Source organism: Halalkalibacter sp. HAAS-P013 (assembly GCF_056619925.1).
The window spans coordinates 1-57,671 of sequence record NZ_JBWQTU010000010.1; the positions used below are offsets into that span (position 1 = coordinate 1).

Here is a 57,671-nt window from a genome sequence, read left to right on the forward strand (position 1 = left end):
ACCAAAAGGGAAGAGCGCCCTTTTGGTACGAAATCTATCCTATTATCTTGAAAAATTTGTATTTAATATTTGGTGTCCAAGCGGTTGAGTCTTCGTATTTCCAATAGCGCATACGGCTATTTGTTGTTTGGGCATTTACGAGAGGTTCCCCGTTGGAGTCTTTATCTACAACAATGGTAGTATGCTGCCACCTACCGTCACCATTAAAGTCATAACAGATGACATCTCCCGGTTCTAATTCTTTTGCACTTTCTTTCTCTTCTCCTCTTAAACCACTATTTGACCCACTCAAATACCACCTTAATGCATGAGCAACCGACCAACTATAACTCCAGTTATCGGATCTGAACCACCAGCCACTTGAACGGTTTGGATACCCATTCATACTTGCTCCACCTGCATGTAAACATTGCGATATAAAGTTTGTACAGTTATCCGTAAACTTACGATATTTAGGATTATAATCATCCCACCACCTTTCAGCATAACGGACTGCTTCAAGACGATTATACGAGCGATTGGAAGTACTTTTATTTCCCTCACGAATCATTTGATCGTTCTGTTTTACTTCCCTCTCTTGTTCCTGTGACTCAAAAACGTTATCTTCTACCAATTGGTCACCAACAAACGTTGCTCTTCTACTCTCTACCTGTTCTTCAAGGTACACTTGATCTTTTAGTTTTATTAAATATTCACAACGCTGAAGGTAATCAATATATAAATGGTCTTCCATACGAGATTTACGTATAATATCTCCCTCAACAAAAGAACGAACAATTTCAGCTCCTCTTTCTTTGTTCATGTTTATCTTTTTTTCAACTAGACTATCTACATTTTCACTTCTTGTCTCTTCAACCAATTGGTGATTTCTTTCTTCAATCATTCGATGTAGTTGTGTTACAATCTTTTGGTTCATACCACATTCTCCTTTCTTCTATAACAACCTATGCCTCGCAGCTTGTTCGAAATGAACCAAAAGTTAGCTAACGGTTTAGCATTTGAAAAAAGTGTCATCCTATAATTCAAAAAAAAAAGAATGACTAAGTCATCCTTTCTTACGATATTTTCTCTATTGCTCCTTCTAAACTTAAGAGAAGCTCTTTTTTATCTAAGCCGCCACCATACCCTACCATATTTCCATTACTTCCTATGACACGGTGGCAAGGAATAATAATCGGAACCGGATTTTGGTTATTGGCTCCGCCAATAGCCCTAACTGCTTTAGGCGCACCTACTTGTTGCGCAATTTCTTTATAGGACTTCGTTTGTCCGTATTCGATTTCTTTTAACGTGTTCCACACTTTTTTCTGAAATTCCGTCCCACATAAGTCAAGTGGAACATCAAAATGATCCCTTTTACCCGCAAAATAATCCTCTAACTGTTCACAAATGGGGTGTAGGGTTTCTTTACAGCGTATCACGTCACCTTTTCTTCCTTGCTTTTTTAACCAAGCTTTCAATGAAGCTGAGCATTTGGATAGCTCTCCAAAATGAATGTGACAAACGCCTTTTTCAGTAGCAACAATTGTAAGAGTACCTAGGGGACTATTCATTTCATCGACATAGTGTGTTAATTGCGTTGTCATATAATCCCTTCCTTCCAATGTCCAATCTTTTCCTTATCTTACATTAGTAAAACAAGATTCGCTTGTTAATCAATGCTTATTTTCTATCAAATTAAGCCCTTTTTCGATTTCTCGGACAACATTTTCATCTTTTTCGGTATTTTTCGCTCTATTGAGTACAGAATACTCCTCTAAGCTACCTATTTCACCAATAGCCCAAGCTGCTGTCCCTCTAATAACTGGTCTTGGATCTTTCTTAAGCAACTCGATTAAAACCGGCAATGCTTTTTTATCTTTAAAATGGGCCAAAGCAATGATCGCATTCCGTTGAATCGGTTTCTTTCCCCTCCATGAACCTGATATATGGCCAAATCTCTCTTTAAACTCTCGGTTGCTCATTGTAAGCAATGGAATTAGCTTTGGTTTTGCTATTTCTGGGTCCGGTTCCATTTCTTCATGGATATGAAAATCCTTCCCTTTGTTTTCAGGGCAAACTTGCTGACATGTATCACAGCCGTAAAGTCTATTTCCTAATTTTTTACGAAATTGATCAGAAAGAAAGTCCTTCGTTTGAGTTAAATAAGCTATACACTTTTGAGAGTCTAGCTGCCCCCCTTGTACTAAAGCCCCCGTTGGACATGCGTCAACACATTTATTACAAGTTCCGCATTGTTCTGTAATTGGTATGTCAGGTTCAAATGGAATGGTCGTTACCACTTCCCCTAAATACACATAGCTTCCAAACTCAGGAGTGATGATCGCACAGTTTTTTCCACTCCACCCGATCCCTGCGCGTTCAGCTACGGCCCGATCTGATAGCTCACCCGTGTCAACCATTGACTTAGTCCAAGCCTCAGGTATACGCTCCTGCAAGAATTGTTCTATTTTTTTAAGCCTTTCTCTCAACACATCATGATAATCCTTCCCCCAAGAAGCTCGGCAGAAGACCCCTCTGCGATCTTCACGTGTGCTTTTTGGTGGATCTTTCATCTTTGAAGGATAAGCAAGCGCAATAGAAATAATTGTTCTTGCCCCTTCTACAAGCTTTTCCGGTTGGACTCTCTTCTCTATATCAGGTTCTTCGAATCCAGATTGATAACCTAGCTCTTGTTGAATAAGAAGTCGATCTTTTAATTGTAAAAATGGGTCCGCAGAAGCAAAACCAATTTTGTCAACTCCTATTGTTTTACTATATGCAATTAGCTCATCCTTTAATTGGGCAAGTGACATGGTCGATCACCTTTCTTCATCCTTTTCCTACCAATGTGCTACAATGAAACAAAAAATAGCAGGAGGAAACTCACTCATGATTAATTTATTTATTGATGAATCCATTTCATCCAAGATACCTACGTTTAAAATAGGGGCAATCCATTACAATAATATCGTGATTAGTGATTCACCTCAAATGTTAAAAGGACGTTTACAATTTTTTCAAGAAACATTAAAAGTAGAATTAGAGACAAAAGAACTATCCGATTTTAAAGGCATTGCCGAGTGGCGTCAAGTCTTTAAATCGCTCAACATGAATGCTAGTAGATATCGTCCATCTCATGAAGCCCTATATCGCCGGGTAAAAAAGGGACAACCTCTCCCGCTTGTTCACTCTGCTGTTGATTTGAATACATTTTTTTCATTAGAATATGTAATTCCTTTAGGCATTTACGATTTAGCCTCTATTGAAGGAGATATTACGTTTAGACTAGGCTTAGAAAATGAAGCGTACGATGGCGTGAACGGACGTGAAAATGATATGTGCACTAAACTTGTTAGTGCCGATCAACTAGGAGCTTTTGGCAGTCCAATTGTTGACTCCATGAGGTCTAAGGTTACGGAAGAAACGACTTCAGCTCTTCACATTTTTTACTTACGACCTTCAATGGAAATTGATGAAGCTTCAAAGTTACTTCAAGCGGCTGGTACAATGTTCACTCAAGTACACGGCGGAGACTTTCAATATAAAGTTGTCACTTTTCAATAGAAAAAATTGGTTTATAATTTTCTTTTAATGGGAAATAGTAAAGTGAAGATCATTAAAGGAGGTTAACGTATGAGTCAAGAAAAAGTATCATCAATCTTAAACAAACAAATTGCAAACTGGAGTGTTTTATTTATTAAACTACACAATTATCATTGGTATGTAAAAGGGCCAGCATTTTTCACATTACATGATAAGTTTGAAGAATTATACAACGAAGCTTCTACACATATTGACGAGTTAGCAGAGCGTCTCCTTGCACTTAAAGGACACCCGGTTGCAACGATGAAAGAGTTTCTTGAAACGGCATCTGTTAAAGAAGCTAGTGGAAATCAAGATGCTGAGTCGATGGTAGGTGAAATAGTAGATGATTTCGATACATTAATTGATGAGTTAAAAGAAGGCATGGAAGCAGCTGATTCGTTAGGGGATGAAACAACAGCTGACATGTTACTTGCGATCCATCAATCTCTTGAAAAACACAACTGGATGTTACGTTCATTCTTGAAATAAAACAAAAACTCCCTTGTGGGAGTTTTTGTTTTATTTAGCTTCTGGTGTGAAAGTACGCTTTGCAAACTCGTCATCTAACATAAAGAATGCATTGCTATCATCATCAATCCGCTTTAATTTTTGAATAATGCTATCAAACATATCTTCTTCTTCCACTTGTTCTTCGATAAACCACTTCAAGAATGTCATTGTTGCATGTTCACGATCATCGAGAGCTAGATCAGACAGGTGGTAAATTTTCTTCGTTACTTCCTTCTCTTGTTCCAGCGCCTTTTTGAATGCGTCTAAAACAGATGTGAACGTGTTATTAGGTTCTGGTAATGATTGAATCGTTGCTCTTTCCCCTAGTGAATTAATAAAATTGTAAAACTTCATCGCATGAAATCGTTCTTCCTCCGCTTGGACAAGAAAGAAGTTAGCAAACCCGTCTAAGCTTTCATCGGAACAATAAGCTGCCATAGCTAAGTACGAATGAGCGGCATAAAATTCAAAATTCATTTGATCATTTAACGCTTTTTTTAGTTTTTCGTTTAACATCCTAAAACCCCACCTTTCCTTATCCATATTATAGCATTCCCCTTCTTATAATGTCTTGAAACCTATTATTCACTTGTTAATAAAATAAATAATTAATTAATCAAACGTTTAATTAACTTTTCCACTCACTGTTATAAGTCCATTCAAGGATTTAAACAACGTTTATTTAATTCCATAAAAAAGGGGAGTATACGGTTTATTACTGCCGTATTCTCCCATTCATCTTCAACTAACTTTGTTTTGGTCAATTAATGGGTCAATTGGATTTTTGGCGTAATGCAGTTCGGTAGCGAGATAGGCAAGGTGTCTCTCCTTCTCCTCTTTAGACCAACGTAACTTTTTAGCCATATAGTCAGTCACTAATCCTTTCCATTCTTCTACCCATTTAATATTAAAGAATAATGCACTCGTGCGACGATTAAAGAAATCCGTAGGAGTTGAAACCATTTCTTCCTCCATCCCATATTGAAGTTGAGCTAAAAGTAAAGGAGGAAGTTGACTTCTTTTCGCTTCTTCTTGATTGTTTTTTAAGCGAGAAAACACTTTATCAACATTAGATCCATACAATTTCGTGACACGTTTAGCCTCTGTTTTGTTTAATCCAAGCGCCACACCTTCAGCGACCTTTTTCTCAACGTAGGATTCAAACTGAACAGAACCACCAACATTTCCACCTGATAATTTGATTTTAGCCGTTGTACATGGCTTTTGATTACCTAACTCTTTTGCAACTAAGTCTACAATACGTTCAGCCATCTTCCGGTAACCTGTGAGCTTTCCACCTGCAATTGAGATCAATCCTGTATCTGAAATGAAAATCTCATCTTTACGAGAAATTTCTGAGGCACTTTTTCCTTCCTCATGAATGAGTGGACGTAGCCCTGCCCAACTTGATTCGATATCTTTAGCAGTTAGTTTCACTGAAGGAAACATATAGTTCACAGCATTTATAATATAGTTTCTGTCTTCCTCTGTCATTCTAGGATGCATAATATCTTCGTTGTAGAACGTATCCGTTGTTCCAACATACGTTTTTCCGTCACGAGGGATGGCAAAGACCATACGACCGTCCTTTTCTGTATCAAAGTAAACGGCCTGCTTAAGTGGAAAGCGGCTTTGGTCAATAACGAGATGAACTCCTTTTGTAAGATGCAAATACTTCCCTTTTTTAGACCCATCTTCTTCACGAAGAGTATCTACCCATGGTCCTGCTGCATTAACAATTTTCTTCGCATAGATTTCGTACTTTTTACCAGACAATAGGTCCCTTACTTTTACAGCAACCACTTTTCCATTCTTGTAAATAAAGCCTTCTGCTTTTGTATAATTTGTTGCCTTTGTTCCTCTTGTTACTGCTTCTTTCATTACTTCTAACGTTAAGCGAGCATCATCTGTTCGATACTCAACATAGATTCCTCCACCTTTTAAACGATCTTTACGTACAAGCGGCTCTTTTTTCAAAACACCTTGTTTATTTAACATTTTGCGGCGTTCATGCTTTCTTACACCAGCTAAGAAATCATATACTTTTAGTCCAATCGATGTTGAGAATTTTCCAAATGTCCCCCCTTTAATCATTGGCAAAAGCATCCACTCTGGGGTTGTAACATGAGGTGCATTTTCATAAACAATCGCACGTTCTTTCCCTACTTCTGCGACTAATTTCACTTCAAACTGCTTTAAATATCGAAGACCTCCATGTACAAGTTTAGTAGACCTACTTGATGTACCAGCTGCAAAATCTTGCATTTCAATTAAGCCTGTTTCTAATCCTCTCACTTGAGCGTCTAGAGCAATACCAGCCCCTGTAATCCCCCCTCCAATTACCAATAGATCCAATGTTTTACTACTTATATCTTCTAAAATCGTTTCACGTTCTTTGCTTGCGAATGTTGGCATGTATATCTCCCCTTATTAAAATAATGAAAGAAAAAAAGAAGACCACAACATCTCTAACTAGCTTCGAGCTAATTAGAGTGTTGTGGTCTTCTCCTAATCTCCGACCAATATTAACTTACTTAAAATTATACTGCACTTCCAACAAATTTCAAGACTTATTTGAATATTTTTGCAGCTTCTACAGCCTTTTTCCACCCTTGATAGAGTGATTTTTGTTCAGATTCTGGCATAGCTGCTTCAAAACGACGGTCGAGCTCTAATTGATTTTTAATTTCATCTTTATTCTCCCAAAAACCAACTGCCAATCCAGCTAAATAGGCTGCGCCTAACGCTGTTGTTTCTTGAACTCTTGGTCTTTCAACCGGTACCCCTAACATATCGCTTTGAAACTGCATGAGAAAATTATTTGCAACAGCTCCACCATCCACTCGTAACGCCTTCACTTTAATACTAGAATCGGCTTCCATAGCGGTTACGACATCTTTTGTTTGATAGGCCAAAGCCTCTAAAGTCGCCCTAATAAAATGTTCTTTCTCTGTCCCACGAGTAAGACCAAACACAGCTCCTCTTACATCGCTATCCCAGTAAGGCGTCCCAAGACCTACAAAAGCAGGGACAACGTATACCCCCTCTGAGGAACTAACTCTTTCTGCGTATTGTTCTGTATCTTTTGCCGACTTAACCATTCGTAGTCCATCTCGTAACCATTGAACCGCTGAACCAGCAACGAATATACTCCCTTCAAGAGCGTATTCAACTTTACCATCTACTCCCCAAGCAAGCGTAGTCAAAAGTCCGTGATCTGACTTTACCGCATGGTCCCCTGTGTTCATCAACATAAAACAACCTGTACCATACGTATTTTTTACCATACCTTCTTCAAAACAAGCTTGCCCAAATAACGCAGCTTGTTGGTCACCAGCCGCTCCCGCAATTGGAACCTCGGCACCAAAGAAATGATAATCAACCGTTGTTCCGTAAATGTACGACGATGGCTTCACCTCAGGTAGCATTGCCTTTGGTATATCTAACATAGATAGAAGTTCGTCATCCCACTTCAAGTCATGGATGTTATACATCATGGTTCTTGATGCATTGGAATAATCCGTTACATGCACTTTTCCGCCTGACAACTTCCAAATAAGCCACGTGTCGATCGTTCCAAATAATAGATCGCCCTTTTCTGCACTTTCTCTTGCCCCTTCTACATGGTCCAAAATCCATTTTACTTTCGTTCCTGAAAAATAAGCATCGATGAGCAATCCTGTTTTTTCCCGGACGATATTTTCATAGCCTTGTTCTTTTAATTGTTCGCATATCCCTGCTGTTTGTCTTGATTGCCAAACAACCGCATTATAAATAGGCTTCCCAGTATGCTTATCCCAAACTACAGCCGTCTCTCTTTGATTTGTAATCCCTATACCGGCAATTTCTTCTTTATCAATATTGGCTTTGAGCATTACACCAGCTATAACTGCAAGAATTGATGCCCATATTTCATTGGCATTATGTTCCACCCATCCTGGCTGAGGATAGATTTGTTCAATTTCCCTTTGCTCTACAGCTACTATTGATCCCTTCTTATCAAATAGAATTGCTCTTGAACTTGTTGTGCCTTGGTCCAAAGCTAAAATAAATTTTTTCTCCATAATAATTCCCCCAAATTATGTTCAATTTTCGCTTATTGTGTAATTGTACTTTCTGTTTGTTGATGCAACTCTACTCTCTTACTTTCTTGTTTCATACATATATATAATGTTACCAAAAAGAGTATGAGTACAACCCAGATAACGGGGTAAACCTTTCCTTCAAAAAGTGCAGAATAGCTGAGGGCACCCAGCGATCCTCCTATTAGAGGACCCACGATCGGGATCCAAGCATAAGTCCAATCCGAACTGCCTTTTCCTGCTATTGGCAAAAGAAAATGAGCCAACCTTGGACCTAAATCTCGCGCCGGATTAATCGCATACCCTGTTGTCCCACCTAATGACATTCCAATCACGACGATAAATAACCCAACAATTAAAGGGTTTAGCCCTTCTGTGAAATCATTTGCCCCAATCGCTAATAACCCCATTACAAGCATAAATGTTCCAAATACTTCACTAAAAAAATTAGCAGGTTTATGATTGATTGATGGTGAAGTTGAAAAAACAGCTAACTTGGCTTCTTTATCATGTGTTTGCTCCCAATGTGGATAATAATGCAACCACACTAGTACAGCGCCTATAAAGGCACCAATAAGTTGAGCTACAATGTATGGCAGAACATTTCCCCATGAAATTTGCCCAATTAACGCAAAACTGATCGTGACCGCCGGGTTTAAATGAGCACCGCTTATGTTCCCAACCGCATAAATAGCCGCTGCTAACCCTAATCCCCAACCAAATGTAATGACAATCCATCCACCTTGTTCAGAACTCGTCCTCTTTAACACACTGCCTGCTACAACCCCTCCTCCAAAAATAATTAAAATCATTGTACCGATTAATTCTCCCATAAATGGTAGCACGGTCATATTTCCCCCCTATCGTTAGAACGCAACAAAAGATCTGTAAACGTATCATCTCGCTCCTTCTGCGAGTTTAACAGAACGTTTTCATTTTCCCGAAAAAAGAAAAAAAGACGAGCAAAGGGACCTATCAATTTAATGAATAGGTCATTTGCTCGTCTCCAAATCTCCGTCACAATCTATTAACTTATTAACTATTAAAACAAAACAAGAAAACGCTGTCAATGTTTTTATAAACAAATTTCTGTTGCCCTATTACTTTTTTAAAAATTCCACAACTCTTGCCTTGAAGTAGTCACTCCTATTGCTCCTGCCTCTAATGCTTTCACTACTTCACTTTTTTCACGGATCAAACCCCCAGCTATAATAGGAATCCCCGTTCTCTCATACACTTCTTGTATAATATGCGGCATAACTCCTGGAAGTACTTCTATATAATCCGGCTTTGTTGTTTCTAATAATTTATAGCTTGTTTCTAAGGCAATAGAGTCCAACAAAAATAAACGTTGAACGGCAATAATTGAATGTTTTTTAGCCGTTAGTACGACATTTTTTCTTGTTGATATAATGCCAGCTGGCTTAATATCCTGACAAATGAATTGAGTCGCATATTCATCTGTTTTTAATCCTTGAACTAAATCAACGTGCATAAAAACCTTTTTCCCAGCTTTATTCGCTAATTGAATCAAACTTTTTAGCTGACCAATATGACTATTCAATAAGATAATGACTTCAAACTTGCTCTTTAACAACTTTTCAAATTCCTTTATCGTTCTTGCAGCAGGAAATATTTTTTGATTTACAAAATGTTGCGAAGACACTTGTACCAACTCCTCTGTAGCATCTTCGCCTATTAAATCAATAAACATGCATATTGTCAAAAAATAAAAAAGCCGTGCAGCGGCATTTTTATTAGATGCAATGTGCAGAGCCGTCGCCTTCTTTTTAAGCCTGTTCTGAGTGGTCTTCTCAGAACAGGCGCGCGACGTGTGGAGCCATTGTGCATCATTGTAATTGCTTTCAGGCTCCCTCGAAAAACCCTCCAGTTCTTTATACTCTCTTATTCTCTAGGAAAGCCGCGCTTTTTATAGTCTCATCTTCTAATACAGAAAAAAGCCGCCTCTTAGATTTGTTTCTAAGAGACAACCCTATCTATTATCAACTTGGAGCAGACATCTCTAAATCATCTATTCTTCTTTCAACATATTTCGTGTCTTTTCTGGCATTGTAGCGATCTGCCTTTTCAACTTTTACAGTAACATTGTAGTCTGGAATTTTCGCTAGTTTTTCATATCTTCCTTTTGGCAATAAGAAGTTTCCTTCTGGGAAGTGAACGCCTAAATTCCCTTTTGAAATATCTGCATATTTCGCCTTTCCTTGAAAGACACCAAACCCATTATGAATGACAATACCCTCGCCTTCAGCGATGCTTAACTCATGAGCGTCTTCTGCATTAATGAGGACATCATATCGCTCTGCATTATTAAATGGGTCCGTTTCCTTGTATACCATAGAGTTAAATTGCTTTCCACGACGAGTCGTAAGAACAAATTGTCCTTCTTTCTTACCCATATCAGGAATGTCAACAGGAAGCAGGTTTCCTTTTCCATCTGGAGTAGGACAGATTCCATCTTCACAAAGCCATGCTCCTCCCCATTGAAATACATCGCCTTGTTTCTTTAGATGTTGAACTCCATCATAATTTGGATTAGCAATTGCTATTTCATCACGAATTTCTTGTCCTGTTTTAAAATCTACTAAATGTGCAAACTCTGGCTTCACTCGCTTAGCAAGATCAATGTAAATTTTCCACTCTGAACGTGCTTCTTCGATATGATTTTTATTTCCTTCAATTTCTGGCGAGAAATAGACCATTCGCTCTGTTGATGTAGACGTACCGCCTCCATCTTGCTCGTAACGAGTTTTCGCTGGAAGAACAATAACAGCTTCTTTGGCATCCACTAGTGTAGATGTATTAAGAATAATATCTTGATGAACTCGAATCTCTAATTCAGCTAATGCCTTTTCAATAAATTTCGGATCAGGCATCGTTTCTAAGAAGTTTCCACCTGACATATAGTATAATTTTATTTTACGTTCATGATCTTCTGGAAGAACGATGTTTTCTAAGGTTACCCCTACAACATCTCCTTGCCATCTAGGAATATTAAATCCCCAATTTTTTTCCATGCGCGCGATATTGTCTTCAACAAAATCTCCACCTGGTAATACGAATGGATCTGCTCCCATTTCACCAGACCCTTGAACAGAAGAGTGACCACGGAACGGCATTAACCCATTGTATTTGCGTCCTATGTGTCCACGAAGAAGAGCAAGATTCGCTACTTGGGAAATATTATCTGATGCAAATGCATGCATCGTTAACCCTAATGCCCACGCATATACAGCATTTTTGCTATTCGCTAATAGCTCTGATAACTCAATAATTCTATCTTTCGTAATTCCTGATGATTTAACAATTTCACCCCAAGATTGGGCGACGACATGTGCTTTTAATTCCTCATATTCATTGACATGTTCCTGAACGAATTCATGATTAATAGCTGAACCATGAACGCCCTCTTCCATCTCAAACCAATGCTTCATAATCCCTTGCATAAAGGCGATATCTCCACCGATATTGACTTGATAGAAATCATCAGCAAGCTTCGTTCCAAATAAAGCAGATTCTGCATTTGATGGCACCCAGTATTTATCCATCGCTGGCTCTTTATAAGGGTTAATAACGATAATTTTTGCCCCGCGTTTTTTCGCCTCTAGCATATATTTTGTTGAGACTGGTGATGCATTCGATGCGACACTTCCCCAGAATAAGAGAACATCTGCTCCAAACCAATCTTGATAATTACAAGTAGATGCACCGACTCCAATAGAGCGTTTTAACGCTGTTTTACTTGGTGAATGACAAATGCGGCTTGCATTATCGATGTTGTTTGCACCTAAGAACCGTGCTACTTTTGCAGCCACATAATACGATTCATTTGAGATTCCTCTTGATGTTAAGTAAAACGCATATTGTCTTGGATTTAATTGCTTCATCTTGTCAGCAATCATATCCATTGCCTCATCCCACGTTAAACGAGAAAACTTTCGCTCTCCTTTGCGGCGAATAAGAGGATAAGGAATCCGCCCTAATTTTCTCAATTCTGTACTGTCATACTTTCTTAATTCATCAATATCAGCATGCAATACTTCTTCTTTAATAGCCGGAGCCGTATTTAATCTAAGTACATTAAGTCTTGTTGTACACATATGAGGGCCTTTTAACGTCTGATCAAACATTCCTGAAACGCCTAATGCACAGCCATCACAAACACCTTTTGTTAAAATTCTCGTTGCATATCCAATATTATCTTTATTATCCCAAGCAATTTTTATTGAATCACGAATATGTTTCGGCTTCATCTTTCCAAGACCAAATGGAATTGGACTTACCCAATGTTTCGGTTGAAGTGCTTTTGTTGCTTTTATCGGTCCTTGATGTTTTGTTTTTCCCATGATCACTCACTCCCCCAAATACTATTACTTAATTTCTATGGTCATTTCAATAAAAAAACCACCGTACTACCCCAATTTTTTTGTGGTATGGACGGTGGTTAAGTCTTCTGCAGGATCGCTACTAAGTACCAAACCAAATCTATAGTTTTTTTGAAAATTTCTCTTCAATATCTTCATCAAATACAAATATCGATATGCCAAAGTCTTTTTCAATATCGATATCAACATATAGGTCTAAAAATTCACACTGTAAGAACTCTTCCATCTCAGCAGGCGGATTTTTCCGATACATATCTTTGACCATTTCTGTTCGTGCAGCCCGTAACATTTGCTTTCCTTCATCTGCTGTTGCGATAAACTTCTCAACAGGCGAAAGGTTCCCTTCCATTTCACATATCGCCCATTTTTTGCAAAATGTTGTACTTATTTTGCTTGGTCCTTTACCCATATGCTTCTTTCGGAAGGAACGTACTAAATTACTAAATTCCGCTTCGTATTTGTTCATTTCCTGTACCCTCATTTTCTTTTACTTACTAAAAGAGTAGTTCGAGTAACTTTAAATGTCAAATAGGTTAACTAGCTAAATTCCTTACTTCGTTCTTTTCTTTTAATTGCTTAATATCAATACGGATCACTATAGAAACAATCAATGCCGCAATAAACATAAATCCAAAAATATAAAGAGTACCCGCATAACTATCAGTTGTTTCCCGAATCCAAGATGCTAGAATGGGTCCAACGAGTCCAGCTAATGCCCATGCCGTTAAAATATATCCGTGAATTGCACCAAGTTGCTTTGTCCCAAATAGATCTCCAATATAGGCTGGGATAGCTGCAAATCCACCACCATAACAAGTAAGAATTAAGAACAATACTGCTTGGAATAAAATTGCATGTGTAATACTAGGTAGAGCAAAGAACGTTACAATCTGGATGATAAAGAATGCTGTATAGACATTTGCACGGCCTAAGTAGTCTGATACAGATGCCCAACCAATACGTCCTAAACCATTAAATACCCCCATTACACCGACCATCGTGGCTGCCGCAGCGGCTGAGAGGCCAGCTATTTCTTGAGCCATAGGTGAGGCAACAGATAAAATGGCAATTCCGCAAGTTACGTTAATAAATAACATCACCCATAAATACCAAAACCTTCTTGTTTTCACTGCTTCGTTTGCTGTTAATTGTGAAAGATCTGATTTAACTCTTTTACCGTTATTTTGTACTTCTGCCATATAGCCTTCAGGCGGCCTTTCAATGTAAAGAGCTGAAGCTAGCATGATGACAAAATAAATAATACCTAAAGAGAAAAATGTATTAGCAATCCCGACTGAATCGATTAAATTTGCCATAATTGGGCTAGCAATCATAGCTGAAAAACCAAAACCCATAATCGCAAGTCCTGTTGCTAACCCACGACGGTCTGGAAACCATTTTACTAGAGTTGATACAGGTGTAATGTAACCAACACCAAGACCAATTCCACCGAGTGCTCCGTATGTGAAATACAAAAGTCCAATAGACTCTAAATTTATAGCAAATCCTGCACCAACTAATCCAATACCAAAGAATGTTGCTGCCACTAAACCTGACTTTCTCGGGCCATATTTCTCAACAAAATGCCCCATAAAGGCTGCAGATAAACCTAAAAATACAATCGCTATACTAAACGTTAAAGAGACTGCACTTAAATCCCAGCCTAGTTGATCCCTAATTGGGTTCGTGAAAACACTCCACGCATAAACTGAACCTATTGAAATATGAATCCCAACGGCAGCTAATGCAATCAACCAACGATTCTTTAATTTCCCTTTCGCTTCTCCCATTTTGTTCACTCCTTTTCTTCCTAGAACATAAAAAAATCGACGTAACTTATTAAAGGAAAAAAGATTCCCTAAAAAAGCACGACGATTAGTTTCAAGCAGGTTTCGCTACTTTACACCAATAGTAATCGCTTACAACAACTTCTCACTTAATATCGAAGACAGGATCGCTATCTCGATCATTAAATGTTACAGATTTATGAATGTAAATAAATCATACCTTGTTTTCAAAAAAAATTCAATATATTTATATTGTACATTTATAGCTTTTATGTTCGTTTTTCTATTAAGAGTCTTGTCAGTTATAAGAGAATGTGTTTATATTTGATACATTACTGCTTTTCTAATATAAAAAGGGGGAATTGGCTTGACTGATTCACTAAGTTCAAATAGATCCATTATCAAGTATAATAATCATCATTTCTCTAAGTTAGAAGATGATATTGTAATCGAGTTCCCTTTGACTATTTATATAAATAATGAAGAATTTGCTACAATGGTTTGTAGTCCAAGAGATTTTGAAGAAATGGTCATTGGTTTTTTAGCATCAGAAGGGGTTATTCGCTTCAAAAAAGAAGTTAAGGAACTTACTATTGATCATGACCGTGGTTTTGCCTACGTCCATTTACATGCTAATGAAGTTCGGAACCAGCAGTATTTCTCTAAGCGATTTATCGGTTCCTGTTGCGGAAAAAGCAGGCAATTTTATTTTCAAAATGATGTTCGCACAGCAAAAACATCGATGACATCTACAATGGTTACAGCTAAACAATGTATTGATCTAATGAAGAAAATGCATGATGCTAGTGTTGTTTTTAAAACTACGGGTGGCGTTCATAATGCCGCTCTTTGTACGGCCAATGAACTCATTATTAGTCGCTCAGATATAGGGAGGCATAACGCACTCGATAAACTATATGGATATTCACTGCTAAATGGAATCTCTGTTAGAGACAAAATCCTAGTATTTAGTGGTCGTATTTCATCAGAAATATTAACAAAAGCCGCTAAAATCGGGGTCGGTATTGTCTTATCAAAGTCAGCTCCTACCGATTTAGCAATACAACTTGCAGAAGACTTAAATATAACAGCTGTTGGATTTATTAGAGGGTCATCCTTTAATATTTACTCACACCCAGAACGCATTATCCTTGAAAATAAGGTAAACTAAAGGAAGGAGGGATTGTATGAGTTCTTGTAAATTAGATCACCCTTTAGAAGATGTTCTTTCTAAGTTAGATTCCCAAAAATCTTTTTTGCCTGCTGAGCTTTTTATAGAATGTCAAACGTTTCTTGCTGCGAATCCAACGCAAATTCAGTTAAACGAATTATTTCATTTGTTAAAGAAGTATGATCTAGCTGAAAAAGAAGAACAGCTTACTCGCAATGAAGCGATTGCTACTTTACTAAAAGCATAGAAAAAACCCCCTGATTTATAGCGATCAGGGGGGGTCTCTATGCTTCAACCTCCACTGACAGGAGGAATAAAAGCAATCACATCTCCATCTTTTACTACTTCGTCTTCATCCGCATAGCTTTCGTTTATCGCAATCATCGTATTTTCAAGTGAGGTTAAATTATACTGTTTTTGTAACCAAGACTTGACTTCATTTACCGTTACACCAGCTTTATCAACCTCAACTTGATCTGTACCTGCTTCTTCTTGAAGTTCAGCAAATAATAAGACTTTAATCATTTTCTTCCCCCTTAATACTGGGTTTCCCTTCGGGGTAAGCCGTCTGTTCTAGTTGATCGCCAACCCATTTTGTACCATCCTCCCAAAACTCTTTCTTCCATATTGGGACAATTTGCTTGATCCGCTCCATAGCATATTCATTTGCTTCGTAAGCTGCTTTACGGTGAGGAGTGGAAACAGCTATAATAACAGCAATCTCGGATATATCCAATGTCCCTACACGGTGTGTAATTGCAATCGTTGACCCAGGCCATTTAACACGAACTTCTTGGCCAATTTGTTCTAGCATTTTTACCGCCATCGGTTTATAAGCTTGATATTCTAACTTTAACGTTCGTTTTCCATGTGTTAACTCTCTTACTGTTCCAATAAACGTTGCAATGGCCCCGCATTCTCTTCTAGTCACCTTAGCCACTACTTCTTCAATGGATAAAGGCGTATCTATGATATCAAATAGTTGACTCATGTTTATCACTCAATTTCTGTAAAATATATTCTATAGATTTTGACGTATCATCAACGTGAAAGATTGGAAATTCTTGTTGATAATTTCGTAGGGGCTTCCATGTAATCGCACAGACTATATTGCTTGCTTGTAACAAATCAACATCCTTTTCACTACGAAGGATAACAACCTTTGGATAGTGCTCTTTTTTAAAACCTTCTACCAATAAAATATCAGGCGAAAAGCTTTCGTATAATTTCACCATTTTCTCTAAAGACCATGTTTGATTCTTTATATGAATCTGTAAAGAGCCTCCCCCTTCAACTGCGGTAATTTCAGCTCCTGCCTCTTGATGACGCTCACTATCCTTCAGATTACTCTCATTTCTTTGCGGACTTGCATGACCATGGTGCTTAATGGTTGCTACCCTTAGTCCCGATTCACTGCACCTTTTAATAAGTGCTTCCATTAAGGTTGTTTTCCCGCTATTTTGATAGCCAACTACCTGTAAGATGGGACAATATTGTTCCAAGGCCATTCACTCCCTTGATGATCCTCAAGTAACAATACATCAACTGACATCCCTTTTTCATATCCTCTTGTTCCTCCAGGTAAAAGCAACAAGCAATCAGCTCCACCTAATGAGCTTACGATACCCGATTTATCAACGCCAGAAGGAGAAGCAACTAATTTCCCTTCGATAAAATCTATTTTTGCTCGAACCAGCCTCATAAAAGGATTGGGTTTTGTAAAATCAGTTCCTAAAGTAGCTTTCACTTTTTGAAGATGTGGATATGTATTATATAACGCTCTTCGTAACATTGGACGGACAAATAACTCAAATCCAACATAACAAGCTGAAGGATTCCCAGATAACCCATACACCATTTTTCCACCAACACTTGCAACGGTTGTCACACTTCCTGGCCTCATCGCTACTTTATTAAAGAGAACGGTAGCTCCTAACTCCTTTAAAATTGCTGGTACATAATCATAATCTCCTACAGAGACGCCACCTGTTGTAATTAACATATCGACTTTTGACAGAGCTTCTTTCGTTGCAGTTAAACAAGCGTCAAAATCATCGTTTAATTTCCCGAAATAAACGGCTTGTCCACCCGCTCTCTCAATTTGGGCCATAATCATATATGCATTTGAGTTCCTAATTTTCCCTGGAGCAAGTGGTTCATTAACGTTAAGTAGTTCACTTCCTGTTGCGATCACACCGATAACTGGCTTTTTTGCAACAGCGACTTGATGATAACCAAACGTTGCAAGTAAAGCAACTATACCTGGATTAATTTGCGTGCCCTTTTTTACTAACACTGTTCCCTTTTTTGTGTCTTCCCCTTGATAAGAGATATTATCTCCTTTTTTAAACAAACGTTTGATTAATATTCTTTTTTCGCTAATTTCTTTTGTTAATTCAAGCATAACAACAGCGTCGCAGCCCTTTGGAATCGGAGCCCCTGTCATAATCCTCACAACTTGAAATGGTTTGACTTCCCCTTCAAAGACATACCCTGCACCAATTTCCCCAACAACATCAAATTCAATTGGGTTGCCCGAATTCGCTTCGTTCGTATCTTCAGATCGAATAGCAAACCCATCATACGGAGAACGATCGAACGCTGGTACATCGTGAGACGCTAGTAAATCTTCTGCCAAAAACCTTCCATAACTGTCTTCTATGTTAACCGTTTCAGAACTTGGGTTCACATCTTGTTCCATTACTCTTTTTACTGCTTCTTCAACTTGGATCGGCTTTCGCTTTTCTACCACAGCACTCACTCCGTTTTAAATATTTAGAAAATACTATATTTATCATTCCAAACATCATATAAAAATGCAAGGGGAATCCCCTTGCACTATTCTACCCACCAATATAGGACATTTCAATTTTCTTTCGGTTTTTCACTGTTTCTTCCGTTCGATCTTCTGAATATTTATCTGTACGAGACCGCCAAATTTCCGTTATTCTTGACTCTATTTCTCTGTCTGAAGCACCTGTTCGAATAAGGGAGCGTAAGTCATATCCACCCTCAGCAAATAAGCAAGTATATAGCTTTCCATCTGCTGAAACTCTGGCACGCGTACAATTTCCACAAAAGGTATCTGAAACAGACGAAATAATTCCAATCTCAGTGTCTGTCCCTTTATATCGATATCTCGTTGCGACTTCACCTAGATAGTCTCTTTCCACTTCTTCTAGTGGAGCAATCGTTGAAACTTTTTCTAGTAATTCCTTTTTCGTTACAACTTGAGAGAAATCCCAGCCATTTGTTTGGCCGACATCCATAAATTCAATAAAGCGTAACGGGATATTTCTATCTTTACAGTAACGAGCTAATCTAATAACTTCCCCTTCATTGACGCCTTTTTTTACAACCATGTTAATTTTCACTTGAAGCCCGGCTTCTAATGCTGCATCAATTCCTTTTAAGACGACTGCTGACGTCACTTTTCTCCCATTCATTTTTTGAAAGATTTCCGTTGTAAGTGCATCTAAGCTGACGTTCACACGCATCAGGCCTGCTTCTTTTAGCGATTTCGCTTGTTTCACTAAATGGACTCCGTTTGTAGTTAAGGCGATATCCTCAATCCCCGAAATTATTGATAGTCTCTTAATTAAGTTAGGTACATTTTTTCGAAGTAATGGTTCTCCGCCTGTTAAGCGAAGTTTCTTAACTCCTAACTTGGTGAACTGTAAAACCAATCGCTCAATTTCATCAAATGAGAGCAATTCTTCTTCTCTCATAAACACATAATCCTCGCCGAATACTTCTTGCGGCATACAGTAGGAACAGCGGAAATTACACTTGTCCATAATTGATATACGCAAATCTTGTAATGGGCGCAAGTATTTATCGCTAACGTGTTTGATTTCCATGTCTATTCCTCCCTTTTTCCTCATCCATTATCGGCGAATTATTGGTTGATTCCAAAAAAGCTGTTACTATTAATTAAGGTATAATAAATCATTCTAACATAAAAAAGGAAGGTGAATGACTTTATGCATAATATAAATACTTCCAAAAGTATAAATGTTGCTATCTTAACGATTTCAGACACGCGAAGTAAAGAGGATGATCGCAGTGGTCAAACCATTCAATCGCTTTTACAATCTGAAAATCATACAATTATTGAGTATCAAATCGTAAAAGATGAACTCCTTATGATTCAAGATGTTGTAAAAACGTGGACCGAAAATACTGATATTCAAGCAATTATACTAAACGGTGGCACTGGTTTTTCTCCACGAGATGTTACATATGAAGCCGTCTCTCAGATTTTAGATAAGCAGATGGACGGGTTCGGTGAATTATTCCGAATGTTAAGCTATGAAGAAATCGGGCCAAAAGCCTTATTTAGTAGAGCTGTTGCTGGAAGCAAACAATCTACAGCTATTTATGCCTTGCCCGGGTCGACAAACGCTGTAAAACTAGCTATGGAAAAATTAATTTTACCGACTATGCCTCATTTTGCTGAAGAATTGGTAAAGAAATGAGGGGAGCAGGTGTAGTCCTAGCTGGTGGACAATCTTCACGCTACGGAAAGCCGAAAATGTTTGAACGTTATAACGGCCTTCCTTTTTATCAACACAGTATAAATGCCCTAATAACTAGTGGCGTTGATTCGGTTTATATCATTACGAATACGTCTCTTTCTAAGCAATTCGATGTAACTAATGCTACATTACTTATTGAGAAAAAGCAGCATAACGGTCCATTATATGCGTTGACCTTTGCCATGCAGTCCATTCAAGATGTTGATTGGTATGTTGTACTAGCTGCAGACATCCCTTTTATCTCTAAAAATATCATCAATTCATTACTGAATTATGCAATCGGCTCATCTTATGATGCAATCGTTCCAGTTACAGGAGACAAGAAACAGCCTCTGATTGCCATGTATCATCGTCGATGTTTGCCTTTGGCAGAAGAGCTAATTGATAATAACCGAAAAAGTATGCAACCATTGCTGCAAAAAGCAAAAGTAAACTATATACACTTCCCTAGTTCTAAACGAGAATTTACGAATATTAACTATGAAAGTGAATGGAAAATAGACAAAAGACAAGGAGTGCAAAAGTATGAGTGAATTTTCACACTGGAATGAGAAAGGCCGTCCGAAGATGGTTGATATTTCTAAAAAAGACCAAACAAAACGAACCGCTGTAGCCCAAAGTACAATCCTTCTAAAAAAAGAACTATATGAAGCCATTCAAAATGCGCAAATAAAAAAAGGAGATCCTCTTCAAGTTGCACAAATTGCTGGAATTATGGCAGCGAAAAAAACACCTGACATTATCCCTATGTGCCATCCTATCCAAATTTCAGGAGTTGATTTCCAGTTTGAATACAAGGAAGCAACAGATGGATATGAATTAATCATCCAAGCCGAAGTCTCATGTAAAGGAAATACCGGTGTTGAAATGGAAGCATTAACAGCTGTATCAGCAGCAGCATTAACTTTCTATGATATGTGTAAAGCAGTAGATAAAAGCATGATTATAAAAGACACCTTCCTCCTAAGCAAAACAGGCGGTAAAAACGGCGATTACATCTCCGGGAAATAAGTTCCGGGGGTCAGCCCCCTCTTTAGTAAACTAAAGAGGGGGCTGACATTTTTCTGCTATAACCTGCTTCCTTCGTTACGCAGAATCCCTAATACGGAATCATATGTTATTGTGATGTTATACTAAACAAGTAAATTAAAAGTACCACTTTTAAACTGCTGAAACTGTGATACTCATCACAAGCATCTAAAAGAGCATGCACTTGTTCTGCTCTTCAAATTGTAACGAAGTTCGACTAGAAAGAACAATAAAAAGCATTGTATAATAGACCTTTACAGCTTTTTTACATATAAGTAAGACAAGCTATTATACTTAAGCCGAGAAAAAAACTAGCTAGTACTGGAGTGAACATACATTTTGGAAAAAAAGAAAGCTTTACCTGTTCTATTTGCAGTTATGTTTCTTGTCATGGTCGGCTTTGGAATTATTATTCCTGTAATGCCTTTCTATGCTGAGGAAATAGGAGCTACTCCTACACAATTAGGTTTGTTAATGGCTGTTTATTCATTTATGCAACTTCTATTTGCGCCAATGTGGGGACGAGTCTCAGACCAAATTGGTCGAAAACCCGTGATCATGATTGGCATTTTCGGCCTGGCTCTTTCCTTTTTCTTATTAGCTGTATCATCTACTCTTTGGATGCTTTTTGCAGCAAGAATTATTGGAGGGTTCTTCTCTGCTGCCAATATGCCTACAGTTATGGCTTATGTTGCCGATATTACATCAGAGGACGACCGTGGGAAAGGAATGGGAATCATAGGTGCTTCTATCGGTCTAGGATTTATTTTTGGACCTGCCATTGGTGGCGTCTTCTCGCAAACGAATTTAAGTGTTCCGTTTTATTTAGCCGGTTCTTTATCGATCATTACATTTCTGTTCGTATTCATCGTTTTAAAAGAATCATTAACACAAGAGCAGCGTAACAAACAATTACGTGAAAGAACTCCGTTACGGGCAGCCTTGAAAGGGCCTGTTTCCATTCTGTTTATTTTGCAATGGTTTGTCTCTTTGTCACTAGCTGGACTTGAAGCAACTTTTGCTTACTTTGCTTATGAAAGAGCAAATTTAGGAGCAGTGGAGTTAGGATATATCTTTATGATCATGGGGTTAGCAGGTGCACTGGTTCAAGGAGGCCTAGTTGGAAGACTAACGAAGAAATACGGAGAAGGATCGGTTATACAAATTGGCATTATTATTTCAGCAATCGGCTTCGGTCTTATTTTATTTATTGATAGCTTTCTAACTGCTGCTATTTTTTTGACCGTGTTTGGTGTAGGAAATGGTTTAATACGTCCAAGTGTTTCTTCATTACTGACAAAGGCCTCTCCAACAGGCTATGGTCGTACGACAGGCCTTTTGTCTTCATTTGACTCTCTTGGCCGAATTATCGGCCCACCGCTTGGCGGCTGGCTCTTCACCGTAACAATCGGCTTGCCTTATATGCTAGGAATTGCACTATCGATCTTCGCTTTTGTTTTATATCGAATTTACAAAGCAAAGGCAAACAACCCAGTACCAGGTACATAAGAAAGGCGCGCAGCAGCTTTTCTTAAAAAAGGGGTCAGACCCCTCTTTACTACACTAAAGAGGGGTCTGACTCTATTTTCTTTATTTTTCTTAATAAGGATCCGATGGATGGCTTTTATCTTGCGCATCTTGAACGGCTTGTTCTGTTTTGGTTGTGCCAATTGGACCAGACTCGGCTGTTTCCATCCCTTTCATCTTCGCTTCAATCCCGTCAGCGACTCTCTTTCCATAATCAGGATCAGCTTGTGTGAAATTCTCGATCATTTGATCACGAATTTCCTTTCTACATGGAGCTAATGTATTTACTAAGTTTTTAATAAGGTCATCACGTTCAAAGTCAGAGAGTCTTCTGTACGTCTCTCCAGCTTGTCCAAAATTATTAGTACGGTCAATCGTTTCCCTTTTTAATTCCCCTTCTACATAAGGGGTATGTTCCTTCCCTGGATTTTCTGCTTCTTTTAAGCCACCAATTGTGGAAGGTTCATAATTTACGTGAGGATTTTGATTTTTCCCTTGGTCCACTTTATATTCCATTTGGCCATCACGTTGATTTGTCGCCACATGCTTCTTCGGTGAGTTAATTGGAAGTTGCAAATAGTTTGTTCCTACACGATAACGTTGAGTATCCGAATAAGAGAACGTTCTTCCTTGTAAAAGTTTATCATCAGAGAAATCAAGCCCATCTACAAGAACACCAGTCCCAAATGCAGCTTGCTCTACTTCTGCATAATAATTTTCCAGATTTTTATTAAGCACCATCTTACCTACTGCCTGCCAAGGAACATCTTCTTTGTACCAAAGCTTCGTAGGATCAAGTGGATCATAATCAAGCTCAGGATGATCATCATCACTTAAAATTTGGACAAAAAGCTCCCACTCAGGATAATCTCCATTTTCAATCGCTTCATATAAATCTTGTGTTGCATGGTTAAAGTTCTTGGATTGAATCTCGTCTGCTTCTTCCTGCGTTAAATTTTTAATGCCTTGTTTAGGTTCCCAATGGTATTTTACAAGAAATCCTTCTCCCTCTTTGTTCACCCATTTATATGTATTTACCCCAGAACCTTGCATCATACGATAGTTCGCTGGAATGCCCCAAGGTGAAAACAAGAAAGTTACCATATGGGTTGCTTCAGGGGTATTTGAGACAAAATCGAAAATACGTTCACCATCTTGAATATTCGTTACTGGATCTGGCTTAAATGCATGTACTAAATCTGGAAACTTCAAAGGGTCACGAATAAAGAAGATCTTTAAGTTATTACCAACTAAGTCCCAGTTTCCATCTTCTGTATAAAACTTTACCGCAAAGCCTCTTGGATCACGCAATGTTTCAGGAGAATGTCCACCATGAACAACAGAAGAAAAGCGGACAAATACAGGTGTTTGCTTTCCTTTTTCTTGGAATACTTTCGCTCTTGTATACTTTGAAACTGGCTCATCGCCAACCGTACCATATGATTCAAAATATCCATGTGCTCCCGCACCCCGAGCATGAACAACACGCTCTGGAACACGCTCTCGATCAAAATGACTTATTTTCTCTAAAAAATCATAATTTTCTAATGTTGTTGGTCCACGATTTCCTACAGTACGAACATTTTGATTGTTCGTCACTGGATGTCCCTGCCTATTTGTTAACGTATCTTCCGTTTCATTCGTTCCTGTTACTTCGTTTTCATCTTTCAATGTATTCCCTCCTTTTGGCGTTCAATAACCAATATGTCCAACTAGAAACTATCCGAAACAATAAATGGAATTTTCACTGGTTAAAAAAAAGCAAACATGAACCAAAGAAGGATCACGTTTGCTGTTACAGTCTATATAAGCTTTGCATGAATAATATCGTCTAACAAAGTTAAAGAGATAGCAAATCGACAATGTCAGAACATTATTAGGCGCAGTTAAACGTATTACTCTGGAATTAAGTGACAAGTACAATAGAAAAATCCTCCCTGCGTTGTTGGTCAGAGAGGTAACCTATTTTCAAAACTAGAATCATTCATTTCCTATTATCAAAAGAGATTAAACTAATACTTTCGCCAGTGGGCATATTCCTTATTTAATAACTGTTTTCTAGCAAAAGCATGTGCTGAAATAATCAATTTCTCAATGATACCTGTGCTTCGGGCAAGAATTCGTAATATTACTCCATTTCCTGGAAGAGCGGACAATCCAAAGCATAGTTCATAATTCCTATCATCTTCTTGCAAATGCTCATATAAACGATCAATATATCTTTTGTCTACAGCATGATGTAAGATCAGAAACATTCCTACATGCGTATAGCCATCCATTTGCAGCATACCGTTCATTTCGGCGTCTGGCTCCAACATTAAATGATCAAACAAAACAAGCTTTTCTTTATTATAGATCTTCAACTTAGAACGAATCCAGTCATATCGAAAGAGGCTTCCATCTTTCGCCCAGCCTGGTGTAATAATGTCACTGTAAAAGAAACTAGCATCCTCATCAATAGAGACAGTTGTCTCCTGAATAAACCGTGCCTGTTCATAAGCAATTAACGGGTCAGGCAAGTATTCAAGAACACTTCCTTTTCCTAATGTAATGTTTGTTACTTGAACAACTGGTTCATTCGGTGTCTTATACACCTTTGTGTGTGATTGAGTGGTGACTGCTAGTTCCGCTCCATCTTCTACAGAAATGTTAGTTACATACCGGTCTCCGTCTACATATCCTCCTCCTACATGAATGAGGTAAACAGCCGGTGAATTCACATCAAGATAAACAGGACGTGTAATCTTTAATGCTCCTTCATAATAGCAATCAGAAAGGATTGTTCGTAGAGCCTTTTTTTGGGCTGTCAGCTCTAGTAATCCGGTATAACTCATGATTCCAGACCAATAAGAAGAGCTTGCTTTTTAATCCAATCTACAACTTCGTCTAAACCTGTTCCATCCTTTAAATTCGTAAAAACAAACGGCTTATTTCCACGTGCTGCAAGCGTATCTCGTTCCATAACTTCTAGACTTGCACCTACATACGGAGCTAAATCTGTTTTATTAATTACAAATAAATCAGATTTAATCATCCCCTGTCCGCCTTTACGGGGGATCTTTTCTCCTTGTGCAACGTCGATGATGTAAATTGAAAAATCAACTAATTCCGGGCTGAACGTAGCTGCTAGATTGTCACCGCCGCTTTCAACAAAGATCAATTCTAGATCCGGGTGCTTTTCTTTTAATTCATCAATGGCCGCAAAGTTCATCGAAGCATCTTCGCGGATCGCTGTATGTGGGCACCCACCTGTTTCTACCCCAACAACACGATCTTCTGGCAATACACCATTTTTCATCAGGAATTTAGCGTCTTCCTTTGTGTAAATATCATTCGTTACGACTGCCATGCTTAATTCATTGTCCAAAGCACGGGTTATCTTTTCTACAAGCATTGTTTTTCCTGCTCCAACAGGACCTCCAACTCCAATTCTTACTGGTTCCATTTGTATCCTCTCCTTAGGTTTATTTTTATGACATAAACAAGCGCACGTGTAAGCGCTCATGCCGCATTTGTGCTATTTCTAGCCCGGGACTAATCGCACCTAAATCCTCTTCTACCAATGTGAAAATTTTTGATACTGCCTGGTCTATTAGAGGCTGTATTTCTACTAAAATCTTCTGACCATCTGTCTGTCCAAGTGGAATACCACGAACAGCATTTTGAACTAACGAGGAAACAGCAGTAAACATGTACGTTTTAACGGCTGTTTCTTTTGTTACTTCCAAGTGATGGGCAACTGCTGCAAATACGAAAGCAGAATGACCGTATGCTTGTTTTGCCTTTATTTGCTGCAAATATTGCTGAAGGACGGACGATGGATAAAGCTCATTACACAGCTTCGCCATCCGTTCACCAATTTTTTGATTTCCAAGTCTTGTTTCCTCAGCAAGACTAGAAGCATATAATAGATGATCAAGCTCTAAAAACTTGTCAAATTCTTTTTGCTCCAGTGCCTCAAAGGCAAGTCTGCAAGCAAGACCATCAACAAAGGTGAGCTGCTTGCGAATATAAACAGACATCGCTTGACTAAAGCTTTTTTTATCTGTAATCGTCTGATCTTGAATATAGGTCTCTAATCCAAAGGAATGCGAAAATGCTCCTGAAGGGAAATTGGAATCACTTAATTGTAAAAGTGGCAACAGCCTAGTCATGACTATGTCCAATATGACGAAATGCCTGTTTGACCTTTCGCTTTTCTCTTTTATGTGGGATCGATAATTGCTGAAGTAACTCTTCTACTAAGTAATCGTATTGGACGAGCATTTCATCCCCTTCGAATTGAGCAGGCATGTGCCGGTTTCCAAGCTGGTGAGCGATTTCCCCCATTTGTTGAATCGAGGTTGGCATGATCGTTAACAGATCATCTTCTTTGACCGCGACAACAATCATGTTTTTTTCATCCATATACAACACATCACCATCTATTAATTCACGGTTTTCTTTTAATCGAATGCCAATCTCATTGCCGTGATCCGTTGTCACTCTTTGAATCCTTTTCACTAAATCATCGCTATCTAAATACACTCGTTCCACATGTGGAGCTCTCTTCTCCATTGTCGCAACATTTCCCACAATACTTTCAATAATCATGCTTCCCCCACCTTTAAAATAAGAAATAGCGCTGTGCCATCGGAACAACGTCTGATGGTTCACACGTAATTAATTCGCCGTCAACTTTTACTTCATACGTTTGCGGATCAACCTCAATCTCTGGCGTTTCTCCGTTTAACACCATCGATTTTTTCGTTAAGTTACGAACTCCTGAAATAGGCTTGACGATTTTTTCCAGACTAAGCTCTTCTTGAATTCCCGCTTCATACGCCGCTTTTGACACAAAGGTCATTGCTGCTTTGTATTTGGCTTTTCCGTTCGCACCGAACATTGGACGATACAATATCGGCTGCGGCGTTGGAATACTTGCATTTGGATCGCCCATAATACTGTGAGCGATTATACCGCCTTTTAAAATAATATCTGGCTTCACACCGAAAAACGCAGGATCCCAAACAATTAAATCGGCAAACTTGCCAACTTCAATTGAACCGACATAGTCAGAGATTCCGTGGACGATCGCAGGATTGATCGTATATTTTGCAATATAACGTTTCACTCGATTATTGTCTCCTACTCCTTCGTCTCCCTTGAGCTTTCCACGTTGTTTTTTCATTTTATCGGCTGTCTGCCAAGTGCGGCTGATTACTTCGCCGACACGCCCCATCGCTTGTGAATCTGACGAGATCATACTAAACACACCTAAGTCATGTAGAATATCCTCTGCAGCAATCGTTTCTTTACGAATACGCGAATCTGCAAAAGCAATATCCTCCGGAACACTTGGATCTAAATGATGACAAACCATTAACATATCTAAATGTTCTTCCAATGTATTAATGGTAAAAGGGCGAGTTGGATTCGTCGATGAAGGTAAAATATTTGGAAAGCTGGCCGCTTTTATTATATCCGGTGCGTGTCCTCCTCCTGCTCCTTCCGTATGATACGTATGAATAACACGTCCATTAATGGCTGCTAATGTATCCTCGACAAATCCACCTTCATTTAATGTGTCTGTATGAATGGCTACTTGGACATCGTACTCATCTGCTACCGTTAAGCATGTATCAATCGCCGCTGCAGTTGTCCCCCAATCCTCGTGAAGCTTCAGACCGACAGCTCCAGCTTCAACTTGTTCACTGATCGCCTTCTTTCCGGACGCATTTCCCTTCCCTAAGAAGCCTAGATTCATTGGGAATTCTTCTGCCGCTTCGAGCATGCGGTGAATATTCCATTTCCCTGGTGTACAAGTTGTTGCTTTCGAACCTGTTGCCGGACCCGTCCCTCCTCCGATCATCGTTGTCAAACCTGATTGAAGGGCTGTTTCAATTTGTTGTGGACATATAAAGTGCACATGAGCATCTATTCCTCCAGCTGTCACAATCTGACCTTCGGCGGCAATGACTTCCGTAGAAGCACCGACAACAATATCGATATTATCCATGAGCAATGGATTTCCTGCTTTGCCAATCGCAGCGATAAAGCCATCCTTTATCCCAATATCTGCTTTATAAATTCCCGTGTAGTCAACAATTGTCGCATTCGTTAACACTAGGTCGACACTTTCGTCCCTTGTCGCAAGGGGGTGCTGTCCCATTCCATCACGAATGACCTTACCTCCACCGAACTTCACTTCATCCCCATACGTCGTATAATCCTTTTCAATTTCGATGAACAGCTCTGTGTCAGCTAGACGAATGGCATCTCCAACTGTCGGACCAAACATATCAGCATATTGCTTTCTTGACATGTGAAAACTCATTCATTACCCTCCTTCTTAACTGATCCATTTACTCGATTATTTAAGCCATATATCCTTTGTTCTCCTGAGAAAGAAACCAGTTCAACTTCCTTCTCATCGCCTGGTTCAAAACGGACAGCTGTGCCCGCTGGAATATTTAAATGCATTCCTAATGTTTCTTCCCGATCAAACTTCAAAAAATTATTCACCTCATAAAAGTGAAAATGAGATCCAATTTGAACAGGACGATCTCCTTGGTTTAACACCTTAATCATAATTGGCTTTTTCTGTTCATTACAAATAATTGGGTCTTTCTTTAATATGTACTCTCCTGGGATCATGTTTCTCCCCTCCTATTATCGAATTGGATTATGTACAGTAACTAGCTTCGTTCCATCAGGAAATGTTGCTTCAACTTGAATATCTGAAATCATTTCAGGAACACCTTCCATTACATCTTCTCTTGTTAAAATAGTGGTACCATACTGCATTAACTGAGCGACGGTTTGTCCATCTCTTGCTCCCTCTAATACTTCATATGTAATAATAGCCGTTGCTTCCGGGTAATTCAGCTTCAATCCCCTATTTTGACGACGACGTGCTAAATCGGCAGCGACAACAATCATTAGCTTCTCCATCTCACGAGACGTTAGTTTCATCCCCTACCATCCTTTCTTCTCATTTATAGCGGTTTTGCAAATATTGCTACATTATTCTACTATTTGACAATCATTATACTATAATCAATAGAAAAGTAGCTAAGGACCACTAGGACTTAGCTACTTTGTTCATACTTTGTTCAATTCCTGAAAATTTAGGCTTGCTCGGATTCTTTCTTTTCTTTGAAATATTCAACCCAAGGACGGATTGATATATATACTCCTGCAGTTACTAACCAGCCAAAAGCTAGATATGTCCACCCTTTAAAAAACTGCAAGCTATAGTTATACCCTGTTAAAAACATAATTCCTGGGAATGCGATAATAAATACAAATGTTAACCCCAATGCCCAGCGCGTGCACATCTTTGCGTCTTTTATCAACTGTTTATCCTGCATAGTTATACAACCTCCCTTTCTTGAACCGTTTTAAGCTCTTCTTTTTCTTCATCAAAGCTTTTAAATTGATCTTTCATCGCTTCAAAATCAAACTCTTCTTTCGACATTAAGGCATGGCCTACCGAGATCAATCCACTCACTAAAAAGACCGTTATGTTTCCAAATAGCATTGAATGTAATTGGCCGAGTGACTCAACACTAATGGAACCGTACGTAACATAAGCGTAAGTTAACCAAACCGATACCCCAGAAATCATACCTAACAAAGCACCGTAGAAACATCCTTCATTCGTTGCACGTTTCCAAAGTAAACCAAGCGTCAGTGGAATAACCGCACCACTTACAAAGATCCCCATTGCCATATATACAAATCCTAATCCAATTCCAATGTTGAATAGTAAAATTGAGAAAACTCCCATCGCTAATCCGAAACTTAGTGTAACGATACGCGATACTTTTAATGTTTGCTTACTGCTCGCTGTTGGGTTGATCGATTTACGGTAAATATCTGTAACAATAATATTCGTAATAGCTGTCAGCTCTGCAGCTCCTGTAGACATAACCGCCATAAATAACATCACTAAGAATAAAATGGATCCGACTGTACCAAGTAAGTGAGCAGCCATTAGTGGTGCTGAAGCATCTGGGTCTCCAATATTTAATCCTAGCCCTGCAGCTGTAACTCCTAAGAATGTTGCAATGGCAAATGGAATGGAAAACCAAGCTATCCCGCCATAAATATAAGCCTTTGACGCTGCACTGTCCTTACTTGCAATCGCACGCTGCCAGTATGACTGGTCAACGAATACCGTACCAAAGTTCCCGATAATGTTGATCATTCCGAACAGTAAACCCGGAATTGAAGCCATTGTTAACATTTGTTGAGACTCTGGTAAAGTACGTAACCCTTCATAAACCGTTGTCACTCCAAATTTCATATATACTGCTGTTGCAAAAATAGTAAGAATAACAAAAATCATAACGGTGTTTAAGTAGTCAGCGATGAATGAGGCTTTTAAACCACCAATCATCGTATAAATCGTAAATGTTAATGGAATTAAAAATGCTGCTACATAAATGTTCATTCCTGTAAGTGAGTTTAACGCAATCGCGCCACCAAGGATAACCATGGCTGTAACGATAATGTTCGTCATTAATGCAAACACCATCATAAGTTTATGATTCTTCTTGTCAAAACGTTTTCCAATGAACTCCAAAAATGTATGAGCTTTTGGTGCTTTTCTTTTTAAATGAATCGCCACAATCGCAAACAATAATACTTGAATACAAGCTCCTGCTGCATACCAATAAGGTCCACTTATTCCGTATTGATAACCTGTTGATGAAGACATCATCAGAGTAGCTGCCCAAGTCCAGGCCGCAATGATCGAAGCACTCGCCAGACCGACACCAACGCTTCTTCCCGCCGTACTAAATTGTTCAGCTGTCATCTCCGTCTTTCTACGACGCTGCATAATAATAGTAAGACTCGTAAAAAAAACTCCAAAAAATAGCAAAATCAGATACCCCGTACTAGCTGTTAACATATTCTCTCCCCCATTTTTTATTAAATAGTTTACTAGTTGCAAAGTGTTTCTCTTTGTACCTTTTAACCAATTCAGAACTAATAAATTATTTAATTTGTTCAATGTGGTTAGTATACGAGTGTTTCTTTCGCATTTCAGCCATCCTGTCAGGTTTCCTAACATACTAATTATAAAAATCAAAAATTTATATCTGCCACTCATTCAAAAATCTAATTATAAAAAGGTAATAATGATCCTACTATGTAATAATTGAACAAGTTGATTTTAAACATTCCAAAGATATCGTTATTATTTCTGACAACTAAAGTTACATTATATGACATAAACAAAACATCCCTATAAAGAGCAGATCAAATAACCTATTACCCAATATTAATTTACAACCATAAGCAAAAAAATAAGCAATAGGCATCACCATTGTTTACCGCTATTAAACATTCGTTGCGGACAACAATAGATTCGCTTATTGCTTAACTAAAATTAGTTATTGGAGAACGTTTTGCATCGTTTTAATAGTTTCTCTCATCATCTCGAAACTTCTAAATTATAAAAGTATAATGATTCCGTGCTAATTTTTTTATAAACATCTCAATAATCCAGGATCGTGTCATTTCTTCCAAACATGACATGCCCTATCTGAAGATCAGTGGTAACCCCATAATAAAGATGACATGCCACAGAAAAAACAAAAGCCCCCCCAGGCTTTAGGCAAACATCCTCCCCCATTCGATAAACGAAGGGAGAGGATGTTTTTTAGTTCTTCAATAGAAAACGGTTGCCTGCTATTCCAGGAGTGGTCATCTCGTATGGATTTAAAATTTCCTCTAGTTCTTCCTTTGATAACAAGCTTCGTTCAAGACAAATCTCAACGACGGTTTTCTTACTGGCAATGGCTTCTTTTACTAGTTGAGCGGCTGTTTCATACCCAATATACGGGTTTAAGGCCGTAATAATCCCTAAGCTTTTATCCACATAGCTTTGACACACCTTCTTATTTGCTTTCAAATCACAAAGGAGGTAACGGTAAAAAACATCAATGGCTTTTTTATATATTATAATGGATTGAAGCAGGTTGAAAGATAATACAGGAACCATGACATTTAGTTCAAATTGACCGCTTTCAGAAGCCATACAAATCGTTTGGTCATTACCAATAATTTGAAAGGCTGTCTGGTTTACTACTTCCGCCATAACAGGATTCACCTTTCCGGGCATAATCGAGGAGCCGGGTTGGCGAGGTTGCAAGGAAAGTTCATTAAGGCCAGTGAATGGACCAGAAGCCATCAAACGTATGTCATTACAAATCTTTGAAAGGTTAACCGCACTAACTTTTAATGTGGCTGACAAGATTGTATAAGCATCTGTATTTTGAGTACTATCTATAAGATTCGAAGCAGAGTATAACGGGATATTTAATTGTTTCCCTAATTGTTCTGTTACCTTCTTAATATAGTCTTCCTGGGCGTTTAATCCGGTACCTACTGCTGTAGCTCCCATGTTAATGCTAAGGAGCTCCTCAGCGGCCTGCGAAATTCGCTTGAGATCACGCTCGATTACACTCCGGTAAGCTCCAAATTCTTGTCCTAATCGAATCGGCACGGCATCTTGTAAGTGGGTTCTTCCCATCTTAATCACATCATCGAATTCTATTTCTTTTTGTTTGAATCCTTCAACCAATTTTTCCAGCGTTTTGATAAGCTGTTGTGTAAGTTGAAAAGCGGCAATTTTTACGGCTGTTGGTACAGTGTCATTAGTAGACTGAGACATGTTTACATGGGTATTTGGTGAACAATAGAAGTATTCACCTTTTGACCTTCCCATCAGTTCAAGAGCTCGGTTTGCAATGACTTCATTCATATTCATATTAATAGAGGTTCCGGCCCCCCCTTGGATGCTATCAACAATAAACTCTTCAGACAGTTGACCATTACTTATTTCCTCTGCTGCTTTAACAATGTTAGTGCCAATTGAAGGCTTTAGCATTCCTATTTCGATATTCGCTAACGCTGAAGCCTTCTTGACTTCCGCTAACGCAAAAATGATTTCTTTATGAATCGAGATTTCGGTAATCGGAAAATTTTCAACTGCTCGTAATGTTTGTATACCATAATAAGATTGAGTAGGGATTTTTTTTTCGCCTAATGAATCTTTTTCCACTCGAAAAGACATTTGGTCACCTTCTTTGATAAATTTTAAACTTTATGTTATAGAGACAATAAAACCCAAACAATACCAAACTGTATAAAAAAGTCCTTTGTTTTTTCAAATTTCACGAGTAAACAAACCGCTTTTATTCATTTAAATCCTTTTCAAACAAGATTTATGCTGTATAGGACGATTGATCCATTTGAGCGTCATCTTCATCGTCTTTTTCACTGCCATTCACTACAACAGCGGCTGCCGCATCTCCCATCACGTTTACAGTTGTACGCATCATATCGAGAATCCGGTCAACGCCGGCCAGTAAAGCAATCCCTTCAAGCGGCAGCCCAACTGAGGTCATAACCATTGTTAACATGATTAAGCCTGCACTTGGCACTCCCGCTGTTCCGATCGAAGCAAGCGTTGCCGTTAATACAATGGTCAATTGCTGAGTAAATGTTAAATCCACCCCGAAAAACTGCGCAACAAACAATGCACAAACCCCCAGGTACAATGCCGTCCCATTCATATTAATCGTCGCCCCGAGAGGAAGAACGAAACTGCTAATCTGCCGCGGTATTTTTAAATTCTCTTCGGAACATTTAATCGTTACCGGGAGCGTTCCAGCACTGCTTGAGGTACTGAAAGCAACAAAGATTGCAGGGGCAATGCCTTTAAAGAACGTCAAGGGGCTCATTTTTCCAAATACTTTAACACTAATGGAATAAACAATAATCGAATGAATAAAACAACCGATCGCTAAGGCAAGTATGACTTTCAGCAGCGGCAGTAACACAGATAAACCATATTCTCCGACTGTAGGAGCGACTAAGCCAAATATACCAATCGGTGCAAAACGCATCACAATACCCGTAATCTTGTACATTACCTCAGCCAGTTGTTCAAAAAAGCTATAAACCGTTTTTCCGCTCTCACCTAGCATCGTGATTCCTAATCCAAGAAAAATTGCAAAAAAGATAATTTGCAGCATATTCCCCTCAACGAGGCTGGCGACCGGGTTTTTCGGTACGATGTTTAGGAGTGTATCAATCATTCCTGGCGCTTCCTTTGACTCCACTTGTTGTTGTTCCATTGAAATAGGAATGTCTAATCCTTCCCCAGGGGAGAAAACGCTTCCAATAAAGAGTCCAATTGAAATGGCAATCGCTGTAGTCAACAAATAATAAGCAACCGTCTTGATGCTCAATTGTCCCAACTTCTTTAAGTCTCCGGTACTTGCAACGCCGACAACTAAAGATGATAATACTAATGGAACAATGACAAACATAATTAATCGTAAAAACAAATCTCCAAGTGGCTGTACAACTTTAATCCCCGGTCCTACGATAGCGCCTAGTAGAATTGCAATAATAAACGCTAGAAAAATTTGAATTACTAGATTGTTTTTCATCGTTGTCCTCCTTTTTGAATTAGGTTAATATGATTGTAAGCGCCCCCCTACTAAAACCTACAGAAACTTACAATAAAAAACGTAACTATTCTTTTTTTTCTAATTTTACGATCAGAATCAAACCGAGATTAGATATAGGACGTGTATATTATGGTTAGAGAGAAACGTTTCATTTTTATGATCATGCTCATAGCCGTACCTTTAGCAGGGGAATTGAAATTTTATCCTTTTGACGGAGATTTCCGAGTTAGCTTTGGAACGCCTGTGTTTTTCTTTTTTTTACTATGGTTAAGAAACTTCTATCCGTTGTTATCCGGTTTGTTAGTCGGAATGGCCGTTGTCATGTTTCGTGTTTTCTTGATAGGGTTTAAAGGAGATGAAATCAGCTCAGTTGAAGCGTTTACGGTGCATGTTCCTGCTCTTTTTTATTACGTGACTTACGGTTTTATGTTTACTGTAATCAAAGTGCATCGCTTCTATGATCGACCGTTTTTGGTTGGACTCTTTGGTGTCATTCTTGAAATCGGAGCAAGCATGGCAGAAATCTCCTTAAGGTACACGCTGTCAGGTAATGTGATAACCTTTTCAACATTCATCCTTATTATTGAAATTGCCTTTATTCGCAGTTTCTTTGTTCTTGGCTTTTTTAACATCCTGATTTTCCGTCAAGCAAAGCTAGCCAAAGAACATCAGCAAAAAAGAATTGAACATATGTCCATGTTAATCTCTAACTTATACGCAGAAACGATTCAATTGAACAAGTCGATGAAGCATGCAGAAGAGATTACAAAGACTTGCTATGAGTTATATCGAAAGTTAAAGACGAGTTCAGAACAAGGGCTAGCAACATCCGCATTAAACATTGCCGGCCAAGTTCATGAAATAAAAAAGGATAACCAAAGAATTTATGCCGGCCTATCAAATTTGATTTCGAGTGAAAGCATCACTGATTTTATGAGGATAGAAGAACTCGGGAAGATCATCATTAAATCGAACGAAAAATATGCCCGTTTACTCGGAAAAGAGATAAAGTTTTTTCTTGATGTAAAAGGGGATCACCCTCAATACCATACATATCTTTTACTATCGTTAATCAATAATCTCGTCTCAAATGCTGTTGAAGCAATCAAAGATTCTGGTATTGTTACCCTATCAGCTTACCACTGTGGTCAGAAAGTTGAATTTCACGTTACGGACAATGGCCCCGGTATTTCAAAAAAAAAGCAAGAATTCATTTTCGAACATGGCTTTACATCAAAGTACGACCTGTCTGGAAAACCTTCAACAGGAATAGGACTCTCTTATGTCAAAGAAGTTATTGAAAGCATCGGGGGAACGATTACACTCGAGAATCACCCCGACAATGAGACAACGACTTTTGTGATGGATCTCCCTATTGAACATTTGGTACAGAAAGGATAATGCGTATGCGCTTTTTTATTGTTGATGATGCTACGGCTGTTCGCGCCATGTTATCGGAAATTATAGAAGACGGAGATTTAGGGGAAATAGTAGGCGAAAGTGATGATGGATCATTTATCGATATGAATTTACTCGAACGGAAAAAAGTTGATATTTTACTCATTGACCTGTTAATGCCCGTTCGTGACGGCATTGAAACCATCCGTGCATTAGGCTCTGATTTTCACGTAAAGGTTATTATGATCTCTCAAGTAGAAGCAAAAGAGTTAATTGGTGAAGCTTACTCTCTCGGAATTGAGTATTACATTACAAAACCGATTAATCGCTTGGAAGTGCTAAGTGTTTTGCAAAAAGTTACGGAACGCGTACGCCTGGAAAAATCGATTTATGATTTCCAAAAATCATTAAACATGTTAAGCAGCCCTAAGATGCATGAAAATCCAAATAAAGACCAAAGGATCAGTAATTCTGGTAAACTTCTACTCTCTGAATTAGGGATCGTTGGAGAAAGTGGGAGCAAGGATTTATTGGAGATGCTCGAGTATTTGTATCAGCATGAGAAAAAAACTACACCAGAGGATACGTTTCCTCCGTTAAAGACTATTTTCGAGAACATCATTAAAAAACGATTAGGACCAAGAGCAAAAACAGAGGATATTCAACGAGAAATCAAATCTTCCGAACAAAGAGTCAGGCGAGCCATTCATCAGGCACTCACTCACATCGCTTCCCTCGGAGTTACCGATTATTTGAATCCAACGTTTGAGCATTACGGTTCCAAGTTTTTCGATTTTGTTCAAGTTCAAAAAAAAATGATGGATTTACAGGACCACCGGGGAGTGGGTGCTTCGCAAATTCGAATTCACACGAAGAAATTTATTCAAATGCTGTATTGGGAAGCAAAGCAATCGATGTAAAAAAACTGATTTCGTACACAAGAAAGTATAGAGTAAACTACATCTGGCAAGAGATCAGAAGTCAGAGGAGCAATGATTTTCCAATGATCCATTATGCGAAGAAAAATGTATGCTTGATTTTTTAGTAATAGGTATCATGTTTAAACTGAACTAGATCTTCTAACATTTTAAGAAACGTTTATTATCCTTTGCAGTAAGCTCACGCAATCTGCAAAGGTTGCGTATTGCTTTTTAGACGCTATCTCTAACTAAATAGCACAAAACCTTTCAAAAGCAGCCTTACGGAAGGTTATTTGGCATATAACATGTCTGTCACTAAGAGAACTTCAACCTGAAAAAATTCAAATTCTACTACGCTAAGGATCCGACTTTAAAAAGGAGGTTCTTAACAGTTATAAAAAATGGACTAGTATCTAACCTAGTGGAATTTTCCCCCTTAATCTGCTTTAACGTCGCTACTATAAGAAAGCTAACAATCACTAATAAGAGCCATGAACTCACCTTTCCTAAATGAACGAGACTCCATGCATCGGTTTTGGTTTGGATATTCCCAAGCTCCAAAGAACGTTTCGATATGTTCAGCTATCCAGATAAAAAATCCAATGAGCGCAAAAGAAATCTCGAGTGGCATACGGTAACGAGCTCTAGCAACCTCGTATGTGACCCATGATGGCTAAAAGACAATCATGACAAGTTCAAATAAATCGCAGCTGCAAGAGGTACCACTATCAAAAACGGTGGCCACCTTACCAGTTCAACCTTCAACCTTCAACCTCCTCCTCCACACCTGGCAAAGATAACTCACTACCTTACGTACATGAATCCGCTATACAAAGGCACTCCAAAAATTTTGGAATATCCTTCCTCTGGATAAGACCAGGAGCCCATATGTACCTTGAAAAGTTCAAGAGCAAGCCCAATAAGGTGGAACAATGTGATAACCTTTAGTTCACCCCGTGTTTCAAGTCCAGAACACACCATCCACCACTGATATCAGAAGGCAGATGATGAGCAGCCAGTCATCCCGTGGCAGCAAGGGAAGTGGCATGATTTGTGTAAAAGCCAAAGAGACAAAAATAACAACAGGAAACAAACATGATAGGGCCTGCTCCCAACTAACCGAACAAGTTGTTTTAGTGCTCTCATGATTTGTGCCTCCAAAGGTTTTTCTGAATATAAGTAAATCCTGCCTAGTATTGCATTATCATACGCTTTGCCATTGTATGTCTGAAAGTATGTGGACTAACTCTCTTAGTTATATTTGATTCTTTGCCATACTTCGTAAACCTTGTTTGAATACTATGAGGCTTAAGCTCCTGATCGTCATGATTAATAAACAGTTTCTTAGTTTCAATATTACCTCTGAGCTTTATATATCTTTCTAGTTGCTCTTGAGCAGTTTCAGAAAGATAAACAACTCTTTCAAACAAGTTTTTCGTTTTTCTAATAATGATCTTGTTTCCTCTAATATAATCTACTTCAATTCCAACTAACTCAGCTAATCTAACTCCAGTATCAAGAAAAACAAGCAATATTGTTTCATCACGAAAACCCACAAAATTTTTCTGTTTCCGAATTGTCTTTATTAAAAGTTCTATCTCCTTATTATCCAAAGTCTCAATTGTCTTTTGTCTGTCTCTCAGCAACTTAATGTTTTTCATAGGATTTTGATCTAGAAGTCTGTTCTTATAAAGATAGTTAAATATCGATCGTAAAGCACGTAATCGAGTATTTATAGTAGTTACTTTCATTATCTTTTTACTGCTTAAAATTAATTCTTCAATATCGTTTTGTTCACAATCAACTAACTGTTTGTTCATACATTTCTTAGCAGCATGAAACTCATTTTTATAGTACTTTATTGTTGCTAGTCTTAAATTTCTGAGATAACAATCTCTAAAGAATTTCATAAATGCTTCTTCATCATTAATTTTCTTCTTAATTATCCGTAATTCTTCTTCCGTTAGTTCTCTTCGTCTTTTCATAATTACCTCCTAAGCACACGATTCGACGCATACGATTTTTAATTATTTTGATCGTGTTAAGAGAACAATCAAAACCACCAGTGTGAACTGGTGGTTTGCTCTGCGGCTGAAAGCCTCTCTTACCGGCCTTGGCCTTAAAGGCCCACTGATAAAGTTTCCCGCCTGCACCACATTCACTCACTAATTCTAAAGAATTTCTTTATTTCTTCTTATTTTTCTCACCTGTAAATGGGTCATAATCTTCGAACAATGTTAACTGGTCAGCCATATAGTCTTCTTTTAGCTGATTTCTAATGTATTCTTGTATTTGCTTTTTATTTCTGCCCACTGTATCAACGTAGAAACCTCGACACCAGAACTTCCTGTTCCCATATCGATACTTCAAATTGGCATGTCGATCAAATATCATGAGACTACTCTTTCCTTTTAAGTAACCCATGAATTGAGATACACTTAACTTTGGAGAATACTTACCAACATATGGATGTGATCCGGACAAGCATTTGCTTCATGGATCATTACACCTTTTCGTTCACATAAATCTCTTATGATTTGTCCAATGCTCTTTTTATATTTTCCATATATGATTTGTCTTCTGTATTTTGGAGCAAATACTATGTGATACTTACAATTCCATGTTGTGTGTGCTAAACTATTCATGTCCTTCACAGGGCATACCTCCTTCTATGGTGAGATGAAGTGGTCGGGAAACCAACTTTATCCTACCATGAAGTGAGGTTTTTTTAATACCACGCTAGAAGCTCTTTAGAACCCCCGGCATAGCCAGGGGTTTTCTAAACCACTAACACAAAAAGGTTCTCCGTCAAATGTTGGGGTGAAGGGCTACCGCGCTACGCTTGGTGGCCTTTCATTCGGTTGAAGGATGGTACCATCCTTCAACCGAATGAAAGGTAATTTCTCGTTCCCCCACAAATCAACATTAACCGATGTGAACCCCAATTCTTTTATACTTATGTGTTAATAATATCTTTGCTCGAAAGCGTTCATAGCTTCTAAAACCAAATGCATTTCTCTTTAACACTTTTGTGGAATTATTAATCCCTTCTAAAAATCCATTTGAATAGCCATACGCAAAGCTATTTAGGATTTCCGTCTGCCAATTTTTGAAGGTACTTATAGCCCTGCACATTTCTGGTATCCCTGAATTCTCAATTAATTTATAGATCGCTTTTAATTCCGTTTTAACTCTTTCCATTTGGGTCGCGCCTGTTTCTTTGGAACGTTTAAACCAGTCCTTATAGGCTTCCTTTAATTCATATGCCTTTTTAAGCTCTGTTGACATCTTTAAGTAACGATCCAAGTACCAACGCTCTTCTTCTGTAAGCCTGCTTTTTTCCTTGTGGAATACATGTTTCATTCGCTTACACTTCTTGTGGTCATATGCATGAAAGTCCTTTTGTACCCTTCTTCTTACTCCATCTAGCGCCCAGTAGATATACCTACAAAAGTGGAAGCGGTCTGCAATGATAACTGGCCTTCCCAGAGCCTCTTGAACAGCAGCTTTAAAGGATGGACTCATATCCATAATCACCATCTGGACCTTACTTCCATGTCTTCTTAGATAATCTTTAATCGTACGCTTATAACGATTGGGCAGAATATCTAAAGGTTCTTTTGTCACTGCGTCAGCTATAATCAGCTGGTATTTCCCTTCCTTTGTATCTCCTTTATATTCATCAAGCGCAATAACAGCTGGTAATTCCTCTACAGGGCGAATTTCACTGCCTGAAATTTGGTCAAACCGGCGAACTATGGTTGTGGCAGAACTTCCATAATTCTCAGCTGTTTCTTTAAACGTTTTTCCTTTGATCGCTCGAATAGCAACTGCCTGGTTCCACTCAATAGAAGTACGTTGGTATCGCTCTACAAACGAATTATTCTCAGAGAATCTTTTCCCACAATCGCAAACATAACGGCGTCTCTTATAAAAAATTTGTGTTTGCCTCTCAATCCACTTTAAATGTTTGATCTTTTGAATACGATAATCATGAACTTTTTTTGTCCTCTTCTGACATTTAGGACAACGGTGTACTTTCCGCTCCATCTCCACATAAAGACGCACGATCTCTCCAACCTCTTCAACTTTCGTAATGAGTACATCTTTTAACCCAGGAAAATTCATGGTAAAATTCATATGCACGCAACTCCATTCTTTCTACTTGTTTCTAGTCAACTCAAGTATAAAAGAATTGGAAGTTTGCGTGTTTTTTTATGCTCATATTTGTTTCTTAACCCCAACAAATATTATAGAGCCAACAAAAAAGACCTCAACATAACGTTGAAGTCTTGGTATTAGTAGCTTTCAAGTACCGGTGGTCGGGGTCGAACCGACACTCCAGAAGGAACACGATTTTGAGTCGTCATATATCCTAATCTTATCTTTTAATTACCGTTGAAACCAGTGATATTAAGTAATTCTACAGTAATTGTAGTATGTTACTTGCAATCTGTTCACACGATTTAATTATAATTTAAATTATAGTACTTTTTTCTAAAAATAACAAGGACTATCATTTTTTCTACTATTGTTTTTTTAGATTGAACAACGATATATATATATTTGTAGTATTATAGGTACATACTTTTACAAAAAATACAATTTTTGCTTAGGGGGTGTACAGAGTGAAAAGGAAACTAGGAGTTCTTTTGTTGTTGTGTTTTATCTCAATATTTTTATTACAAGTGGCATTCTTTGGGGTAAATGAAGACTTTTATAAAGGCGTAATAATTAGCCTATTAGTAGAAGTGATTGGAATATTTGTAGTAATACATATAATAGATAAAATACTGAAGCAACACGAAAAGGAAAAGACATGGAATAGATTTAAAAAGCTATCTGAACGTAAATATAATACTTTTGTAACTAAATTAGCTTTAAAATATGTTCATATTACAACTAAAAAGCCGTCTAATTTAGAGGTGAAAAGTAAGGATGTTAGGGAATTAGTTGAGAACATAGATAATTATATTGATTCTGATTTTGCGAATAAGCCTATACTAATAAATATTATAGATAATCGTAATATCTATAAGCCTATAGAGAAAAACGTTCATTACATGAAGTTGGTTCATATTATTAAAAAAGAAATAAGTGAAGAAGTCACCATGTTTTTAAATCGTTACCTCACAATATTACCTGATGAAATAAGAGACTCTATATATAAAATAGAAGAGATGCTTTTAAGTAGTTCCTTTATGAGTGTATATGACCATGGTGTAGAACTTCCTCCTAATAGCAAAGTGGAGATAAATGTTAATGATTTTAGAAAAGCATATAAAATGTTAGGTGAAGAGATAATAAAGTTAATGGAATATGCAGAAGATGCAGAAGGAGAAAAGCACTTAAAATAGGTGCTTTTTTTAATTATTTACTATCTCTTCTAGTTAGGTCAGTTACAGAAAAAAAAAGAGGCATAACCGTTAACCAGTTACACCCCTTGTTAGTTCTGTTTACCCTTCAAATAACTCAGCCTCTAAAACCTCTATTAGTTCATCATTTACTAACTCACTTTTTACGCTGTAGAACTTAGCACTAAAACCATTATTAAACCTGATTAAGCCTCTATCATGTAAGTTCCTAGCCACTTTATAGAATAAGGTGAAATCCTCAATTATTTCAGAAGGTAATACTATAAAGTCCTCAGTAACGGCTTGTTCACCTTCTTCCTCTCTATCCTCAAGAACATCATTCAACATACAAACAAAGTATTTCAAATGGTTTAAATTATATAATAATCCTGTTTCATGTTGATAAGTAATCATATCATGTAGCAACATTTGTTCTATATACTCTAATTGTTTAACCTGTTCGATTAGTTCTTTAGTTGGTGTTGTTAGTGTGTTCATGTGTATAGCCCCCAGTAATGTGTTTTTGTCTTACAAGACAGTACTACCTGAAACCAGCCGAAAAAGGACATTTAAAATAAAAAAAGTACTAGCTGCGATTTAAAGAGGGGGTTTTATTTTACAATTAGTAATACAATTACCCTACTAAGAAAAGTTAAATGTAGCAGAATAGCCCACAGCAACAATGTACATACTGTAAATAAGGTGTCAATATATATTTTTACCCACTGTTTACCCACTGGTGACTTTACTACTTACGTTAGTTATTAGTGGGTCTTTTTTTTTGTCCTTTTCCTATTAAATTACGATATATTGAAACTGTACATAGTGATATTAGATAAAATTAGTTAACGACTGTATGACTGTACAGTTACGACATAGTGTAAATAGGGAATAAAAAAGGAATGTACTAAGATTAAGTACACCCCTTTTAACTAACTAACTAACTAACTAACTAACTAATGACTACAGACACATTAAGACAATCTGTATAACGATTAGAATAATATCTATTACTAGCCTTATCATTTTCTATCCCTCCTTAAATATACTTGTTTATATATTTAAAGAATCGTTATAAAAGTTCTTCACTTTAGAAAAATGACAAGACAATAACTTATAAATAAATGTAACGGCTGTAACTAATGTAACTAATATAATGTACTCAATGTTTTAAAATCCCTACTATAAATTTTTTAAAGGGAAATTCAATATCTAAAATGAAATAGGGGGGTATTAGTTTTAGATACTGAGGTGACTGTAGAGGCTGTAATTAACTGTTAGTCCTGCCGAGTTACAGAAATCTGTTGTATAAATGGTAGAGGTACAAGCTGAGGGAATAAAGAGGGGTGCTTCCCCCTATACCCCCTTCACTGTATCCCACTATGTAACTAAAGATAATTAAATCTGTGTGTGTAGTGTATGTGTTTCAGTTAAAGAAAGTTTTAAAAAAACAAAATTAAAATAAAGCTGTTAGTGTGTGTTAGCTGTAGCTGTTAGCCCACTGTTTAAATAAGCTGTTAGAACGTCCTGTAAGCCCTCATATTAAACAATAGTCTCTATCTAACATTAAACACATTAAACACACCCCTACCCTATTTAATTAAGCCTATATAGTGTCAATATAGCCACTAGAAACAGGTACTAAATATGTAGCCCTGTACTATTGAAAATATATATTCAATAACATAACCCTACCTAATATTAGTACTGGTGTTAATGCTGTAATCAGTGTCTAATTTAGAAAAGATACCCCTATTAAAATTATTGCCCTCTATTTTAAAAGTGCACCCCTATAAAAAAAGAAGCTAACACCCTTTAAGATGTTAGCCCCTGTTTCCTTACCTCTATTTACAGTACAAAGCTGTTTAAATCCTGTTCTATTTCCTCATCAGTTATACCAATATATCTAAGCGTTATATCAGGGTGAGAATGATTCAATATCTTTTGTAACTTAGCTACATCTTTAGTCTGTTTATAGAACCAGTAGCCAAACGTTTTTCTAAGTGTATGTGTTCCTATCCCCTCAGGTATATCAGCCATTTCACCAGCCTTATTAAGCTGTCTATACGCTTGTGTCGGTGTTATCGGCTTATCACCCTTACGACTAGGAAAAAGCCACTCAGAACCGTTTATAGTCTTTATGTAATCCTGTACCTCATCATAGATATTAGTTAGGTTAATCGTTCTAGGTTTTTTTGTCTTACCTTCCTGAATAACTAATTTCTTTTTTCGCCTAACATCACTAATCTTTAATTTAAGTAAATCCCCTACACGTAAACCAGTGTTAATACCAATTAAGAATAGTATATAATCACGTTCACCGCAAAACCTTTTTAATGACCATTTCATATCATCTAACTGCTGTTTACTTCTAATAGGTTGAACGTCTTTAATATGGTTAGTCGTTGTCATGTGTAAAACCACCTTTAATTTATGTATCCGCCTTAACATCAATAAAATCAATGTTTTGAATGTACGATTTTATCATCTAAAGGTAGTTTAACACTAAAACTAGTATAACACCAGTATTTACAGCGAAACGAATGTAAGTTTTTATCTAATTTCTTACATTGGAATAAGTGATAGATTATCGTCTTTAACTAATAACCAGTTCTACACTGTTTGTAACTGTTCTTTACCATTACCCTTAATTAACTGTAAGTACTGATATAAAAGCGTTTAGAGGCTGTTACTGGTGACTAATAATCAGACTGGGGGTATTTTATGGCACTGTCTAGGAGGGGCGACAAAGGGGCATAACTACAGTTCACTACAGTACTATAATGTCACTCACCAGTTAATTAACGTCAATATTAACGCCCTAACTCACCTATTACAGTTACTTACTTTCAATTTACATACTCTAACTTAACTTACTTCAACTACTGTAAGTACAAATAAAAAAGGATATTACCGTATAGATTTTATACAGTAAGGTTGCCAACTTACACTTAGAAATTTTAAAAGTTAACAACCTTTTGAAATCGTTATTCTTTGTCCGCTTCTACCTTTTTCTCGTTCGCTAACTGTGGATTTACACCGTCTGCAATTCGCTGTAACAGGTGGATAACTTCAGCTACTGAAAAGAAGAATAGTGCTACAAGAAATGTCGGAAACCAGTATAAAACTGCTAACTCCCAATTGAAATATAAAGCAGTTGACCCACCCAAGTATAAGCCTACTGCAAATCCTAATACAGCTTGTAACCAAGCAAGCCCTCTGATAATTTTAGCGATTCTGTTCTTCATAGTGATAATCCCTCTTCATTCGTTTTAGTTGCAATACTTCCAATTAAGTTTAATGCATTTTCACGATTAAGGTAACACTTTCCTTCTCTCCAAATTTTAGTAACATCCCTTATAATAATAGCCCATATCCCTAATCCCTTAACCTTTTCCCTATAACATTTTCTTATCTCTTATCTCTTTTCTATACTGATAAATCGTATCAAGACTTAAATTCATAGCCTGAGATAACTGTTTATTAGTAGCCTCAGGTGTTACCTTTAATATCTCCACTAGCTGTAATAATCGTTCTACCTTAGTCTCTTTAGCCTTAACATTTTTTACTTTATGGTACTTTTCAGGAAGTGAGGCACGGTTCTTATAACAAACATGCCACCCCTTACTAAACTCATCTTTTAATAAATACTTAGGTACATGAAAGAAATGTTTTGAACAGTCTACACACTGATGTACTACTGTTGCGTTAAGGTTTAAGTAATTGTCTACTAGTTTAATTTTCCCCTCATGTTTCTTATCTAATAATTGCTGGTATTGTTCGTTAGTTAGTAATTGTACGTCTTTAACTGTTCTATTCTGTGTCACTGTAATTCCTCCTGTAATGTTAGTTAGATTTAATAGTTATAAAAGGTATTAGCGTTATTAACTACGGGCTAAAGCCCTCCGTGTGCCTCCGCTACCGCTACGACACTATTTATTGATAGAGTTATTAGATTAAATTCTCTAGGTACTAGCTAATAAAACAGCGTGTAACATGGAAAGGGTTTTCGTTAGAAAATCCCTTGTAATGTTATAGCTGGGGTCTTGGTTTTTCTTAACGTTGATAGTAATGTTTAATGTAATACCCTCTATAAGATAAGAAGGATTTCTTTAGGCAAAACAGCCCTCATACTTACAGCCTCTAAGCGTGAACCCACTTATCCACACGGTGCATTTTTGACCCCCATTTTAAGAGAAATGGTACATTTTTGACCCCCATTTTTATTAAAGAACGTTCGGTTATTAGTGGAAAAAAGTACTCGCTGCTATTCCCTAGCGTTCGTTTTTTTCAACCATAAAGACAGACATAAAAAAGAGACACTCAATAGAAATAATCTCCTACTGAATGCCGTAAATGTTAGAACAGTTACCTAATCACGACTATGATGATTTAACCTGTAGATATAAATGTTTTGAATGTTTACTAGTAACCTAGTGAGTGAATAAGGAACCAGCTTACACACACCCTTTAATTTTCCTTAATTTTTTATATCTACTTACTTATTGAAGATAATCTTCGTTATCCTCTAATGAGTCTAATTCACGTAATAACTCATCTTCTGATTTCTCACGTTTAACAGTGGCTGTAACTTCTCGCCTATCAGTAAGTAAGCCCATTGATTTTAGTAACATTTCGTAGTACTTACTTTGGTTAGCAATTTCCTTTTTACTTAAAGCACGTTCACGCAAAACACGCAACACCTCGTCAGCATGTGCTTTATGAACCTCTAAGGCTAGTTCATTTTTAAACGCTTGAAATTCCTCATTTCGTAACCAGTTATAAATAGATGAGACCGCTACACCGCCTTTATCAGCTACCTGTTGACGTTGTAAATGTGGTTCTTCTACTAAAATTCTTGCGACTAGTTTTTGTTTATCGCTTAACATAACTTTCACCTCTCCTCTTATTTTTGTAATTAAAAAGCTGTACAGCGTTATTAGTTACTGTACAGCCTCTTACTTTTTTGATTTTTTTCGTCTATTGTTTTCCATTAACTCAAACATTTTAATTATTTCTTTACTTGGCTTACCATCCTGCCTATAGAACACGATAGGATTAACCATTAGATGCACATTCTTACCAAATCCTATTCGAGTAATAAACGCTGTACCTAGTACCTCTAAGCGTTCTATACGTCTTTTCAGTGTCTTAACAGGAATGTTAAGCAATTTACTTAACTCAGATACAGTAATTAAGTCTAAGTCCTTTTCAGCATCCTCAGGGTTCACAGCTAGAAAATTATTCCTAGCCATAAAGGGAATAAGTAAAAAGATTAAGCCTAAATCATCAGGTTTAATATTACTTTCTCTAATCGAATTACTATAGACCTTTACAAAGTTACTTAATGTAGATTTTCCCTTTTTAAAAAACTCAGGATTAACAACAAATTCACCTTTTTTACTCTTATAGATAAGATTGAATCGTTCAATAAACTCAATCAATTCCTTACGTTGTCTTTTGTGTTTATTCGCATCATCCAGCCCTACCAGCTTATAAATATCAGTTTTAGTTAAGGGTGTTCCCTTGTCGCCAGTGCTAGTTGTTAAAACGTTTGTCTTAAAATCTGTATAGGTAATCAAATAAAGCACCCTTCCTAAAGTCTTATAATCACTGTTAGATAGTTTTTCCTGAGTTAAGAAAGTAGCCAATTCACTAAGACTATTCATGTAAGCCACTGTAAAATGTTTCTGATTATATCGTCCTTGTTCTTTCTTTTCTTCAATAGCTAATTTCTTTTTATAGGCTTCACGCTGTGCCTCAGTTTGTAAATCAATATCTCGTACTAGTTCACCAGTTTGTTTATTGATAATACCGTATTTACTCATCATCTACACACCGTAAAGGGATTTGATTAGGCTAGGTACAACAAAAATAAGTTTTCTGTTACTTAGTTCAATTACTTCTACTAACTTCTTATCAGCTAAATCCTCAATCATTTCAATTAGCTTACCTGTGGTAACTGTTACCTGTTGCTGTAATTCACCGTTATTTATTTCCTCATAACTGCAATGAATAGGCACACCGTTAGAACCTTTTGCAATGTCTTCTAAATCCTTAACAGTTAAAGATTTTCCTATTTTCGATTGTTTTTCTAAACCATGAACTAATAAAGAAACGTGTGAGTCAGATAGCTGGTACTGTTCCTTAATCGCTGTAATATTTAACATTATATACTCACCTCATAGTGTATTTTTAAACAGAAAAAGCACCCACCAGTTAAGGCAAGTGCTTTATATATGTCATTTTTTAGGGAATGACTTTACAGTTATTTTTTAATATTACTTAGCAACTTACTAATTGAGTTTCCTACGTCCTGACTATCCCACTTTTCAGCCTTATCTGAGTAATCATTAGTATCTAAAGCTACACGCATTTTTAAGTTAGTAGGTAATCCCTTTAATACTTCCGTATCCCCAGCTTTTACCTTTTCAATAATCTCTTGATATTGTTTATCGTTCATCATAGTTAAAACCCCCTGTTTTTTTGAATATTTATTTTCAATTTACTTCTTTTTAGGCTTATCCATAGTAACGCTACCACTCATAGCCTTGTTATAGTCGTAAGCGTCAATCTCTACAGGTACACTTGGAAAGTTAATAGGTGTAGCGACCCTATCAGCCCATAACCTAGACGTATGAGTCTTTTTAACAACCTCATCACTAACTACCTCGTTAACGGCTTGGTGTAATCCTTTAGCCTCAGACTGTTTAAATTCGTACATATCTTTAATAGCCTGTAGAACATCATATTTAAGCTGTTTCATAATGAAATCTAAATCCTCACCCTGTATTACCTGAGTAGCTTCTTTATTATCTTTTAACTTAGCTTCCTTCATTTTCGGGTAGTATTTCAAGTTAATATCAGATAACTCATTAGCCATTTCCTCTAAGATAGATTCTGTAATTTCAATCTCACTAGAAATCTCTTTCATTAGCTTCTTAGTTTGTACATACATTTCTAAGTCTTCTTTATACGTTTCAGCATCAATTAAAGCCTGTGTATGCTGTTCCTGTAGTTTGTTAATCTGTTCCTGTAAAGCCTCTTTTCGAATGTAGAAACTATCTACCTCTTTGTTATATTCGTTTATTACAGCTTTCAGATTAGAAAATAACTTACCCTCATTTTTCTTAATAACCTCATCTAATTTACTTCTGTCTAATTTAATCATTTATTTCTCTCCTCCTGTTTTTACTGGTTGTTCAATTAGTTCTTTTTTAATGTCCTGTGCTTCTGTTAGTGCCTCTAAGATGTTCCTATACTCAGCACGTTCAGCCTCGTTTTTCCTTAAAGCCACATCAAACTTTTTCAATAGTGTTTGACGTTCTTTTTCTAGTTGGTTAATTTTCTCATTAGCTTTACCTATCTTTAACTCAATTTCCTCACTAGAATGTGTTTCAACAATCTTTTTAACTAGCTTTCTCAGCTTGTAAATAACATTCATTCGTACTCTCTCCCCTGTTTATAATAAAAGCTGGTGCTGTTACGCTTTCCAGCCTCTAGCCTTTCGGAATTCAATTAACTTACGGCAACTAGCTATTTCATGGTTACTAATTCTTAACCTGCGTAGTGCTTCGTTAAGTTTGCTGTACATTAAGTCAGATAAAGGTAACTTTCCTGATTCAATTTCACTTAATGTGCTTTGCCCTACCCCTGCTAACCTTGCAAACTCGCTTTGTGATTTATTTCTTAATAGCCTCAGGTGTTTAATTTCCTCAGCTTCAAATTTTCTATGTTTAATTAACCCATCATACATAGGCTTTCTTTCCATCTTTTACACCTCTTTACTTAGTGATAATTTATCGGTATACCTCAAATAAAAAACAACCTAGAACCGTAAGGTTAAAGGCTGTTTCCACAGGAGAAAGAGAGTATAATGAAATACCCTCTACACCTTTTTTAATGAGGTGTAGTTTGTTGACTTATTTACAGAATTAAGCACAGAACAGAATCGCTATTGAATAAAGAGGAAAAGCTATTAACTTTTCCCTACCTTTAAGTCTAAGAACACACCTATTTTTACAGGTTAGATTATAAAAAAATAATAATTTATCATTTCTAGGTACAAAAAAGACTATAGTTTACCTTCTCCACCTATTACCAGTTGTCAATATTGAATATTTATTTTCAAGAGTGAATAACACAAAAAATAACCTCACACCGTTTTAAAGGTGTAAGGCTTAGAGGTATTATATGTAAAAATCCGATACTATTACTAGTACCAGTTCCTAAAATGAATGTTAAAGTTACTAATCTAATAACTAATATAACTATAATTACTGTTATTGCTGACAGGATTATATTTAAACTTATGTACTGTTAATTACTGTATTAGCGTTACTTGCTTACGCTTACCTTCGTTCCTTGCGTCACTCGGTAATATTTTCTAAAGAACTATCTAACGTTTTTGTCACTATTGATAGTTAGTATGTTTTTAGTTTGTATTAGTTTAGGTTTTAGTAATATGCGTAAGCACCGTAAGGAAGGTTTTAATCTTTTGACCTTTTGACGTTATAACAGTTATTAGCGTTATTTACAGTTAGTTAAGTTCCCCTACTTCTATAGGTACAAAAACCCCACATTTTACAGGTGTTTTTTAAAAGTAATTTTAACCCTTTTTTGTATCCCTTGTGGCTGTAAGGGTTTAAGATTTGTCTGAAAATAAAAACTTTTCCTTTATAGCCTGTGCCCTGACCTTCTTTGACTTTTATTGACTTTATAGTAATTACTAAAGGTGTGACTTTAAACCGCATAGAATAAGGCTTTACACCCCTACTAAATCACACTGTGTCTTATTACACTAAAGGATAGCGTTAAATCAACGTTTACAGCACCTACCGAATCACACCATTATATAATCACTGATTATGTGAATACGCCCCCTAATAAATCAGTACTTACAGCCTAACTAAATCACACATGTATTTGACTTTAAAATAATGCCCTCAAAACACGAATAATAAGCCCTAGCTGCTAGTAAGTTTTTCCACCAAAAACCGAACATTAAGGTAACACCTCACTAGTTACCCATTTAGCAAACTTTCTAGCCTCTAATTTACGACTACCCATGATTAACATATAAAGACCACTTTCACTGATAACCTGTATGTTAGGGTTATTACTTGTAGTGTCATTTGAAATGACGGTTGATTTTTCATCCTCATCTAATCTACTTAACGCTTGTCTGCTATTCCTAATTCCTAAAATGTCGCACACATCTTTAGCTACAAACCAAACAGAATCACCCGATAAGCCTCTGTATTTAATTTTAAGATTAAATAGACGTATTACACCCAAAACAGCTTAAAACATCATACAGGGCTATTACACCCCTTTTTAAAATGGTAAGTCACCTTTTTTCTTATCTTCTTCTGTAACTATGTACTCCTCAGAAGGTAAAGCGGTTGATACTGTTATGGTTGTCGTTGTTGCTGGTGCTGGTGTTATAGCTTGTCCTACTGTTGTTACGGCTTGTTTAACTGTAGTGAGACTTTCACTTACATGTTGCTGTATCTCAGTTGTTAAAATCTCATCTATAACAGCGTCAAACTTAGATTTGATAATCTTTGTGTAATAGCCGAAACAGTTTCTAACCTTACCTTTTTTGAATTGTCTAACCATCTGTTTAAATGATGTAATAGCCGTATGTAATATGGTTTCTTGATTTAATATATGTTGCACCTTTATAGTATCCAGCTTTACACACTTCCAAAATTCCTCAATATCCTTAGCCTTATCAAAAAATGGTTTAACAGCTAGTACAAACTTTTCAGGCACTCTATCACTAGTAAATGTGTAATCTAGTTCTATATTATCATCAATATTACTACGTTTATTAAAATCTTTTTTATTGTAATCATAAGGTAAATCTATGGTAGGAACTATTTTTATGCCCCGAACCGTTGATACATTAGCATTTTCCCCAACTTCTGCATTGTAATCAGATACCTTATTAGCTATGTAATTTTCATTATTTTGTGTTACTGTGTTGTCGCTTTTATCTGTAACTTCATCTCTACTTGTTTTATCATTATCATTACAAAGCTGATATTCTAATAGACCATTCCACTTTTGGAAGTAAACATGACTAGTGAAAAAATGAACAGGACACCCTAAACCATTATGTTTAGACGTTTTACGATATGCTGTAACAATTACACCAGCTTCACGTAATACCTTTAAATGCTTATCCATTGTTGATTTACTAATACCATATTCCTTGGCTAGGTACTTAGCCGACGTAAAGAAAAAACCTTTCTCTGCCCCATGCCATGCCATACGGTCTAATGCTTTCTTAGTGCCTTCTTTTAAGTTATAGTAAGTATCTCCATATGCTTTTTTAATTTCAGTTATTAACTCAACCTTAATAAGGTTTTTTTCTTTTCTGCTATTAGTAATAGCTTTCATTGATTGCATTACTTCAAACTGTTCTGAATATATAAAGATGTTTTTCATTCTACTACTCTCCCTATTTATTTTTTATAGGGAAACAAAAACCGATAATGTAAAACGCTTTTACCTATGGTATAATTGAAAAAATAAGTAAAATATCTTACAATATATCGTAAGCCATGTGTCGCAAATGCAAGGCTGTGAGAATCTTATCCGTAAAAGTACTCCAATACTTTTACACAATGGATAGGGTTCTCTTTTTGTTTCCTATTAACTTTTCTATATCTTAAAATTGATTTCTTAACTTATCTCTTTCAGCTAATGCCTTTTTGTTTAAATCTTGTTTCCAGCTTAATAAAGCGTCTTTATATTCCTCTGAATACGTTCCAGCTACACGATTTTTCACACTGAATACCTCAGCAACTTGTTTTGTGTACCATTGAATAGCCTCAATAGTTGTCATTTCATTTATGTTGGGCAACTGTTTCATTTTGTTCTCTCCTTTTTAAACTATAGGCTTGTCCAGTACCTTTACAGGTGAAAACTTCTTATGACTTTCCCTAACATCATTACCAAATAGATTTACATAAGTTTTAACTATTTCCATACTGGAATGACCTAATATAGCTTGTAACTCAAATATGTTTGCACCATGCTGTACACTGAGTTTTGCAAAAGTATGTCTAAACGTGTGACAGCTACAACGAACATCTTTTATCTTTGCTAACCTTCCGTAAATGGTAATCCTCTGCTGTATCCCTCTTTTGGTTAACCTTACACCATCAATAGAAACAAACAGTGCCTCACATTCAACATATCCACGAACAGCAATATACTTCTTTAGCTGTTCCTTCATAGTCTTTTGTATTGGTACTAACCGTTCACGGTAGCTTTTAGCATTTCTAATACAAATTAGGTTATCTTCCCAACGTATATCATTTAATGAAAGACCAGCTAACTCATTAACACGTATTCCTGTTTCAAGCATTAACATCATTATGGTATAGTCACGAACACCAGTGAACGTTCTTAAATCAGGTTGCTTAAACAGTTTGTTTAACTGTTCCTTAGAAAATGTGGCGATTATCGTCTTTCTATCTTTTAATAGCTTTATATTTTCCATTGGGTTTTTAGGAATGTGTTTTTGCTTATGCAAGAAATTATAGAAAGAACGTAAAGCACGTAAACGTGTATTTATTGTTACTACTTTCAAACCTCTATAATTTTTCATATGAAGAATAACGGTTTCTTTAATGTGTTCCTCTGTTACATTGATAGGCTTTAGTACTTCAACATCAATACCCTGTTCTCTTAAACTGTTTTGATAAGCGTTAATTTCATTTAAGTAATACTGAATAGTATGAGGTCGTAAATTTCTAATCTCGCAATCCTTAACAAATAAATTCACAGCCTCACTAAATGTTTCTACATAAGAATTTTTAGGTTTCCTAACAACAGCTAACTCTTTTTCATCTAATAAATTTTTCCTTCTAGCCACTAAAACAACACCACCTTTATCAGTGAACACGATTAGTACACACGATTTTAATACTGTATTTCACAGAAAAAGTACCTCTAAACAACACAAAAAAACGCCTACCTACAATACTGTAGATAGACGTTGAAGTCTTGATATTACTGTAATTCACTGTAATTGACGATTATAAAAGATAAAAGATTTCAAGTACCGGTGGTCGGGGTCGAACCGACACTCCAGAAGGAACACGATTTTGAGTCGTCATAAAGATTCCCGCAGAACGTGGCGTCCCCACTACCGGCAATTCACCGTTATATTAAGCTTTATAGCATTCGCAATTACATTTTTATTCGTTAGACTCGTCCTATTTCTGTACCTTAACGTTATCTTAACGGATTTTAGCAAATTTTACAATAGCTAAGATGAACGTAAACAATTCTTTCTACGATTGCTACTCGGCAACATGTCCAATTTATCCGCGTATATAATAAGGAAGAAACTCGACAAACTTCGAGCAAACTTTTCGCTTTATAAACGAACACACTTTCGCATATAATGGAATAAAAAACAGTAGCGGAGCTGTCGGAAAATGAACGATATAGAGCGGAAGGTTAAACAGATAATCCAAAACGTTAAGCATACGAAACATAGGGAGCCTACAGTAGAGGAGTTAATGCAGTGGACCGGAAGGAGCGAGCAAGACTTACACGGTATCTTGAGTAGACTTGCAGAACGCGGTTAGAATAACTTCGATCTCTTCTTGCTTTAATTTACGTTTAAGTTGTTTCTCGAGATAATCGATTACTTCGGTTACTGTCGGATTCATGGCGGCACCTCGTTTTTTAATTTTATATTAGTCGATATTTGCGGAATAATAACGCTTTTTGTTAGCTTATGTAACGAACAAACTTCCTCCACGGAATCGACGTCGGCTTCAACGTCGATTTATGCGTTATACTCCGATTTAATGCACGTCTATACAAAAAAAGAAGCCACCGCCAAAAGGCGATGACTATTCTTTAACCCATCCTTCCGTATCGACGCTGCCATCGAAATGGGTAAGCGTTCCATCTTGCAAGTTTTTCATTATTCCGTAATAGTTACATTTGGTCGATACTGTTTCCGGCTCTAAATACGCCAGTGTCGCGTGAACAGTAGCGAGGTAATTAACTACCGCCTCATGCTCTCGCCCTTGTGCAGCTTGAGGAAATTTTGTGTTTTTTATAATCGCTTCTAAATGATCCGCAGACGGAGCAATAATCGTGCCGTCATACCGGAAATTATTGAAGCGTTTGAATCTTACCCCTGTCTTGAAGTCGTCATATCTAACCTCTCCGGAAGTGCCGTCCTTACAGAAACCTGAAATAACAACCTGCAAGAAAAAGTCTTCATCTTTTTCGGAAGAAAGCGAACCATCGGCCCGCATCTCCCCTAAAACTTCCTCTAACGCCTTTCTACATTCCACCAGGTCAGAAGAAGGCGTCATTATTTCACTTAGTCTCTCTTTAATTTCTGTCCCCAATAACGAGTCACCGCCGGAACCGAATAATGTAAAGTCGGATAAACGCGATGCTTTATTCTCGTTATCATGATACCTAAACGTTTTTTCTATATTCCCGATCTTTAATCTACTGACTTGACGAGTATCAGCAGTCATCACTGATAAATAAGAGCCGAAGCCCCCCGACATTACCAAAGTCACGCTAACACAACCCTTCTTTGTGGTGACTTCGCCTGCATTTTAGCAAGTAGTAAGCCAAGCTCCTTCGCATCTTTCTTAGTCTCGGCATCACTCTTCTTAATCGGAGAATTAATATTGAGCGCGTTTTTGATTCCACCAGTAACCGTACTCGCAATATTTCCAATAGCTCCAGCAACAGCGCCGACTTTCGATACAATACCCTTAATAAGCCCGTCTATAATGCTCTTACCTATCTCGAATAAGTCAATATCTTCAAGGAAAGATTGCGCCTCGTTCCATATGTCGGAGATCGTCGATTTCGCATCATTCATCTTTTCACGAACGGAGTTGACCACATCGGAGAACTTCTGCTTCACTGTCGACCAAATTTCCGATAGAGTCGTAGAGAAGAACGCCTTAATGCGATTCCATATTGACGAAATTAACTCGCGACTGTTTTCCATCTGCGCCTTAATTGCGTTTTTCATTCCGGTAAAATCTCCGGTGACTAGCGCCTTCAAGAAATTTAGAGTATTCGTAAACGAATTTTTTATCCAACCCCAAATATCAGATATAATTCCAAATGCCATCGTCATGTAATTTGAAATTGTGTTATAGACGAGCGTAAAGTTTTTCTCGACATACGAAGCAATTGAGCTAGTTATTTTGGAGAAGAATTCAGCTATTGCGCCCCAAATCTCCTTAGCTTTATTTGCAACCATATCCCAGTTCTGCCATAACCAAACTCCCGCGGCTACTAACGCAAGTATCGCAGCTATCTTAAGACCTATCGGACTAAGAATGAAAAGTATCGCTTTGGACAGCACACCGAATACAGTAGTTAACGTACTAACCATTGAAATAACTTGCCCTACGACCATTAGGACAGGCCCGAGTGCCGCAATTAATGCAACAGTAATTCCGATTGTCTTTTGCATACCTGGACTTAAAGAACTGAACCATTCGACTAGCTCTCCTATTTTCTTTCCGAATTCTTGTACAGCCGGTATTACCGAGTCTTGAATAACCGGAAATAGCCTATTAGTCATAAACTGCATAGCTTCGGTTGCTATCGGCATAAACGATGCTTTAAATGATCGCGTTAAGTCGTCCATTGAATCCATGAAATTCTCCGAACCCCTAACGGCATCTTCGTCCATTACTCCGCCCATTGCGTGAATTTTTTCAGTAGCCTCTTCTATCGATAGGCTTCCATCTTGAAGAGCCGGCATTAAATCCCTTCCGAGCTTAGTTCCAAAGACTTCGGCTGCCATAGCTGATTGAAGCGCAGGGTCCTCAATTCTTTGCAACGCGGCAATAGTATCGCCTAATATGTCCTCGGTCGCCATAATGTTTCCGTTT

The 57,671-nt window shown here is 37.3% G+C and carries 59 protein-coding genes and 2 pseudogenes (1 of these 61 running past the window's edge); 11 read left to right on the forward strand and 50 right to left on the reverse strand.

The features are described 5' to 3' along the window. Positions 1–34: 34 nt before the first annotated feature. The 3 genes from AC1FXP_RS14195 to queG form a co-directional block, all read right to left on the reverse strand. A complete protein-coding gene (locus AC1FXP_RS14195) occupies positions 35–916 on the reverse strand; it encodes an amidase domain-containing protein (protein WP_480062474.1) in 882 nt (293 codons plus the stop codon). Positions 917–1,055: 139 nt separating this feature from the next. Beyond that, positions 1,056–1,586, reverse strand: coding sequence for a methylated-DNA--[protein]-cysteine S-methyltransferase (locus AC1FXP_RS14200; protein ID WP_480062476.1), 531 nt, complete (start codon positions 1,584–1,586; stop codon positions 1,056–1,058). A 69-nt stretch (positions 1,587–1,655) separates the two neighbouring features. Beyond that, complete coding sequence (gene queG, locus AC1FXP_RS14205) at positions 1,656–2,795, reverse strand: tRNA epoxyqueuosine(34) reductase QueG (RefSeq protein ID WP_480062478.1); 1,140 nt, start codon at positions 2,793–2,795, stop codon at positions 1,656–1,658. Between the two features lie 76 nt (positions 2,796–2,871). On the opposite strand from queG, the gene AC1FXP_RS14210 reads away from it, so the two are divergent. Both AC1FXP_RS14210 and AC1FXP_RS14215 read left to right on the forward strand, forming a co-directional pair. Further along, entirely contained in the window at positions 2,872–3,546 is a 675-nt protein-coding gene (locus AC1FXP_RS14210; RefSeq protein ID WP_480062480.1) for a B3/B4 domain-containing protein, read from the forward strand. A gap of 69 nt (positions 3,547–3,615) precedes the next feature. Further along, entirely contained in the window at positions 3,616–4,056 is a 441-nt protein-coding gene (locus AC1FXP_RS14215; RefSeq protein ID WP_480062482.1) for a Dps family protein, read from the forward strand. A gap of 30 nt (positions 4,057–4,086) precedes the next feature. Here the strand turns inward: AC1FXP_RS14215 and AC1FXP_RS14220 are convergent, their stop codons facing one another. From AC1FXP_RS14220 to AC1FXP_RS14255, 8 genes are all read right to left on the reverse strand, one after another. Beyond that, positions 4,087–4,593 (reverse strand): ferritin, encoded by a 507-nt coding sequence (locus tag AC1FXP_RS14220; RefSeq protein ID WP_480062484.1) that lies wholly within the window; start codon positions 4,591–4,593, stop codon positions 4,087–4,089. Positions 4,594–4,818: 225 nt separating this feature from the next. After that, on the reverse strand, positions 4,819–6,492 hold the full coding sequence (locus AC1FXP_RS14225) for a glycerol-3-phosphate dehydrogenase/oxidase (RefSeq protein WP_480062486.1): 1,674 nt from the start codon (positions 6,490–6,492) through the stop codon (positions 4,819–4,821). Between the two features lie 155 nt (positions 6,493–6,647). Beyond that, positions 6,648–8,141, reverse strand: coding sequence for a glycerol kinase GlpK (gene glpK / locus AC1FXP_RS14230; RefSeq protein WP_480062488.1), 1,494 nt, complete (start codon positions 8,139–8,141; stop codon positions 6,648–6,650). A 32-nt stretch (positions 8,142–8,173) separates the two neighbouring features. Continuing rightward, positions 8,174–9,004, reverse strand: a complete 831-nt coding sequence (locus tag AC1FXP_RS14235) for an MIP/aquaporin family protein (protein ID WP_480062638.1) — start codon at positions 9,002–9,004, stop codon at positions 8,174–8,176. 263 nt (positions 9,005–9,267) lie between these two features. Then, positions 9,268–9,825: a glycerol-3-phosphate responsive antiterminator gene (locus tag AC1FXP_RS14240; RefSeq protein WP_480062490.1), complete on the reverse strand. Its 558-nt coding sequence runs from the start codon at positions 9,823–9,825 to the stop codon at positions 9,268–9,270. A gap of 337 nt (positions 9,826–10,162) precedes the next feature. Beyond that, positions 10,163–12,523, reverse strand: coding sequence for an FdhF/YdeP family oxidoreductase (locus tag AC1FXP_RS14245; protein WP_480062492.1), 2,361 nt, complete (start codon positions 12,521–12,523; stop codon positions 10,163–10,165). Positions 12,524–12,662: 139 nt separating this feature from the next. Further along, a complete protein-coding gene (locus AC1FXP_RS14250; protein WP_480062494.1) occupies positions 12,663–13,028 on the reverse strand; it encodes a Na-translocating system protein MpsC family protein in 366 nt (121 codons plus the stop codon). 67 nt (positions 13,029–13,095) lie between these two features. Then, positions 13,096–14,352, reverse strand: a complete 1,257-nt coding sequence (locus AC1FXP_RS14255) for an L-lactate MFS transporter (protein ID WP_480062496.1) — start codon at positions 14,350–14,352, stop codon at positions 13,096–13,098. 364 nt (positions 14,353–14,716) lie between these two features. Between AC1FXP_RS14255 and fdhD the strand changes: the two genes are divergently transcribed. Next, the gene (gene fdhD, locus AC1FXP_RS14260) at positions 14,717–15,520 is read left to right on the forward strand and encodes a formate dehydrogenase accessory sulfurtransferase FdhD (RefSeq protein WP_480062498.1); all 804 of its coding nucleotides are present in this window, start codon (positions 14,717–14,719) and stop codon (positions 15,518–15,520) included. A 16-nt stretch (positions 15,521–15,536) separates the two neighbouring features. Next, positions 15,537–15,767 carry a hypothetical protein gene (locus tag AC1FXP_RS14265; RefSeq protein ID WP_480062500.1) on the forward strand — a complete coding sequence of 77 codons (231 nt, stop codon included), beginning with the start codon at positions 15,537–15,539 and terminating at the stop codon, positions 15,765–15,767. Positions 15,768–15,811: 44 nt separating this feature from the next. Here AC1FXP_RS14265 and moaD read toward each other — a convergent pair whose 3' ends face one another. The 5 genes from moaD to moaA all read right to left on the reverse strand — a co-directional run bounded on the left by moaD (position 15,812) and on the right by moaA (position 19,380). Next, the gene (gene moaD / locus AC1FXP_RS14270; RefSeq protein WP_480062502.1) at positions 15,812–16,045 is read right to left on the reverse strand and encodes a molybdopterin converting factor subunit 1; all 234 of its coding nucleotides are present in this window, start codon (positions 16,043–16,045) and stop codon (positions 15,812–15,814) included. Continuing rightward, positions 16,038–16,511, reverse strand: a complete 474-nt coding sequence (locus AC1FXP_RS14275) for a molybdenum cofactor biosynthesis protein MoaE (RefSeq protein WP_480062504.1) — start codon at positions 16,509–16,511, stop codon at positions 16,038–16,040. Before AC1FXP_RS14275 ends, moaD begins: the two co-directional genes overlap by 8 nt. Continuing rightward, the gene (gene mobB, locus AC1FXP_RS14280) at positions 16,495–17,028 is read right to left on the reverse strand and encodes a molybdopterin-guanine dinucleotide biosynthesis protein B (RefSeq protein ID WP_480062506.1); all 534 of its coding nucleotides are present in this window, start codon (positions 17,026–17,028) and stop codon (positions 16,495–16,497) included. Before mobB ends, AC1FXP_RS14275 begins: the two co-directional genes overlap by 17 nt. Further along, entirely contained in the window at positions 16,992–18,272 is a 1,281-nt protein-coding gene (locus AC1FXP_RS14285) for a molybdopterin molybdotransferase MoeA (RefSeq protein WP_480062508.1), read from the reverse strand. The genes mobB and AC1FXP_RS14285 overlap by 37 nt, the downstream gene beginning before the upstream one ends. A gap of 91 nt (positions 18,273–18,363) precedes the next feature. Continuing rightward, positions 18,364–19,380 carry a GTP 3',8-cyclase MoaA gene (gene moaA / locus AC1FXP_RS14290; protein WP_480062510.1) on the reverse strand — a complete coding sequence of 339 codons (1,017 nt, stop codon included), beginning with the start codon at positions 19,378–19,380 and terminating at the stop codon, positions 18,364–18,366. Between the two features lie 123 nt (positions 19,381–19,503). Between moaA and AC1FXP_RS14295 the strand changes: the two genes are divergently transcribed. From AC1FXP_RS14295 to AC1FXP_RS14310, 4 genes are all read left to right on the forward strand, one after another. Continuing rightward, the gene (locus AC1FXP_RS14295) at positions 19,504–19,998 is read left to right on the forward strand and encodes a MogA/MoaB family molybdenum cofactor biosynthesis protein (protein WP_480062512.1); all 495 of its coding nucleotides are present in this window, start codon (positions 19,504–19,506) and stop codon (positions 19,996–19,998) included. Then, entirely contained in the window at positions 19,995–20,591 is a 597-nt protein-coding gene (locus AC1FXP_RS14300) for a molybdenum cofactor guanylyltransferase (protein ID WP_480062514.1), read from the forward strand. Before AC1FXP_RS14295 ends, AC1FXP_RS14300 begins: the two co-directional genes overlap by 4 nt. Further along, positions 20,584–21,069 (forward strand): cyclic pyranopterin monophosphate synthase MoaC, encoded by a 486-nt coding sequence (gene moaC, locus AC1FXP_RS14305; protein WP_480062516.1) that lies wholly within the window; start codon positions 20,584–20,586, stop codon positions 21,067–21,069. The genes AC1FXP_RS14300 and moaC overlap by 8 nt, the downstream gene beginning before the upstream one ends. A gap of 357 nt (positions 21,070–21,426) precedes the next feature. Further along, positions 21,427–22,596, forward strand: a complete 1,170-nt coding sequence (locus AC1FXP_RS14310; RefSeq protein WP_480062518.1) for an MFS transporter — start codon at positions 21,427–21,429, stop codon at positions 22,594–22,596. Positions 22,597–22,686: 90 nt separating this feature from the next. Here AC1FXP_RS14310 and katX read toward each other — a convergent pair whose 3' ends face one another. The 12 genes from katX to AC1FXP_RS14370 form a co-directional block, all read right to left on the reverse strand. Beyond that, the gene (katX, locus tag AC1FXP_RS14315) at positions 22,687–24,285 is read right to left on the reverse strand and encodes a catalase KatX (protein WP_480062520.1); all 1,599 of its coding nucleotides are present in this window, start codon (positions 24,283–24,285) and stop codon (positions 22,687–22,689) included. 341 nt (positions 24,286–24,626) lie between these two features. After that, on the reverse strand, positions 24,627–25,448 hold the full coding sequence (locus AC1FXP_RS14320; RefSeq protein WP_480062522.1) for an urease accessory protein UreD: 822 nt from the start codon (positions 25,446–25,448) through the stop codon (positions 24,627–24,629). Further along, on the reverse strand, positions 25,445–26,059 hold the full coding sequence (ureG, locus tag AC1FXP_RS14325) for an urease accessory protein UreG (protein WP_480062524.1): 615 nt from the start codon (positions 26,057–26,059) through the stop codon (positions 25,445–25,447). Before ureG ends, AC1FXP_RS14320 begins: the two co-directional genes overlap by 4 nt. A gap of 25 nt (positions 26,060–26,084) precedes the next feature. Further along, complete coding sequence (locus tag AC1FXP_RS14330) at positions 26,085–26,768, reverse strand: urease accessory protein UreF (protein ID WP_480062526.1); 684 nt, start codon at positions 26,766–26,768, stop codon at positions 26,085–26,087. After that, the gene (gene ureE / locus AC1FXP_RS14335; protein WP_480062528.1) at positions 26,761–27,207 is read right to left on the reverse strand and encodes an urease accessory protein UreE; all 447 of its coding nucleotides are present in this window, start codon (positions 27,205–27,207) and stop codon (positions 26,761–26,763) included. Before ureE ends, AC1FXP_RS14330 begins: the two co-directional genes overlap by 8 nt. A gap of 13 nt (positions 27,208–27,220) precedes the next feature. Continuing rightward, a complete protein-coding gene (ureC, locus tag AC1FXP_RS14340) occupies positions 27,221–28,930 on the reverse strand; it encodes an urease subunit alpha (protein ID WP_480062530.1) in 1,710 nt (569 codons plus the stop codon). Continuing rightward, on the reverse strand, positions 28,927–29,250 hold the full coding sequence (locus AC1FXP_RS14345; RefSeq protein ID WP_480062532.1) for an urease subunit beta: 324 nt from the start codon (positions 29,248–29,250) through the stop codon (positions 28,927–28,929). The genes ureC and AC1FXP_RS14345 overlap by 4 nt, the downstream gene beginning before the upstream one ends. A gap of 15 nt (positions 29,251–29,265) precedes the next feature. Continuing rightward, positions 29,266–29,568 (reverse strand): urease subunit gamma, encoded by a 303-nt coding sequence (locus AC1FXP_RS14350; RefSeq protein ID WP_480062534.1) that lies wholly within the window; start codon positions 29,566–29,568, stop codon positions 29,266–29,268. Positions 29,569–29,723: 155 nt separating this feature from the next. Continuing rightward, complete coding sequence (locus AC1FXP_RS14355; RefSeq protein ID WP_480062536.1) at positions 29,724–29,966, reverse strand: hypothetical protein; 243 nt, start codon at positions 29,964–29,966, stop codon at positions 29,724–29,726. A 2-nt stretch (positions 29,967–29,968) separates the two neighbouring features. Further along, entirely contained in the window at positions 29,969–31,513 is a 1,545-nt protein-coding gene (locus AC1FXP_RS14360; RefSeq protein ID WP_480062538.1) for a sodium:solute symporter family protein, read from the reverse strand. Positions 31,514–32,266: 753 nt separating this feature from the next. Further along, on the reverse strand, positions 32,267–33,682 hold the full coding sequence (locus AC1FXP_RS14365; RefSeq protein WP_480062540.1) for an aspartate ammonia-lyase: 1,416 nt from the start codon (positions 33,680–33,682) through the stop codon (positions 32,267–32,269). Positions 33,683–33,833: 151 nt separating this feature from the next. Then, positions 33,834–35,066 carry a dicarboxylate/amino acid:cation symporter gene (locus tag AC1FXP_RS14370; RefSeq protein ID WP_480062542.1) on the reverse strand — a complete coding sequence of 411 codons (1,233 nt, stop codon included), beginning with the start codon at positions 35,064–35,066 and terminating at the stop codon, positions 33,834–33,836. Positions 35,067–35,216: 150 nt separating this feature from the next. On the opposite strand from AC1FXP_RS14370, the gene AC1FXP_RS14375 reads away from it, so the two are divergent. Continuing rightward, positions 35,217–36,488, forward strand: coding sequence for an ATP-binding protein (locus tag AC1FXP_RS14375; RefSeq protein WP_480062544.1), 1,272 nt, complete (start codon positions 35,217–35,219; stop codon positions 36,486–36,488). 5 nt (positions 36,489–36,493) lie between these two features. Further along, a complete protein-coding gene (locus AC1FXP_RS14380; protein WP_480062546.1) occupies positions 36,494–37,405 on the forward strand; it encodes a response regulator in 912 nt (303 codons plus the stop codon). Positions 37,406–37,756: 351 nt separating this feature from the next. Here the strand turns inward: AC1FXP_RS14380 and AC1FXP_RS14385 are convergent. The 4 genes and pseudogenes from AC1FXP_RS14385 to AC1FXP_RS14400 all read right to left on the reverse strand — a co-directional run bounded on the left by AC1FXP_RS14385 (position 37,757) and on the right by AC1FXP_RS14400 (position 41,545). Further along, a pseudogene (locus AC1FXP_RS14385) lies at positions 37,757–38,551 on the reverse strand (DUF817 domain-containing protein). A gap of 44 nt (positions 38,552–38,595) precedes the next feature. Continuing rightward, a complete protein-coding gene (locus AC1FXP_RS14390; RefSeq protein WP_480062548.1) occupies positions 38,596–39,390 on the reverse strand; it encodes a tyrosine-type recombinase/integrase in 795 nt (264 codons plus the stop codon). Positions 39,391–39,589: 199 nt separating this feature from the next. Next, positions 39,590–40,050, reverse strand: a pseudogene (gene tnpA / locus AC1FXP_RS14395) (IS200/IS605 family transposase). A 280-nt stretch (positions 40,051–40,330) separates the two neighbouring features. Then, entirely contained in the window at positions 40,331–41,545 is a 1,215-nt protein-coding gene (locus AC1FXP_RS14400; protein WP_480062550.1) for an ISL3 family transposase, read from the reverse strand. A 488-nt stretch (positions 41,546–42,033) separates the two neighbouring features. On the opposite strand from AC1FXP_RS14400, the gene AC1FXP_RS14405 reads away from it, so the two are divergent. Then, complete coding sequence (locus AC1FXP_RS14405) at positions 42,034–42,762, forward strand: hypothetical protein (protein ID WP_480062552.1); 729 nt, start codon at positions 42,034–42,036, stop codon at positions 42,760–42,762. Positions 42,763–42,861: 99 nt separating this feature from the next. On the opposite strand, the gene AC1FXP_RS14410 is transcribed toward AC1FXP_RS14405, so the two are convergent. From AC1FXP_RS14410 to AC1FXP_RS14495, 18 genes are all read right to left on the reverse strand, one after another. Beyond that, the gene (locus tag AC1FXP_RS14410) at positions 42,862–43,257 is read right to left on the reverse strand and encodes a hypothetical protein (protein ID WP_480062554.1); all 396 of its coding nucleotides are present in this window, start codon (positions 43,255–43,257) and stop codon (positions 42,862–42,864) included. A 1,350-nt stretch (positions 43,258–44,607) separates the two neighbouring features. Continuing rightward, positions 44,608–45,171 (reverse strand): site-specific integrase, encoded by a 564-nt coding sequence (locus tag AC1FXP_RS14415; protein ID WP_480062556.1) that lies wholly within the window; start codon positions 45,169–45,171, stop codon positions 44,608–44,610. A 575-nt stretch (positions 45,172–45,746) separates the two neighbouring features. Beyond that, complete coding sequence (locus tag AC1FXP_RS14420; protein WP_480062558.1) at positions 45,747–46,007, reverse strand: hypothetical protein; 261 nt, start codon at positions 46,005–46,007, stop codon at positions 45,747–45,749. A gap of 150 nt (positions 46,008–46,157) precedes the next feature. After that, positions 46,158–46,586 (reverse strand): hypothetical protein, encoded by a 429-nt coding sequence (locus AC1FXP_RS14425; RefSeq protein ID WP_480062560.1) that lies wholly within the window; start codon positions 46,584–46,586, stop codon positions 46,158–46,160. A 675-nt stretch (positions 46,587–47,261) separates the two neighbouring features. After that, positions 47,262–47,648 (reverse strand): phBC6A51 family helix-turn-helix protein, encoded by a 387-nt coding sequence (locus tag AC1FXP_RS14430; RefSeq protein ID WP_480062562.1) that lies wholly within the window; start codon positions 47,646–47,648, stop codon positions 47,262–47,264. A gap of 69 nt (positions 47,649–47,717) precedes the next feature. Beyond that, entirely contained in the window at positions 47,718–48,587 is an 870-nt protein-coding gene (locus tag AC1FXP_RS14435) for a hypothetical protein (RefSeq protein WP_480062564.1), read from the reverse strand. A 3-nt stretch (positions 48,588–48,590) separates the two neighbouring features. Next, positions 48,591–48,929, reverse strand: a complete 339-nt coding sequence (locus AC1FXP_RS14440; protein WP_480062566.1) for a hypothetical protein — start codon at positions 48,927–48,929, stop codon at positions 48,591–48,593. Positions 48,930–49,027: 98 nt separating this feature from the next. Then, on the reverse strand, positions 49,028–49,225 hold the full coding sequence (locus AC1FXP_RS14445) for a hypothetical protein (protein ID WP_480062568.1): 198 nt from the start codon (positions 49,223–49,225) through the stop codon (positions 49,028–49,030). A 39-nt stretch (positions 49,226–49,264) separates the two neighbouring features. Further along, positions 49,265–49,930: a hypothetical protein gene (locus AC1FXP_RS14450; protein ID WP_480062570.1), complete on the reverse strand. Its 666-nt coding sequence runs from the start codon at positions 49,928–49,930 to the stop codon at positions 49,265–49,267. Further along, a complete protein-coding gene (locus tag AC1FXP_RS14455) occupies positions 49,931–50,203 on the reverse strand; it encodes a hypothetical protein (protein ID WP_480062572.1) in 273 nt (90 codons plus the stop codon). It lies immediately after the preceding gene. A gap of 39 nt (positions 50,204–50,242) precedes the next feature. Continuing rightward, on the reverse strand, positions 50,243–50,530 hold the full coding sequence (locus tag AC1FXP_RS14460) for a helix-turn-helix domain-containing protein (protein ID WP_480062574.1): 288 nt from the start codon (positions 50,528–50,530) through the stop codon (positions 50,243–50,245). A gap of 1,232 nt (positions 50,531–51,762) precedes the next feature. Beyond that, positions 51,763–52,056: a BRO-N domain-containing protein gene (locus AC1FXP_RS14465; protein WP_480062576.1), complete on the reverse strand. Its 294-nt coding sequence runs from the start codon at positions 52,054–52,056 to the stop codon at positions 51,763–51,765. Positions 52,057–52,095: 39 nt separating this feature from the next. Further along, positions 52,096–53,214, reverse strand: coding sequence for a helix-turn-helix domain-containing protein (locus AC1FXP_RS14470; protein WP_480062578.1), 1,119 nt, complete (start codon positions 53,212–53,214; stop codon positions 52,096–52,098). Positions 53,215–53,437: 223 nt separating this feature from the next. After that, on the reverse strand, positions 53,438–53,641 hold the full coding sequence (locus AC1FXP_RS14475) for a hypothetical protein (protein ID WP_480062580.1): 204 nt from the start codon (positions 53,639–53,641) through the stop codon (positions 53,438–53,440). A gap of 15 nt (positions 53,642–53,656) precedes the next feature. Continuing rightward, positions 53,657–54,649 (reverse strand): tyrosine-type recombinase/integrase, encoded by a 993-nt coding sequence (locus AC1FXP_RS14480; RefSeq protein WP_480062582.1) that lies wholly within the window; start codon positions 54,647–54,649, stop codon positions 53,657–53,659. A 682-nt stretch (positions 54,650–55,331) separates the two neighbouring features. Next, positions 55,332–55,454 (reverse strand): hypothetical protein, encoded by a 123-nt coding sequence (locus AC1FXP_RS14485; protein WP_480062584.1) that lies wholly within the window; start codon positions 55,452–55,454, stop codon positions 55,332–55,334. A 186-nt stretch (positions 55,455–55,640) separates the two neighbouring features. Further along, positions 55,641–56,330 (reverse strand): hypothetical protein, encoded by a 690-nt coding sequence (locus AC1FXP_RS14490; protein WP_480062586.1) that lies wholly within the window; start codon positions 56,328–56,330, stop codon positions 55,641–55,643. Next, positions 56,327–57,671 carry the 3' portion of a phage tail tape measure protein gene (locus AC1FXP_RS14495; protein ID WP_480062588.1) on the reverse strand. 422 nt of this gene lie beyond the right edge of the window, so 1,345 of the gene's 1,767 nt are visible here — the last part of the coding sequence; the start codon falls outside the window, past its right edge; its stop codon occupies positions 56,327–56,329. Before AC1FXP_RS14495 ends, AC1FXP_RS14490 begins: the two co-directional genes overlap by 4 nt.

Excerpts from the sequence above, each read along its gene's own strand:
- queG (WP_480062478.1), bottom strand. The coding sequence starts at position 2,795 with ATGTCACTTGCCCAATTAAAGGATGAGCTAATTGCATATAGTAAAACA.
- AC1FXP_RS14300 (WP_480062514.1), top strand. The coding sequence starts at position 19,995 with ATGAGGGGAGCAGGTGTAGTCCTAGCTGGTGGACAATCTTCACGCTAC.
- AC1FXP_RS14445 (WP_480062568.1), bottom strand. The coding sequence starts at position 49,225 with ATGATGAACGATAAACAATATCAAGAGATTATTGAAAAGGTAAAAGCT.
- ureG (WP_480062524.1), bottom strand. The coding sequence starts at position 26,059 with ATGGAACCAGTAAGAATTGGAGTTGGAGGTCCTGTTGGAGCAGGAAAA.
- mobB (WP_480062506.1), bottom strand. The coding sequence starts at position 17,028 with ATGGCCTTGGAACAATATTGTCCCATCTTACAGGTAGTTGGCTATCAA.
- AC1FXP_RS14330 (WP_480062526.1), bottom strand. The coding sequence starts at position 26,768 with ATGACTAGGCTGTTGCCACTTTTACAATTAAGTGATTCCAATTTCCCT.
- AC1FXP_RS14470 (WP_480062578.1), bottom strand. The coding sequence starts at position 53,214 with ATGAAAAACATCTTTATATATTCAGAACAGTTTGAAGTAATGCAATCA.
- AC1FXP_RS14430 (WP_480062562.1), bottom strand. The coding sequence starts at position 47,648 with ATGTTAAGCGATAAACAAAAACTAGTCGCAAGAATTTTAGTAGAAGAA.
- AC1FXP_RS14450 (WP_480062570.1), bottom strand. The coding sequence starts at position 49,930 with ATGATTAAATTAGACAGAAGTAAATTAGATGAGGTTATTAAGAAAAAT.
- AC1FXP_RS14365 (WP_480062540.1), bottom strand. The coding sequence starts at position 33,682 with ATGTCTTTTCGAGTGGAAAAAGATTCATTAGGCGAAAAAAAAATCCCT.
- AC1FXP_RS14455 (WP_480062572.1), bottom strand. The coding sequence starts at position 50,203 with ATGAATGTTATTTACAAGCTGAGAAAGCTAGTTAAAAAGATTGTTGAA.
- moaA (WP_480062510.1), bottom strand. The coding sequence starts at position 19,380 with ATGGAAATCAAACACGTTAGCGATAAATACTTGCGCCCATTACAAGAT.
- AC1FXP_RS14360 (WP_480062538.1), bottom strand. The coding sequence starts at position 31,513 with ATGTTAACAGCTAGTACGGGGTATCTGATTTTGCTATTTTTTGGAGTT.
- AC1FXP_RS14275 (WP_480062504.1), bottom strand. The coding sequence starts at position 16,511 with ATGAGTCAACTATTTGATATCATAGATACGCCTTTATCCATTGAAGAA.
- AC1FXP_RS14410 (WP_480062554.1), bottom strand. The coding sequence starts at position 43,257 with ATGAACACACTAACAACACCAACTAAAGAACTAATCGAACAGGTTAAA.
- AC1FXP_RS14210 (WP_480062480.1), top strand. The coding sequence starts at position 2,872 with ATGATTAATTTATTTATTGATGAATCCATTTCATCCAAGATACCTACG.
- AC1FXP_RS14350 (WP_480062534.1), bottom strand. The coding sequence starts at position 29,568 with ATGAAACTAACGTCTCGTGAGATGGAGAAGCTAATGATTGTTGTCGCT.
- AC1FXP_RS14295 (WP_480062512.1), top strand. The coding sequence starts at position 19,504 with ATGCATAATATAAATACTTCCAAAAGTATAAATGTTGCTATCTTAACG.
- glpK (WP_480062488.1), bottom strand. The coding sequence starts at position 8,141 with ATGGAGAAAAAATTTATTTTAGCTTTGGACCAAGGCACAACAAGTTCA.
- AC1FXP_RS14440 (WP_480062566.1), bottom strand. The coding sequence starts at position 48,929 with ATGTTAAATATTACAGCGATTAAGGAACAGTACCAGCTATCTGACTCA.
- AC1FXP_RS14380 (WP_480062546.1), top strand. The coding sequence starts at position 36,494 with ATGCGCTTTTTTATTGTTGATGATGCTACGGCTGTTCGCGCCATGTTA.
- AC1FXP_RS14195 (WP_480062474.1), bottom strand. The coding sequence starts at position 916 with ATGAACCAAAAGATTGTAACACAACTACATCGAATGATTGAAGAAAGA.
- AC1FXP_RS14475 (WP_480062580.1), bottom strand. The coding sequence starts at position 53,641 with ATGAAACAGTTGCCCAACATAAATGAAATGACAACTATTGAGGCTATT.
- ureC (WP_480062530.1), bottom strand. The coding sequence starts at position 28,930 with ATGAGTTTTCACATGTCAAGAAAGCAATATGCTGATATGTTTGGTCCG.
- AC1FXP_RS14485 (WP_480062584.1), bottom strand. The coding sequence starts at position 55,454 with ATGAATCCGACAGTAACCGAAGTAATCGATTATCTCGAGAAACAACTT.
- AC1FXP_RS14320 (WP_480062522.1), bottom strand. The coding sequence starts at position 25,448 with ATGAGTTATACCGGATTACTAGAGCTGACAGCCCAAAAAAAGGCTCTA.
- moaD (WP_480062502.1), bottom strand. The coding sequence starts at position 16,045 with ATGATTAAAGTCTTATTATTTGCTGAACTTCAAGAAGAAGCAGGTACA.
- AC1FXP_RS14245 (WP_480062492.1), bottom strand. The coding sequence starts at position 12,523 with ATGGGAAAAACAAAACATCAAGGACCGATAAAAGCAACAAAAGCACTT.
- ureE (WP_480062528.1), bottom strand. The coding sequence starts at position 27,207 with ATGATTATTGAAAGTATTGTGGGAAATGTTGCGACAATGGAGAAGAGA.
- AC1FXP_RS14370 (WP_480062542.1), bottom strand. The coding sequence starts at position 35,066 with ATGAAAAACAATCTAGTAATTCAAATTTTTCTAGCGTTTATTATTGCA.
- AC1FXP_RS14420 (WP_480062558.1), bottom strand. The coding sequence starts at position 46,007 with ATGAAGAACAGAATCGCTAAAATTATCAGAGGGCTTGCTTGGTTACAA.
- AC1FXP_RS14375 (WP_480062544.1), top strand. The coding sequence starts at position 35,217 with ATGGTTAGAGAGAAACGTTTCATTTTTATGATCATGCTCATAGCCGTA.
- moaC (WP_480062516.1), top strand. The coding sequence starts at position 20,584 with ATGAGTGAATTTTCACACTGGAATGAGAAAGGCCGTCCGAAGATGGTT.
- AC1FXP_RS14460 (WP_480062574.1), bottom strand. The coding sequence starts at position 50,530 with ATGGAAAGAAAGCCTATGTATGATGGGTTAATTAAACATAGAAAATTT.
- AC1FXP_RS14355 (WP_480062536.1), bottom strand. The coding sequence starts at position 29,966 with ATGCAGGATAAACAGTTGATAAAAGACGCAAAGATGTGCACGCGCTGG.
- AC1FXP_RS14435 (WP_480062564.1), bottom strand. The coding sequence starts at position 48,587 with ATGAGTAAATACGGTATTATCAATAAACAAACTGGTGAACTAGTACGA.
- AC1FXP_RS14415 (WP_480062556.1), bottom strand. The coding sequence starts at position 45,171 with ATGACAACGACTAACCATATTAAAGACGTTCAACCTATTAGAAGTAAA.
- AC1FXP_RS14215 (WP_480062482.1), top strand. The coding sequence starts at position 3,616 with ATGAGTCAAGAAAAAGTATCATCAATCTTAAACAAACAAATTGCAAAC.
- AC1FXP_RS14220 (WP_480062484.1), bottom strand. The coding sequence starts at position 4,593 with ATGTTAAACGAAAAACTAAAAAAAGCGTTAAATGATCAAATGAATTTT.
- AC1FXP_RS14390 (WP_480062548.1), bottom strand. The coding sequence starts at position 39,390 with ATGAAAAGACGAAGAGAACTAACGGAAGAAGAATTACGGATAATTAAG.
- AC1FXP_RS14250 (WP_480062494.1), bottom strand. The coding sequence starts at position 13,028 with ATGAACAAATACGAAGCGGAATTTAGTAATTTAGTACGTTCCTTCCGA.
- AC1FXP_RS14225 (WP_480062486.1), bottom strand. The coding sequence starts at position 6,492 with ATGCCAACATTCGCAAGCAAAGAACGTGAAACGATTTTAGAAGATATA.
- AC1FXP_RS14345 (WP_480062532.1), bottom strand. The coding sequence starts at position 29,250 with ATGATCCCAGGAGAGTACATATTAAAGAAAGACCCAATTATTTGTAAT.
- AC1FXP_RS14255 (WP_480062496.1), bottom strand. The coding sequence starts at position 14,352 with ATGGGAGAAGCGAAAGGGAAATTAAAGAATCGTTGGTTGATTGCATTA.
- AC1FXP_RS14400 (WP_480062550.1), bottom strand. The coding sequence starts at position 41,545 with ATGAATTTTACCATGAATTTTCCTGGGTTAAAAGATGTACTCATTACG.
- AC1FXP_RS14265 (WP_480062500.1), top strand. The coding sequence starts at position 15,537 with ATGAGTTCTTGTAAATTAGATCACCCTTTAGAAGATGTTCTTTCTAAG.
- AC1FXP_RS14200 (WP_480062476.1), bottom strand. The coding sequence starts at position 1,586 with ATGACAACGCAATTAACACACTATGTCGATGAAATGAATAGTCCCCTA.